The following is a 57,671-nucleotide window of genomic DNA, read 5'->3' as shown; positions in this document are numbered from 1 at the left end:
TATTTAGTCGTGGATCAAGTATGCTTATTGCCATGTTCTACTTGGATGAGACAAATGCGAGCATAAATTCGAGCGCAGATGTTTTATCGCTATAGCCCAATCATAGTCACTTTATGTGACATAAATTTTCAGCCCCAAGACTCCTCAAAAAAATGATTATTTACCCTCACTGTTTACCTGCTTTTTTTGATTTAACGTAAAGTGCCGAGAATAGAAAATAAATATAATTTTCCCAAATAATCATGTAGGAGATGCGGATGAAAAAAATAAAAATAGGGATGAATGTTTTTGATGCTGCACTGATGCGAATAGATTGGGTTTTCGATTCATTCAATCAAGTCTGTCTATCTTTTTCTGGTGGCAAAGACTCTACAGTGTTACTTCATTTGGCAGCGGCTGTTGCACGAAAGAAACGACAAAATTTCTCTGTGCTCTTTATTGACTGGGAGGCTCAATATTCGCTCACCATTAGTCATATTCAAGCCCTAAAAACAATGTATAGCGATGTTATTAGTCAGTTTTACTGGGTTGCTTTGCCATTAAAAACCGTCAACGCAGTCTCTCAATATCAGCCTGAATGGATAGCTTGGGAGCCGGGGCAGCATTGGGTTCGCCAGCCCCCCGCAGAGGCGATTACTGAGCAGAATTATTTCCCTTTTTATCGTTATCCAATGACATTCGAGGAGTTTGTTCCTGCATTTTCCAACTGGCTGGCTGGCGGAAAGAGTTTGGCATCACTTATCGGTATCAGGACCAGTGAATCACTCAACCGCTATCTGGCCTTAACCTCTCAGAAGAAAATTAGGTTTGCTGAAGATAAACCCTGGACTACTGCATCTACCGAAGGGTTTAGCTACACATGTTATCCATTATACGATTGGCAAACACAGGATATCTGGGCCTTCAATGCTCGCTCAAAACTACCTTATAACGCCCTATATGACCTAATGTATCGTGCTGGCGTTCCCCCTCGGAACATGCGTGTCTGTGAGCCGTTTGGCCCGGAACAGAGAATTGGTTTATGGCTATTCCATATTATTGAACCCGATACCTGGGAAAAAATGTGTCTGCGCGTTAATGGCGCTCACTGTGGCGCTATTTATGCCAACCAAAGTGGTGACTATTATGCGTTGAGAAAACAAGTCCGTAAGCCTGAACATTATACTTGGCGAAGTTACGCCCTCTTTCTTCTCGATAATATGCCTCAGAAAACAGCCGACCATTACCGCAATAAGATCTTCGTTTACCTCCGCTGGTTTAAGACCAGAGGTTATCCAGATGATATACCAGATGCACAAGATAACGATCTGGGTTATCGGGATATACCTTCCTGGCGCAGGATCTGTAAGACAATTATAAAAAATGATTTTTGGTGCAAAGCACTCTCATTCAGCCCTACAAAATCAGCCCATTATGAGCGTTACTGTAAAAACATAGAGAAAAAAAGAGCGGAATGGAGAATATTGTAATGTCATCAAAAATAACCAAAATTCTAATTGAATATCTTGAGTCTATTGACGACCTTCATCAGAAAATAAAGGCTATTAATGAACTAAGACACCTAATTCACGAACATAGCCCGTTTTATGATGAGCCTGTTGATTGTGTTGTCTGGGTTAAAGCCAGTTCAATTGAAGCCAATGACTATAATCCTAATGTGATGGCTACAGTAGAAAAAAAACTGTTAACCCGCTCTATAGAGCTTGATGGCTTCACTCAGCCAATTGTCGTGTCATCGGAAGAGGCTAAACATATTGTTGTTGATGGGTTTCATCGCCATCAGGTCGCTAACTCACACCCATCACTCAATAAACGTTTGAAAGGCTATTTACCTGTCACGCGAATAAATAGAGAACGACAAGGAGAAAGAGAACGTATTAGCGCAACTATTAGGCATAACAGAGCCAGAGGTAAACATCAGATTACAGCCATGTCGGATATTGTGCGTGACCTTTGTCGTTTGGGCTGGAAGGATGACCAAATAAGTAAAGAGCTGGGAATGAGCCTTGACGAAATCCTTAGACTGAAACAGATCACCGGCCTTGCTGAGCTTTTTGCAGATACCGAATTTAGTGAAGCTTGGACAGTAGAGTAATTATTTACTTTCCCTTAATCAATTATCCCCCGTTTTCGCCGAGGTGCGACTAATGCGCCTCGGAGGCCGGAGAGTGCTGACGGGTATTCTGTTTATAATCGATTAAACTGATTTAGCCATAAAATTTGCAAAGAGAGAAGGTGCGAGTTAGCCAACATGATATGGGCTGGCGCAATCTATATAAATTATCTTATTTGTTTCCACCTCGAGCCAGCCTGCTAATATCCGTTTTTTCCAAAATGGGCTTTTTATAGCCATAACGCACTGCATTCAGCATAGCCCTCCCCATATCTTCAGTTGTCAGAATAGCATCCGGGAACATCCGCTTCAAAAGAGGAAGTACAGGTGCCATCAACTGATATAAAATTCGATAACTTGCTGTTTTAGAACGGGCACCATTCAGCGGTTGTATCACTGCCGGGCGAAACATCCATGCTGAAGCAAAGCCCAGTTTCAGGATCGCATTCTCTGTTTTTCCTTTAACACGCGCCCACATGCTTTTACCCTGTTCAGAGCTATCTGTACCCGCGCCTGACACATAGATAAACGCCATATCAGGGTTTAATTTCACCAAACGGGACGCTATTTTGAGCGTTAAATCATACGTGAAATGGCTGTATTTCTCTTCAGACATACCGGAGGAGCTAATACCCAAGCAGTAGAAACACGCATCATAGTGGCTATTAGCATCACCTGATTCTGGAATCTCAGTCAGATCGGGCGTCACGAATTGTACCAGTTTAGGGTGGGTAACTGGCAGAGATGAGCGTACAACCGCCGTCACATGATGCACATCTTCCGCCAGAAGACATTCACGCAAAACACCTTGCCCCACCATGCCAGACGCACCATAAATCAAAATATTCATATACACACTCCCAGTATTTTAAAATCTGGGGGATTTCCCCCCAGATTCTGTCTATACAAATGTCTCAGATATAAAACTTATCGGATTTTATCCATCCAGAATATATTCACCGGCAATAAAGCTTAGGCGATCGTTTTATACTCAAGGTAAGACTTAATGCCATATGTGCCATTCTCTCTGCCAATACCTGACTGTTTGACACCGCCGAATGGCGCAAATGGCGTGTGACTGAAAGCATTAATGGAAACTCCTCCGGTATCCATTTGCTCTGCGACTTTTCGCGCGCGATCGACATCTTCGCTACTAACATAGCCGGCAAGCCCATACGGTGAATCATTAGCTATTTCAATCGCTTCCTGTTCAGTTTTATAGGACATTACACAGAGTACCGGCCCGAAAATTTCTTCCCTTGCGATTGACATATCATTAGTGACATTCACAAATACCGTCGGTTTTACAAAATTGCCGCTTTCCAGACCTTCAGGATGACCTAGCCCGCCGGTGAGTATTTCAGCCCCCTCTTCAATACCTTTCTGAATATAGTCTTGAACCCGCTGATACTGTTTTTGCGATACCATTGGCCCGATAGCTGTATCCGATTCTTCTGGTAGCCCAACTTTAATCTGTTCGACAGCCTGTTTCAGCGCCAATGTGATTTCATCGCGACGGCTTTCTGGCACCAGAATTCGCGTGCCAGCGACGCAGGCTTGTCCACTGTTCATGAAGCCAGCGGAAAGAATAAATGGCATCGCTTTATGTAAATCGGCATCATCGAGAACAATGTGCGCTGACTTACCACCGAGCTCAAGCGTCACCCTTTTCAGGGTAGCAGCCCCGGCACTCGCGATATGTTTCCCAATCGCCGTTGATCCAGTAAATGAAATTTTGGCGACGCCAGGATTCCGGGTTAATTCCTCACCAACGACATCGCCCCGCCCATTAACAATATTGATAAGCCCAGCAGGTAATTTGGCAGCATCAACGCACTCCATGATCAGCTGGGTCTGAAGAGCGCTCATTTCACTCGGCTTAGTCACAACCGTACACCCAGCGGCAAGAGCCGCCGCTGTTTTATTACAGAAATATAAAATATTGGCATTCCAGGGGGTGATATGCCCTGCCACGCCCACCGGATGCAGAGAAACTTCAGTCTGCCCCACCATTTCCTTAAACGGGATATGTGGCAAGCTTGCTTTGGCACTTAGAATGGCGTCCGCAGAGGCTTTTACCAAGAACTGCGCCATTTGTACTGGCCCACCGTACTCTTCCACTAAGGCTCGTACATGGTCATCCCCCCGAGCCACTATGGCATCATGGAGCCGGTGAAGATATTCAGCCCGTTCTTCAATCGTGGTGCGGGAATATGCTTTGAATGCGGCTTTCGCTGCAGCAATTGCCCGTCGCGCATCCTCTTCATTGCCCAGTTGAACGGTACCTATGACTTGGTTAGTCGACGGATTTACGAGTTCAAACTTCTCCTGTCCAATCGAATTTACAAACTGCCCATTAATGTAATGTTGCGTAATGTGTTTCATCATATTCTCCCGACTGGAGTGATTGGTTGTGTAGCCAGAGCATCGAATAATAGATGCAATCTTTTCTATAAAACTGATTAGTCAGTCATTTATTGAGTAAAAAAATATAGCCTACATTCCCAGTGTCCGCCAAAATGCCCGGAAGCCATTCAGAGTATATTCCTCTGCTTTTTCCGGTTCCTTAACCGCAAAATCGACCGTTGTTTCTGCCAGTGACGCCATAATGGCAGTGATAAACCCGACGTTCTGACAGAGATCGGATTTACCGAGTTCAGACAGTACTTGGTTAACTGCGTCAAACATAGACATCGACTGCTGGCGAGTATCCTCAGTGATAATTCGAGAAGCCGACAACTGCTGCAGTGCAGCCCGACGCTCAGGTTGATTACAGGCCCATACAGTATAGGACTGCCAAACATGGAAGGCCTTTTCTTTTATATCTGCCTGCAAAGGAAAAGCCTGTAACAGTGCGTCCGCGACGTCTGTTTTAATATGCAGATAGAGCTGATTGAAAAGTGTCACCTTATCCGGAAAATACGTGAATAAAGAGCCGGTTGAGATGCCTGCTTCTTTGGCGATTAAAGCCGTGGTTGCACCAAGCCCCTGGCTGGCAATGATACGGACAGCAGAATCCAAAATAGCTCTGCGCTTATCCTCGTTTAGTGGCCTTGCCATAACATTCGCCTTCCATAATATTCGCCTTAAATGAGTGATTAGTCAATCATACATGTGTCAGATAAAAAATCAACTCAATGTTGCCGGTATTGGAGCAATCTCTGGAGTAATGATGGCCAACAAGTAGGTAATAAGGGCTACCGGGCTACTGGTACTTAGCGTCACAATTTTGTCGCTATAACACAGTTATTAGTGTTAGAACATACGACTATCGAACTATAAAGCCTATAAAATCAGGTAAAACACTTAGTGCTAATACCCTTAAAATTACTTATAACTTATTACGTTCAATTTCAGGAGGTAGCGTTTATGAGTTTTACTGTTGGAAATTCTTTTTTTACTGCAAATATTAGCGACAATAAAATAAATGAATTATTTACTAAAGACTCTATGCCGCATATGACACTATGGGAGAAAATAGTGAATTACTTTTTCCCTACGGGGCAAGGTGAGGCATTACTATGCTTACATAAATTATGCAACCCCACAATTGATCTCACAAATAAAGATATAGAAGAAATATTTTTTAGGTTAAAAGAGCTAGCCTCACCTGGATACAAAGACAGATTCTGTAATGACCATATTGACAGTTCAACTACTGGGAAGTTACACATAAAAGGTGATGGCGGTGATGACTTATTGTATATCGAACAAAATGGTGAATTATGTAATTACACTATTTTAGATCAAACATTTATTTTTGATACTCCGCTAATCAAAACAGCCTCTCAAGAGACTCACTTCGACAATGAGGTATTATCCGTAACCTTCAACCACTGGCCACAGCCCTCTCCAAACCCTAATGTAAAATTTATGATAAACGAAAAAGCATGTATTTCATATCAGGGAAGGGATATCACGCTAAATTATACAGATATTTATGACAAACTAATTAGAGATGTCAAGAATATTAACCAAGGTGATAAATTTGACATGTGGAAAAAGGAAGAGAGGACCACCTATCTGTCAGCAGCCATTAATAAACAAATAGATAATGCTTGTATTAAATCAGGTGTTAAAATGTCTATTGAAGATAAGACAGCTATCTTTAGTTCTGCCCATGGATATCTTTTTGATGAAAAGTTAAAACTCGATATTTCATGTGCACAGTCCTCAATAAAACATTGTGTATTAACATATATTAATGGAGAAAGTAAAATAAATGAACTATTTGAAAAAGATCTGCAAGAAAAAAACAGAGTTGTATCAGAGATAGTTAATAGAGTCAGTGACCGTATTTATGAAGATATATTTAATGCGAAAAATGGTTTAATTGAAGAATTAACATCTCATGTGCGTACTTCTTGTGTGCATTATGCCAGCTCAACAAATTCTGAATCTCACTAAATGCTGTTTTATTGCAGCATAAAAAAACCGGGCTTAATTGCCCGGTCGGTTTATCTATACTCTTCAGCCACCCAATCCTGACCATTAACCGTATTATTGGACCAGGTGCCGTACACACCGGTGCTATAGCCGTCTACCGAGGCCCGAGCGCTGTAGCCTGACAGCCGTGATTCTGTTCTGCTTTTGCTGTTACTCTGAGTGCGCAGTTGATCTTGGGAATCGCGTGAGCGGTTATGGCCGCCTTCATTATGTAGCCACTGGCTTCCGGGCGCTCGATCATCAGCTCCCGCGACAATACGCCCCTGCTGAATAAACTCACCATCAGACAGGCCACTAAAGGTGCCTATCCCCCCATAAGTAAGAGTACCGCCGGTGCAACGGGAAGAGGGGTAAGAGAATCAGCCCTGACATGGCGGAAGGTATGACGACCTGAAAGGTTGCTGATTTATTTAATCTATTCATAATTTAAATGTATTTACCCATAGCTATACCTGCCGAAGAGTTGTGTTCCTCGGAATTTTATTAAATCAATCCAAGCCATATTAGTTATGGTTATTGATGTATTTGATAAAACACCAGCAGGTTTAAGTGTGATTTCCAATAAATGCATTAACGCACCATAAATCAGAGACTTTATGGTTGATATAAGAGGTATCCGTTTGTTTGTGGGAAATATCCTAAGACAGAAATGTTTTATTTTTAATTCGTTACCAATCATTGAATTATAATAAGAGCGGAAAGGTAATATAGCATTTAACTTCCCTATTGAATGGCTATAAGTCACACCCGCCCGTCAGCGCCGATAGGAGTACAGGAAAAATACCCGATTAAATAATTAGATTAATACATTCTTCTTATACTGTTGTCGAAATCGACTATGATTAAATTTAGAGCCGTTAACCCAAGACTCAAATGTTAAGTTTTAAAAAATTTCTTTCGTCTAAATAGTATATGGAGCATACATGGACATTGACCCCAAATCTCCTCGAACTATAAAAGCCCCCAGTTATCTGGATGCTCTTATTCCCATCGTCTCATTGATTGTGCTGGTTGGGGCTTCTGTTGCCTTGTTCGGCCTTAATGCTGTAAATGGCCCACTGCAAGTGGCCATTATTATCAGCACAATGATAACTTCAATCATCATATTAAAAAATGGTCATAGCTGGGATGCTATTTCTGAATCAGGGCGTAAAGGTATTGCAACTGTCTCCGGCGCAATATTTATTCTTTTCTCCGTCGGCGCGTTGATCGGTACTTGGAATATGTCCGGTACCATTCCTACGATGGTGTATTACGGTATTGTGATGATCACGCCTAATTGGTTTTACCCTATTGCCTTTCTCGTCTGTATCGGGGTATCACTGAGCATTGGCAGTTCCTGGACTACTGCCGGTACTCTGGGCGTTGGGCTCGTCGGTCTGGCTAATATGCTGGGTTTATCGCCAGAAATAACAGCTGGCGCAGTAATTTCCGGGGCTTACGTAGGTGACAAAGTTTCACCGCTATCAGAAAGTACTGTACTTGCCGCACAATTAAATGGGGTAGAACTGTATAAACATATTCGAACACAACTCTGGACCACTGTCCCGGCAGCGTTAATTGCTCTGATTGCATTTATTGTGTTGGGCATGAATCAACACAGTGCTTTTGATGTGACGGTCACCAATAATGAAATGACCCGCTTCAATGAGTTATTCCATATTACGCCATGGAACTTGCTGCCTCTGTTCTTTTTGCTGACATTATCGATATTGAAGGTGCCCGCTTCTCTGGCCATCATGAGTTCGGCCTTACTCGCGGGCATCATGACTTCTTTTATGCAACCACAGGTTATTCTGCGTTTTATTGCTGAACCGGATATTGCCACACCACTACTTGCCATTAAAGCTATTTGGCTTGCTATGGCCACCGGCTTTCAAGAGAACTCTGGCATTGAACAGATCGACGCCCTACTTTCGCGCGGTGGTATGGACAGTATGTTACTCACCATCTGGTTAATTATTGGTGCCGTCACTTTCGGGATCATGGTTGATGACTTTGGCCTGCTGAATAAACTGGTGACACCGCTACTGTTGCGGGCCAGAACCGTCGGGCGCTTAATTGCATCCGTGGTTGCCACCGCTATTGGGCTGAATATTGCCGCTGGCGATCAATATATTGCTCTGCTGTTACCCACTCGTCTGTATCGAGCTGAATTTGCCAAGCGTGGGTTAGCACCGGAAAACCTGTCACGAGCAGTCTCTGACGCAGGTATTGTTACCTCACCCTTGGTCCCGTGGAACTCTTGTGGCGCTTATATGGCAGCCGTTTTAGGCGTATCAACGATGGCCTATATGCCGTTTGCTGTGTTTAATATTGCCGCACCATTGATCACTCTGGTGCTAGGTATAACCGGTTTTAATATCCGTCACATCCCCATTGCGGCACCAGAATTAAAAGAAAGTGAGCACAACAGTAAACCAATACAATAACCATAAATATTCCCACCCAGTGTGGTCCATCGATATTAATCCATAAAAAGCCCCAAGTATGAGGCTTTTTATGGACTAATTTTTCACGATACAGAAAGTGAGTCTGTTGTTGTTAATGCTTTATTTACAGCGGATAACGTAATATTGCATTCAGATCAGCGCCATGGGGTAGATCTGCAGTTCGCACCGCCAACACTCGACCTCCGGTTGCCAAAGTGCGTTTCGCAATCTCATCAACGATGCCGTAACTCACCTCATCACCATCGAATGAAATTATCCCCTCGTCATCTATAACACCACTCACGTTGCTATCAATATTAATCAATAGTAAATCAATAGCACCAAAGGTGGCTGCACGCGCGGCATCGGATAAATCCTGCGTAACTCGCCGCTCGCGTTCGCGTGCTTCAAAACGTACTTTCAGCGCACTCAACTGTGCTTGATAATAACGTTCTAATAATGGACGAACCTGAGTAACTAATTCAGATACACCCAGATGTTCTGCATTACTGGAAAACGTTTCATCAGTAAGATTAGATAACGAGTTAGTTGAGCGATAGATAGAAGCCAAAGGTTCGGTGCTAACGAGAATAAGCGGGTAATCATGGTTAGCAAATATAGGTCTCAATGCTTGATCTATTTTGCGCGTATACTGTGCCAGTCGAACCTTATGATGAACCGCACCATGGTGGTGATCATTTAATGATGCATCCCCCATAGCATCACGTTTATGAGATGGCATGTTAGGGACCGCAACCTCTACCGCCGGCACATCAGCAAAAAACTCAATAAGGCGGGCCTGATTTTCAGACAAAGCTAATATATAAGCTGAATGAGGGAATGTGAGTGCTCGTAGTAAAGGTTTAAGATAGAAACGATCGCTAATCTCAAGCCGATTAGGTAACTCATTGGCTAAACGATAAGTTAAAATATTGTCTGGCGTGGCCAGAATTGCCAAGCTACGTGCATGCAAATCCCAAAACTCAGGATCTTCCAACACTGAATAAAGTTCTTCCTCCAACAGTGCAAGACGACGTTTGTCCAAACCTTTATCAGCAACCTGCAACAATGCCGCCTTGATAAAGTTACTTAACTGAATTTTACTGCTTTCCAGTTTTTGGCGTTGCGGAGAGGTTTCAAGGTAAATAGAGATACAAGCATCTGAACGAACGTCAGATAGGCGGGAAAACTCTTCACGGCCTGGAATATCAACGTGTAGCATAAACTACCTCGCAAAATTACAGTGAATTGTGCAATGTGATTTTAATCAGTTCACATCACTGGAACAGCTATCTTTATTGTCGGTAAGGCTATTCACAGAGTCAGTGTGAGTTTTTAGTATAGTTATTTTTTTACTCACCGCGTAATAAGTTCTACACTTCATTTTTAATCAGATAATTAAAGAATAACTCGCGATATAACAAGCCAATTGCAGCTCACTAAAAGAGATGAAATACCAATTTTAGTTGTTTGGTAACTAAAAAACCTGTCGGTTATTCTGATTCTACTTAATGCTTAAATATTAATGGCCGCATAAGTATTATTCGTTACTCTATCAGCTATCGTTTCGCTTATTTTTGACAGATAAATTTCTCTTATTCACTTCTAACAATAAAGAATTGTGGTATCAGTGGGTACTTCTCGCAATCCATAAATGAGCCTTGCGATAATGATATTTACTTTTGATGAGTTAATTGTCCGGTCTTTGACAAATAACCTAGGCAGCAATAGTGCAAAAAAACCGGGCTTAATTGCCCGGTCGGTTTATCTATAATTTCTTAGCCAATATTAGAAGTTATATTTAACCCCTAACATCACCGCCGTATCGCTGTAGCCTTTATTGCCCACTTGTTGGCCGACATTGCCCCAGACATTCACCTTTTTGCTTAACTGGCCTTCTACACCCAGTTTCAACTCAGCAATATTGGCCGCACCATCCTGCTTCACGGTGATGCCATCCATGGTGGTGCCAAAGTCTTTGGTGTTGTGGATCCAGTTAGCTTCCACAAAGGGCTGGAATTCCCGGTCCTTGCCTTTATCCTGATCGGCATAACTGTTCATAAAGGCTTTTACCCCTAAACGGGTTTGAATATTGCCATTACCTTCGCCAGAAACATTTGTTCCATTGGCTTCTTTATGGTCATCGGCTTTAACCCCCATCCAGGTGACCTGTGCTTTCGGCTGGATAAAGTAGCTGGCGCTTTTCGCTGCATTTTCACCCACTTTAAAGGTATAGCCGCTTTCCACCGAGGCGGTGACCCCTTTGGATTTATACTTTTCAACCGCTAAGTCCTGACCATTAACCGTGTTATTGAACCAGCTGTATTGCGCCCAGCTGTCCACATACAAGCCGGTTTTATCCGCACTGTTGGCATACCAGGTGCCATATACGCCGGTGCTATAGCCATCCACCGAAGCACGGGCACTGTAGCCAGACAACCGCGACTCAGTGGTGCTTTTACTGTTGCCGTAACCGGCCATCAACCCCAGATGGAAACGATCTGCACCATTGTGGCTCCACTGGGCAATATCGCCACCCAGTTGCATCACATAACGGTTACTTTGGGTGCGCAGTTGGTCTTGGGAATCGCGCGAGCGATTATGCCCACCTTCGTTACGTAACCACAAGCTGGTAACTTTCTGCTCACCGGTCAGCGCATCAATATAGTGGGTTTCCCCCAAACGGTCATGCAGGCGGGTAACAAACATATTATTGGCCGCGGCAAGGTTAGCACTGTAGCCACTGGCTTCCGGGCGCTCGATCATAGGTTGCGGTGTTCCCAAAGAGTCTACTGGTGGTAGTGATATTTCTGGCAGCTCGACTATTGGGGATTCGGGTATTTCTGGCAGCTCGGCTATTGGGGACTCGGGTATTTCTGGCCGCTCAACTATTGGGGGCTCGGGTGCTTGAGGAGCACCGGGGCCTGGCATACTTGTGCGGATAGCATTACTCAGATACCAGTTAGCCTCATTACTGCCGATACCACGCTCTAAATAATAGTCATAAGCTCCGGCGACAATACGCCCACGTTGAGTAAATTCGCCATCAGAATTACCGGCAACAGTAATCAGCTCAATACCATTAAGTGTCGGTGCGCCGCTGCCACCCAGATTGTTTACCTGCACATAGGTATTGCCGGAGGTATTGCCGCCGATAATCAATTTATCGGTGACAGAATCGTCATCTTCCAAAACTGAATTCATATTCAGCAGGCCATTATTGCCAATATAATCGCCGGTGATAGTTAAGGTGTTACCACCAATACCGCCAAAACTTACGGCCCCGCCATTATTGAGGGATTGAAGCGTTTGGTTGTAGCCATCCAAATCCAAAGTGCCATCCGAAGATGTGGTGTAATCCGACGTGGTACTGAAGACATTGTTCGCACCGGCTTTAAGGGCGCCGTAATTGATGTGAGTGGCACCGGTGTAACTGCTGGCCGCTGATAATGTCAAGACATGCGGGCCATTCTGTATCAGGCTACCCGTACCGGCGAGATTGAAATTCAGCGAGAAATCGGCGCTGCGCTGGAAAATTAACTCGCCTTCGTTTTGTAAGTTTTGAGTAGGCGATACAACGGTTGCCAGATCGTTAACGACTGTCTGACCTGCCAGTGTTCCACCTGAGCCAATTAAGCGGCTACCGTCATTAAAGGTGGTATTGTTGGTTATGCCACCTCCGTACAGAGTCTGTTCCCCACTGTTATTAAAAATGGTGTTGTTGGCCGTGCCAGTGACATGCTGGCTTCCATTGTTAACAAGGGTATCGTTAGCGACTCCCACACCGTGGATAATTTGACTTCCGCCGTAAAGGGTTGTGCTGTTGGCTGTACCTCTAATCTCCTGTCTACCACCGCTAATGGTGGTGATGTTGGCTATCCCGCCACCATAGATGGTTTGATACCCACCGGTTATCGTGGTGATATTAGCGATGCCTCCGTCATAGACACTCTGATACCCACCCGTAATAGTGGTGTCATGGGTGGTACCTAAAACATATTGATATCCACCGTTAACGGTAGAACCGTAGGTTGTTCCCTCTGGATTGACATGCTGATACCCACGATTAACCGTAGTGTTGTAGGCGATTGCGCCTCCATCGACAATCTGAGACCCACCGTTAGTGGTGGCATCTATCGCTATACCGCCTTTGTAGAGATACTGACGCCCACCGTTAATGATGGCATCTCTATCTATCCCCCCCTCCCTGACAGTCTGCTCCCCACCGTTAATGGTAACACCGTTAGCTAAGCCACCCCCTTGGACAGTCTGATATCCATCGTTAAGGGTACCGCCGTTAGCTATGCCACCATCCTTGATATACTGATACCCTTTGTTAATAGTGGTGCCATTGGCGACGCCACCATTATTGACGTTTTGGGTTCCATTACTGAGGATAGTATCGTTGGTTGTACCACCTTCGTTAACATTCTGAACTCCCTGAATATTAGCGGTAGTGCCGTTGGCAATACCGTTCATCCCAATATTTTGAATCTCTCTTTCATAAAGAGATTCACCAGAGACTTCTTGTTCGATAACATTTGGGGTAAATGCCATTAACGAGGGCGAGTTTAATACACCACAAATAAGAATGGCTAAAATGGTTACCTTTACTCGGAGATGTTGATGCCTTGAATCATCCCTGCAAACAACAGTTGCAGAGCGATTAATGTTTTTTTTATTCATATATGAAAAGCCTATAATTGAATTTTTTTGAATAAAATTCAGCTGGTGAAATAAAATGAAATAAGGTGAATTGTTTTTAATTCGTTAATGCATTGTGCTTAAATTAATTTATATGAGGTGCATAAACTATTATTTTGATAAAAATAAACTTGAAATTAACATGCACCATTTTTATGATCTAAATATAGTTATGCATTTGTTATTGTATAAACAGGGCTGGATGTATTTTTGATAATTGAATTTAATCTAATTCTTCTTGGCTTTATATGAGATATGGCCTTTAATTTGTAGGAAATGTCCTAACCAAATCATAGTTCCTCACAAATTATTATTCATCATTGGGTTATGAGGTGAGTTGGAGCAGAAACCAGCATTTTCTATTTCCATTAGGTGGTCAATAAATTGCATCTACCAGTCAGGCCTGTAGTCCCACACAGATGAATCATGAGCATCAATAAACTTTCATTCAGCAGCCAAAAATTCGAGTTAATCCGTTCACGTGTTTATCTGTGTGAAACGACCACATGCAGTGTTTGACCCATAGTGATATGGGATAAGTATCACGACTTAACATCATAGCCCTTCCTGCCAATGACCAAACTATTGACGTTAGAAGAGTGGGTGAAAGAAATAGTAAAAACAATAATGAGTTTTTTTTGTTAAAACAGAAAAAGTATTACTCTTTAACAAATAACGAGGGCAGCAATAGTGTAAAAAACAAAACCGGGCTTAATTGCCCGGTCGGTTTATCTATAATTTCTTAGCCAATATTAGAAGTTATATTTAACCCCTAACATCACCGCAGTATCGCTGTAGCCCTTATTGCCCACTTGCTGGCCAACATTGCCCCAGACATTCACCTTTTTGCTTAACTGGCCTTCTACACCCAGTTTCAACTCAGCAATATTGGCCGCACCATCCTGCTTCACGGTGATGCCATCCATGGTGGTGCCAAAGTCTTTGGTGTTGTGGATCCAGTTAGCTTCCACAAAGGGCTGGAATTCCCGGTCCTTGCCTTTATCCTGATCGGCATAACTGTTCATAAAGGCTTTTACCCCTAAACGGGTTTGGATATTGCCGTCACCCTCACCAGAAATATTTGTTCCATTGGCTTCTTTATGGTCATCGGCTTTAACCCCCATCCAAGTTACTTGCGCCTTTGGCTGGATAAAATAGCTGGCGTTTTTCGCTGCATTTTCACCCACTTTAAAGGTATAGCCGCTTTCCACCGAGGCAGTGACCCCTTTGGATTTATACTTTTCAACCGCTAAGTCCTGACCATTAACCGTGTTATTGAACCAGCTGTATTGCGCCCAGCTGTCCACATACAGGCCGGTTTTATCCGCACTGTTGGCATACCAGGTGCCATATACGCCGGTGCTATAGCCATCCACCGAAGCACGGGCGCTGTAACCAGACAACCGCGACTCAGTGGTGCTTTTACTGTTGCCGTAACCAGCCATCAGCCCCAGATGGAAACGATCTGCGCCATTGTGACTCCACTGAGCAATATCGCCGCCCAGTTGCATCACATAACGGTTACTTTGGGTGCGCAGTTGGTCCTGACTATCGCGCGAGCGATTATGCCCACCTTCATTACGCAGCCACAGGCTGGTAACTTTCTGCTCACCGGTCAGCGCATCAATATAGTGGGTTTCCCCCAGACGGTCATGCAGGCGAGTGACAAACATATTATTGGCCGCGGCAAGGTTAGCACTGTAACCGCTGGCTTCCGGGCGCTCGACCATAGGTGGCGAAGGTTCGCCAGGAACATAGGGCCCTGGCACAATCGTCGGAATAGAGCTACTCAAATACCAGTTAGCCTCATTGCTGCCGATACCACGCTCTAAATAGTAGTCATAAGCTCCGGCGACAATACGCCCACTTTGAGTAAACTCGCCATCAGAATTACCGGCAACAGTAATCAGTTCTATGCCGTCCAGGGTTTGTGCGCCACTGCCACCCAAATTGTTAATTTGTACATAAGTGTTGCCGAAGGTATTGCCGCCGATAATCAATTTATCGGTGACGGAATCGTCATCTTCCAGTACCGAATTCATATTGAGCAAGCCATTGTTGCCAATATAATCGCCGGTGATAGTTAAGGTGTTACCACCAATACCACCAAAACTCACGGCTCCGCCATTATTGAGGGATTGGAGCGTCTGGTTGTAGCCATCTAAATCCAGTGTGCCGCCAGTATGGGTGGTGTAATCCGAAAGGGTACTGAAGACATTATCAGCACCAGCTTTAATGCTGCCGCCATTAATAGTGGTTGCTCCGCTGTAGGAACTGGCAGTGGAAAGAGTCAGAGAATGCGGGCCATTTTGTGTCAGACTACCGGTGCCGGCGAGATTGAAATCCAGCGAATAATCTTCACTGCGCTGGAAAATTAACTCGCCCTCATTTTGTACAGTACCATCAGGACCTTCAAAGGTTCCCTGGTCGTTGATGACTGTTTGACCTATAAGCTTGCCTCCGGTAGTGACTGTTAACATACCGGTATTATTTATTGTTGAACCGTTGGCGATACCATCGCTTTGGATAGATTGATGGCTATTATCATTAATCGTGGTGTTGTTTGAGAAACCACCATAAATGACTTCTTGAAAGCTATTGCCATTCATTATGGTGCCGTTGACAACCCCCCCGACATGGATATATAGCTCCGCATCGTCATTCATGATGGTGCCGTAGGCAGTACCATATTCGGTGACAACTTGAGCTCCTTGAATATTCAATGTGGTGTTGTAGGCAATGCCACTCTCGTAGACATATTGTTGCCCACGACCATTAATAGTAGTGCCGTTTGCGATACCATTACCCCAGACCGTTTGCTGCCCAAGACCATAAATCGTGGTATTGTTGGCAATGCCGCCTGCTCGTATTTCTTGTCTGTCCCTGTCATTCAGAATTTCCCCGGTCACTTCCTGCCCGATAACCTCGGGAGTAAATGCCATGAGCGAGGGGCTACCTAATACACTGCAAATGAGAATGGCTAATGCTGATATCTTTGTACGCGGGTACTGATATATCAATTTTCCCCTGCAAATAGCAGTTACAGGGCATTTAATTTAATTGTTTTTTTTGCTCATATCTAAGAAGACCTTTAATAATAATTTCACTGGTGAAATAGAATGAGCAAAATATAACTTCATGATACTCATCGATAAATTAATTTTATTGAATTTTTGGCTGATATTTTTAAAGAAAATAAACCTGGAATTAACATATTTTCAATCAATTCAACCAAAATATCTTATATGTTTTTTATAATTATCTACATATATATAATGTACTATTTCCACATATTGAATTAACAATTTCAGAGCGGATATGAGATGCAGCCATTTATTTGTAGGAAATATCCCAAACTAAAAAGGGTTTTTCATTAATACATTATTCATCATCGTGTTATGAAGTGTATTAACATGGAAACTAACATTTGCTATTCCCATTGTGTGGCTAATAAGTTGTATCTACCAGTCGGGCCTGTAGTCCTACATTAATAAATAGTAAGCGTCAACAAACTCTCATTCAGTAGCCAAAAACTCGAGGTAATCCACTCGTGTTTTTATCTGTGTGAAACGAGCAAAACTAAGGGCGTGGCATTGCTCAAGCCATCGAAGCTAATAATTACATTAATCAGAAATTTGGCAAAATGCAGATTGAAGCTATTACCACAAAACATATTGCCGATTTTATTAATACCTATGCCGCAGTGGGTAAGAGTTTAATGGTGGTTAATTCACGGTCTGTTTTATCCGATGTTTCGCATTTATATTATGATCTAATGGCGCTAATTTCCCTTCTATTGAAATCGTAGCAATGAATATTTCGCTCCCCTAAATGGGTATAAATACTGAAGCATCACGTAAAAATGAGCGGCGAGATCGAACACTTTGGCGGCCAGTGTTCATCTAATAGCGTGGTTATCGATATACATGGCCACGGCCAAGTGCAGTGCAGTGCAGTGCAGTGCAGTGCAGTGCAGTGCAGTGCAGTGCAGTCATGATAGGACATTAGGGATAAAATAAGCTTCTACTAATTAGACAGTTATATATTTCTTTAGCCGGGTATCTTCGGGAGTATCCTTAAGTAGTGACCTTCTTTACCTTGCTAATTTGGCTATGCATTGACCATCCACCGTGCTAAATTATACCCAAATGGGTATAATTTGACGCATGGATTAGCGGATGAAACCACTTTATTGGGTTGGTAGTAGTAAGAAGGACCTTCAATCTTTACCTGAAGACGTACAGGATATTTTCGGCTACGGCCTTCATTTGTCGCAAATGGGGGGTAAACATTCGCAGGCTAAGCCATTAAAAGGCTTTGGTGGTGCTGGCGTATTGGAAGTTGTTGAAGATTACATCGGTGAGACTTATCGGGCGGTTTACACCGTCAAATTCGGGCATGCAGTGTATGTACTACATGCTTTCCAAAAAAAGTCCTCGTCAGGGATCACCACACCCAAACCCGATATGGATAAGATCCGCGAGCGGCTAAAAATCGCAGAGAGCCACGCTAAAGGAGCATAATATGAGCCATGATATTGAAGCCAGCAGCGGCAATATTTATGCCGATCTTGGTAAAGAGAATGCTGAAGAAATGCAGGTTAAGGCACAACTTGCCACTACGATCGGCAACATTATTAAGGGCCGTCGCCTGACGCAAGAACAGGCAGCCAAACTACTCGGAATGACCCAGCCTAAGCTGTCTAATATGTTGCGCGGGCAATTCAGAGGTATCAGTGAAGCTAAAATGCTGGAATGCCTGACTCGTTTAGGGCGAGATGTGCAAATTGTGGTAGGGAAACCACGCCGCACGCCGGGTAGCCTGAAAGTGGTATTTGCCTGATAATCTTGACAGCCCGATGACTTGGGCTGTTTTCACTTTCTCTATTGTCCCCCCCCTACATATCCCTTCTGACATGCCATCCGCGCTCATTAGCGGCAAACTGCCCCGAACACGATGGTGCGCATCAACACCGACACGGCCCCCCATATTGACTGGCCGAAACCGCCACAATAGCGCGTGTTTTGTCGAAAGAATGCGGGTTTTAACGTGGCGTTGAATGGTGGTTCGTCAGGCTGCCCGTTTCTCTCGCAAAAGCGGTATAAACACCCGCAATTGAAACCCGTAACTCATTATTTTAACAGAAAATAATGTTTGTCCTAAAGTGATGTTGGCTCATTGCTCAGGAGGATCTCATCGGGTTATAGTCGCTCCGCAGCTATAAAATCCTTTACCGGACTTTCTGGTCCGGTCTATAGCAAGGCGCATGACGTAGATACAGCAACACCGACAATAAGTAGCAAGGGTGCACTGGGCGGGGGTATCGGATTCTCTGTTGCCCCTGCTCAGTTCATCCCCTTAGCATCAGAAAACCGCGCCGCGATGTCCCAAACAGCATCCACGGAGAAATAACCCAACCCAATAACTCGATGGCTGGTGCGGCCCCGTCTTAGTACAAGGAAGCACGTATGACGATTGCAGAGAAACTGAAGTTAGAAGGCTTCAAAGAGGGTTTTATGGAAGGATTTATTGAGAGCTACCAGAAAAGTCATCGGGAAACACTCTTGCAGATTGCCCGCGCATTATTGGCCGAAGGTGTTGATCGCACTCTGGTCAAGGAAGTCACGGGTCTACGCGATGAAGATCTGACGCAGTAAGGTAATACTTTCACTAAAAGTTTTCCGACCCACGAGGAGCAACTTATGACCATTGCACAGAAGTTGGAAAAAAAGGGCGAAATCAGAGGTGAGATCAAAGGTGAAATCAGAGGCGAGAAGAATGCCACCCTGAAAATTGCCCGCTCTTTACTGGCCAAAGGCATTGACCGCATTATAGTCATGGAAACGACCGGTCTGAGCGATAAAGAGCTGGCACAACTTAGCCACTAAGTTGCCACTAACTCACCGACTAAAATCGTAAATCTAATGGGCGATGTTATCCTCAACCTTGCCTAGCTTTTGTTATTTGTCATCCTCACCAGTCTGAATTATTCTTTACCGCTTCCTATTAATATCCGCTATAACTCCCTATTTTAACTGAAAAAAATGTTTGTCCTAAAATGCTCCCAGCTCATTGCACGGCGAAACGCCACTGGGCTATAGTCACGCCGCAGCGGCAAAATCTGCTGCCGGGTTTGGAACTCCGGAAATTACCAAAGCGCACGACCGTAGACACGGCTATTATGTGCGGGCACAGTGACACCTGTAATATGCAAGAAACGGTGAACTGGGTGGGGGCATCGCAAGATGCGCCGGGTTCTTTGGTAACCGGTAGTTCCAACCTCGCTCAGTTCACCACCCATAAAGAGATTGGAACCTCAAGGTGGTGATTAGTCCCCCTACCAAAGAGGTAGTCATCATGGATCTGACGACTAAACACCTGTCATTATTGACCTGCACTATCGTTGCTATTCCCATACCTGTTGCTTCATCTACCCCTCTGCTGCCGGAGGTGCCCCATGTACGATGACACCCCCCGCGAAGCCGAAGAACTTATCGACCACTGTCGCGCGCTGATTTATGCCATGGTGACACTGGACAGAGCCGATGTTAAAGAGGTGCTTTCATTGCTTTTGTGGCAACAAATCGATGCTTTGCACGGCACTTATGCGCGGGATATCAATGTGCCATTGGATAGTACCAAACCACCTAGAAATTAATGCTGCACGACTATTCACATAAGCATTACTAGATTAAAAGGTGTACATAGTACATAAAATGCAATTGCTATGTGTACTCTGTACACGTATTATAAGGATGACAGATGACACGGATGACGGATAACAAGTCAGGAAAGGTAATGTTTACGTTCATTGAACTATCTAACTTCAGTAGACGACGGCCAACACTACTTACTGATGATGAGTTTAGGGAGTTTCAAGAAACCCTCATTAACAATCCTGAAATGGGAGATACTATTTCTGGTTCAGGAGGTTTTAGGAAAGTGCGCTGGAGCCGTCAAGGAACGGGAAAACGTGGCGGTATCAGAATGATATATTTTAATGTCACTCGCAAAGGGCGTATCTATCTGGCATTAATTTATCCTAAAAATGAGCTGGACAATTTAACGGAAGAGCAGAAAAAAACACTGAAGCAATTGTCAGACAAGCTAAGTTAGTTACACAATATATTATTTTGTAGTTAATGATTTTTACTGGGAATCATTCCCGCGCCAAAGGGCGGAGAAGAATTATGAAAGATGAATTGTTTGCCGAGCTGCTGGCCAGTGCAGAGGAAATGGTAAAAATTGAAAACGGTGAACTGACACCTAAGCCAGAGCATATTCACACTTTTACCGATATTGATGTAAAAGCTATACGCGAGACGACTGGGTTAAAACAACAGGATTTCGCATTGGCAATTGGTGTCAGCTATGACTTGGTGAAAAGCTGGGAGAGTAGGAGACGACAACCAGTAGGTGCAGCTCGTAAGCTACTTATTTTATTGAAAACAAATCCATTTATAATCAACCACATTAAGTCTGCATAATACAAGCCGTGCCTCATTATATTCAATGAGGCACGCAGTTATTCACTTACAATAATAAAAGCAGTCATCATATTCTGGGATAAGAGCAACTGAATTATGTAATCGGAGTTATGGTTATCTGCTGAATATTGTGTAGAAAAATATATGCAATGAAAGCCAGTTAAAGAACAAGCGGCCTTCATGAGATTTTAATTAATGACTTACCGTTTTACTTCCAAATCGATCACGTCAATACATGTTTGAGCAATAGAATGGTTTGAGGCCGTATGCCACTCACCGTCACGAACGGCAACATCTTTCAATTTGGCAATTTCAATGCATCTCCAGTTATCTGTAGAGTCATGAGTTACCGGTCCTTTACTACCTGTACCTGCGAATTGAAAGCACATCGCCTGTTCTTTACCATTTTTCGTTCCGATTGCATGTGGGCATAATTCACGATAATGCCCATTATACATAGCTGTTATTTGCTGTTTCTTTTCTATTGCATTTCTGATCAGTTGGTATGTAGTCATTTAATCATCCTAATGATTATATTAAATATGGTAAATGCCACTTGCTACAATAACTGTTAATTGCAAATCCCTTTAGTCTGGCATCACACTTTCGAATTATATATAAAAATATTTAATATGAGTTGTGCCAAAACACGCATAACTCTCCCCCACAGCTTAATCAGCTGATCCCTGCCATCCTACTCTCCCCCACCCACGGAGAGTTGCCACATGGCGGATTATCATCATGGTGTACGAGTGCTCGAAATCAACGATCGCACCCGCACTATTTCTACTGTCTCCACCGCCGTTGTCGGTATGGTGTGTACTGGTGATGATGCCGATAGCGCCACATTCCCACTGAATACGCCGGTATTGATCACCAATCTACTGGCTGTTGCCGGTAAGGCGGGAAAAAGAGGCACATTGGCGGCATCGTTTCTCGCCATTGTGGATTAAACCCGCCCCATCATGGCTGTCGTGCGTGTTGCTACCGGCAAAAACGAATTTGCCACTACCAATATTATTGGCGGCACGGATAAAAATGGCCGCTATACGGGAATGAAAGCGCTGTTAGATAAACAGTCTATAACTGGCGTGCGTCCACGCATTCTCGGGGTGCCAGGGCTGGACTGCCTACCGGTGTCGACAGCACTGGCCGGTATTGGAGGATGGCGACAAAGTGGCGGTGAAGGATGAAATAACAGGTAATGGTGAGTAACAGGGAGCGAGGTAATTAAATGATATTTAAATATATTGTTGATTTTCAAAGATACATAAAAAAAGACCGAATACGATTCCTCTTTTAGATTTAAAAGAATTTTTCTTTTTAAAATCAAACAATTAAATCAATTTCATCTCAAAAAACACCTTCCATTACCTTACTTCCCTAGTCTTTAAATTCATATAGTTAACAGCTAATTCGTAACCATTCGTAAAAATTTCGATACATTTAATGCTTTCGTGTTGTGTTCTGTAGCAAGATACGATTAAGCCTGACTGTCAGCTATGAGCTATGAGTTCAACCGATAGATACATTAGGACACCATGTTAATGTGTTATGGCTGCCACGCATTTCTATTCCCACCCTAATTCTTTATAGGTCTTCCTATCCTGCTCAGGGAAAACAGTTTGATATTCCCCCCAATTACGAAACTCATAATATCTTGTCATTGCTTCAAAGTGAGAATCTGAATCACACGTCCACACTAACCTGTAGCCTGGCTCCAGTAATTTACGAACAGAATCGCCCCGCTGGCCTGCAAGGCAAAACAAATCCAAATCTTCTTCATTTGTCCAAAGCTCGTGTATCATAATTTAGCTCTCAAACAAGCCTGTGTGACCGGCCCTCATCATCATCAACTAACAATCGTGATTTAGTAACAATACATTTTAACATCAGCCACTACACGAAGATTTTTGGCAGCTTTGAGCGAATTGCGAAAGCTTTTTTCCAAAATAATGAGCTACAACTACCCCCCTCATATCTCTTGAAAAACAACACATATTGATTTGATATTGTCCAATTTTACTATTCATAATAGGATGAATACATATACTATCAATAACAATACGTGCTAACATTTGAATAAATTTATTTTATAAAGTATATGTTTTAGCCAAATTTTACACTATTTTCTTAACTATCTTATTTCGTTTAATGTCAGTAATCATGAGTGCATAAGTATGAATGGGTATAATAGCGTAGAAAATTGTACTTCAGTTGATAGCTTTTTGGAGTTAGCGAGATCCTTAGGGGAGATAATATGCCATCCAAACGGTGAGTTATATGACATAGTAATTGCAAATGATGGAACTAACGCCAGAACAGGTTCTTTCAGTAAAAATTTTAGCTTTAAGGATTTTCCATTACACACAGATACTGCTTTTTGGGCTATTCCCGCAAGATTATTAGTTATGTGGTCACCTAAAGCAAGCTCAGCCTCAACAACAATTGTGTCATGGAATGATTTATTGAAATTGTTTTCTGAAAGCGAAAAAAATATTTTATATGATGCTATATTCACAGTGCATACATACGAACACATAAAATACTCTGGTGTTAAATTTGTTACTTCCGGAAAGAAAGGGTTCAGATATGATCCTAATATAATGCATCCCGCAAATAAACAAGGTGAAGAGTTTGTGATGGTTTATAAAAAAGCCATCCAAGAGGTCAAGTTGGTTGATTTTAATTGGTCAGGGTCAAATGCTTTGGTTCTGGATAATTGGAATATGCTTCATGGTAGAAAACATGTTGAAAATATACATGAAAACAGGCGAGTTTTTAGGGCTTACGTGAGGTAGAAAATGAGTTGGGATAATGATTCTTTATGGTTTAAAAGTAAAGTTTATTTTCAGAGAGCTTTTAATGAGGAAAGAACATCAGAGGTTTTTGGGTTATGGTGTGCAATGGGACTTGAATTACTATCACGATCAACTGTCTCACATTTTAGCCCATGCCTTCTTGCCGAGCCAGACAAGGAGCAAAAAAATCTTCTCACTGCCCTTGGTTTTAATACCAACGTGTCGCAGGCTAAATCTATATCAACGTCGCAAGTATTAAAACTTTGCAAAGATCTAATTACAGATTTCAATGAAGAAGAGATGAAATTATCTTTGGCTTTGGCCGGACGTAGAAATGAAGAGGTTCACTCTGGGAGCGCTGCCTTCATTGAGTATAAACCCCAGCAATGGATTGGACCGTTTTATAAATGTTGCAAAATTTTGTCGCAAGCACAAAATAGAAACTTAATAGATTTATTCGGAGAAGACGAAGCAACAGTAGCTCAAGAAATTATCTCTGAGCTTGATAAGCAAGTCATTCAGTATGTAAAAACTCAAATCAATGCTTATGAAAAAGTTTTTAATGATAAATTAGAGGAAGAGAAAGAAACATTGCGGATACTCGCCGAACAACAAGGTGAAACTCTTTCTCATAATAAACATCATAAGGTAAAATGCCCAGCATGTTCTTGTACCGCCACAGTTCAAGGAAGTGAGTATGGAAAAGAACAAATCGAAAATAAAGAAAATGAAATAATAACTAGGAGATCAGTAATTCCCACTTCGTTTTTATGTCCAGCTTGTGGCTTAAAGCTAAATGGTTATGCCCAATTAGCTGCTGCTGGCGTTGCAGATCACTATACGAACAGAACACATTATACTCCTCAAGAGTTTTACGAATTAATCGATCCCAACGATCATGACTCAATTGCGTCATATGCAGAGGATCATGGGTACTATCACTTCAGTAATGATTAGTTCGAAAATTCTTTGTAGCCATCCTGCCGTATTTTGGCAGGATATATTTTGAGATTGATTACCTACAATGTACTCAACTAGACATTCAATTTACATGAATGTTAGCAAATCAGTTAATTAAAAAAAGATAAATGTTTGTACTTTTCTTGAATTACTTTGATGTCCGCTTCAGGCTGTGAGTTCAACCGATGGATGCAATGAAAAGACCGAGCGATTAAACTCAGAGCTTCTTGATAGCGCTTCGCTGCTGCAAGCTAGATGACTAGCTTAACTCTTTTCTTCCTCCTCACCGAAAAATTACATAACCATGACAGTCTATTGATCAATCGACACAGCTGTTAGAATAGCGTCATTCAAACATGGATGTTTTTTGAAAAATTTAACAGCAGGCAGTCATCTTAATGTTAGCAACAACTCCAACGCAAAAAATAGCATCAAATAAATTTCGTAATGATATCAATGGACTTAGAGCATGGGCGGTCATTGCCGTTGTTCTGTACCATTTTGGTGTACCAGGGTTCTCGGGTGGGTTTGTCGGCGTTGATATCTTCTTTGTTATCTCCGGCTTTTTAATGACCCGGATCATCGTTTCTGGCATGGAGTCTGGCAATTTTTCATTCTTACAGTTTTATCTGGCCAGAGCGCGAAGAATTATTCCCATGCTTTTGGTGCTATGTTTTGCTCTATTAATTTTTGGTTGGTTCTGGCTGCCTGAACAGAATTATAAATTGCTAGCAACCCATGTGGTAAATACACTCTTTTTTATATCGAACATTAAATTTTGGCGTGAATCGGGTTATTTCGATGCGTCCTCACATGAAAAGTGGTTGTTACATACCTGGTCACTTTCTGTGGAGTGGCAGTTTTATATTATTCTGCCTATTATCATTTTTGTGCTGTGGAAGTTCATCAATTACAAGGCCGTTAAATTTGCCTTATTCGCACTAGGATTTCTATCACTGTGCCTTTCTATCTATGCTTCACAGCGCTGGCCGTCAGCGGCGTTTTACCTTCTGCCAACCAGAATGTGGGAAATGCTGGCTGGGGGGATGGCTTGGTGGGTAACACGTAGAAAGGCCATGCCGGATACTCTGGCGAGATATACAGAAGTTATCGGTATAGTATTTATCTCTGCGTCAATTGTGTTATTTAACTCATCAATTGTTTGGCCCGGTTCAAATGCGCTATTACCGGTAGCCGGTGCGGTGTTGGTACTGATTTCTGCGCGGCAAAAATCAATTTTCACCGCTAATATTATCGCTCAAAAGTTGGGGGCCAGTTCCTATTCTATCTATTTATGGCATTGGCCTATTGTCGTCGCATTAACCTATTTAAGTTTACTCAGTAACTATAAATGGGTGTTGCTGGCTTTAGTTGCTACCGTGATATTAGGTGAATTATCCCTTAAGTTGGTGGAAAATCCATCACGGAAAGTTTTCGCCAAATTATCCGCCACCTCTAACCTGGTCTATATATCACTGTGTACACTGGTCGTTGGTGTACTGGCGCTGACCGTCAGGCACAGTACGCTCGAACGCGACATTATGGCAGATAAAGAAACCGTTGAACTTTATGCAAAAATACAATCATTTCATGTAATGCCAAACCGAGATAATGGTTATTGTTTTTATAATGTTGACGGTGAGTCCAACCCCATCATCTCAATGGAAAAATCAGTGTGCAAACTGGGGGTTAAGTCATTGAAGCCAAAAGGCCTGCTTTTTGGTGACTCCTTTGCCGGGCATTATGAACCCTTCGTCGATGAAGTCGCGAAGAAACTCGGTATATCAGTAGATTCCGTCACCACTAACTGGTGTTTCCCGAGCTTAACGGATTCAACCAATGGCACTAAAACACGAGTAGCCTATAAACAGTGCCTGTTAAATAGAGAATATCTAAAAGATAATATTTCAAAATATGATTTCGTTATATTTTCTGGCATCTGGTTTGATTTATATCGCAAAGGTTATCAAAATGAAATTGTTGATGTGATTAAATATGCCAAATCTAAAGGGGTGAAAGTGTATGTCATGGCATCCCCAACACAATACGACATCAATGTTTTTGCTAATTTTATCGCTGCGGGAGTCAATGATTTACCGTTTAGATTAAAAGGTAATTCCAATAAAAAAGATGATGACACCCAAAAGATGGATATTATCTTCTCGCAATTAGAAAAAGATGGGTACATAAAATTCATCAAAAAAGATGACATATTTGATGAAAGTGACTCATACCACTACAACGGAATAGAGATCCCCTACTCTCTTGACGGTGCTCATATCTCAATCGACAGTTCATTGATGGCTGCCAAACGATTTATTGAAACTGGTATCTATAAAAAATACTTTTCAGATGTAAAGTAAATATACAATTAGCCGGGCGATAGCGCCCGGCATTGGTTACTCTGGTGCCACCGGCCAGATAATATCAGGCGATTTCGCTATATCAATTCTCATTAAGAGAACCCGATATTTCTTCCATGCGGTAATCAATTCCTTTTCGCTATCCGTTGCTATTGCCAGATCAACTGCGTCCTGAAGCGGTGCGATAGCCTCTGCGGCTAACGTTAATAAATTGGCTTTCTTGTGTTCATCTGCCTCTTGCTCTAGTTCTGCATGGGTTCTTGCCAGCACCCAGCCGGAACCATCCCATTCATAATAATTGCCGTCATCGGGACAGACTGATACAACACCATAATCCCCGGCTAAAGCTCGTTGGTAGATCTCAACACAATACGCCATAGAATCTACCGGCGCGGCACTGAAATTAAAGGTTCCACCGACGATATTGTCAGTGATCGTAACATCAATATAGCGCTCGATATTCCGTGAGCGGGGCGCGGTGACAGTAATTTTATCTATATCATTAATCATGAGATACGCATCCATAATGTGGTTCTGGTAAGGCCGTCATTAACCGCCGCAAAACCTTGGCAACGCCATGTCCCGGTTAATAATGTTTGTCCGTTATTATAATTCGCGGCATTATTCCACTTTAATTCACTACCCGCTTTCACATCCCCCGGATTAACTGCATATCCGACATTGGTAGAGTTGATGGCGAAAGCATAAGAGCCAATACCGTAAGTATCCGGCACTCTGGCTTGCGCTATTACATTGGCAATATAAGTGCTTAAATAGCCGCCCCATACCGTGCCATACACATTGCCGTCACCTGGCAACCATGCAGCACCGTTCCCAGCGGTCACATTGCCCATCGCGTTAACTGCTGCCCCCTTTAGCGCACCCGCCGTTGTCAGAGTGCCGGGTAAACTGATCGTAGTATTGGTTGACTGAAGCGCATTAACAATACGTGAGTCATTGCCCGCCGCCACGGTGTTAGCGATAGACCCCACATCCAGCACTGCCGCACCTTTAAGCCCTAAATTGGTTCGTGCGGCGGTTTTATCTGCTACATCGTTGAGGTTTTTGCTTTTCTGTAATGCATTCGCGGCAATGGCCGCAGTATCAGTTAAGCCAAGATTAGCAATGGCGGCAGCTACAGCTTCCGGCCCTGCCACCGCGATTTCAGCGAGGTTATTATCAGTCTGCAAATAGGAGCTGGCCCCCTCTTTACGCCACACTCCAATATCTAATACTCCCGTCGGTTCTACACCGGTGTTATCTGATAATGCGATATAGCTATTACCACCATGATTAACCCTCGCCCCTGCCTGATAAGGAGCATCAGTAAACCAGATCAGCTGACCGAGGTTTTGCAATTCCTGTAAGGCTAAATCCACCCGGTTATGCCACCAGTTTTCCCATTTAGCTTCTGGCGGATCTTCTGATGCTCCCCCTGCCCAACCTCGGGCAATCAGAGCATCGCCGGGACGTTCAAATTGTGCAGGCACACTGGCCCACGGCTGATTAAAACTGTCATTTCTTGCCATAGAGTGGCTCCAATTAGATATAAGCGCCCATACCATAAGGCTGTGCGTCGAATGTGCCTTTATAGGCAAAAGGATGGTGGTTAAAACGGATCAAGCTGGCTTTGACGCCTTGCGGTCGGGGAATTAAGTCGAATAACTGAATAAGCACTAAGATATTGGCCGGGATCGGTTTATCTACCCAGATAGTTTTCATCGTCATATCCTGCCCATCGATGATGGCGGAATTAACATCTAGAATGTAATCAACGGCAGTTTTAATTTCATCCAACGTCGCGTTAGTATTGTTCTTCTGAATTTTGGCTTTGATTAATACCCGATAGAGATAATCTGATACAGGGACTTTGCCGATTTGCTCATGTGGCGCTTTATACGGCGCGACATTGTAGGGTTGTGCACCACCAGTGCCTTTGTAGGCAAATATCGATAAGTAATCACTGCGGATTAATGGGCGCTCAATAAACCCGGCAATATGGCCACAAATATCCAGTTGATCACCCTCGGCATTATCAATATCCAGTAGGTTATTAATTTTGGCTATCTGCTCTTCAAGTAAGGATTGGCAAATATCCGGCAAGAGGCTTATCCATTCAACTAATTGGGGCGCATTTTTGTATTGCAGGTAAATCCGTGACAGGGCCTTTTGACGATGGTTATACATAGACCACCTCGATATTCTCAGCACTGAACACGCCTAACTGGTTAAAGGCAATGCTCACTGCACTCATATTGACCTGTTCCGCAGCCGCTCCTACGGTAATAGCATTCACAAAACCATTACCGGCCACCAGATAATTGACCGGGGTAAATAAGCGCCCCGCGCCGATGCTCTCTCCAATTTTGAAACCCAGCTTAGAAAAACCATTGGTTTGATCAAAACCAGTGACGCTGTAATCAACAATCGCCTGTTTTATCTCATCGTCAATAAACTCGCTATTACTAGCGATCTCTACCCGGACATAAACCGGTATCAGCTGGGGGCGAAAAAAGGTTACGGTGATCGGGTTACCTTTTGGTGTAATGGTATCCAACGAGATTTTATTGGGAAAAATGTTGTAGCGGTTTAACCCACAGCCGGGGCTTTTATTAGTGGCGATGCTGTTAATAACATCTTCGATGCTACCACCATCAACAAATATCGCCATTGAGTGACCAAGCACCCCATTTTCGTCTGCTTCATTCTCAAAATTTTCATAGATACGCGCCCGTTTAACATCCTCAATATTGACCAGTGCCGCATAAATATTATCAATCTGGTTCGAGCCAGGAAGTGCTACTGACTCATTGCGCCGGATGCGAAATGCGTTATTGGTTTCTTTATCCAATCCCATTGAAGCTGCAGTGTTATTTGTCACCGCTGTAATGCCGCCGATCGGTGTGGCAATAATGGTTAGATTATTACTATTGGCCCCCTGCGCGCCTGCCAGCGTACAAGTGACATTCACCGTCGCATTTCCTGCTATATCAGTAACAACATCACCATCAGTCGCCCATAAGGTATTGGTTACCCTATTTCTGATTAATGTTCCGGCATTGATTGGGGTAAAAGCGATACCATGAAAATTGACGGTCGCGGTGGAATAGGTCGCGCTTTTACGTTTGATCCCGGCAAATGCGGCAATACGGTCTAATTGTTGGTCAATAGCTGAATTGGGATCTGCGGCGTGGTAGGTATTAATCACGGCCTCGTCCAAATTGGCTAATGCTTCACACCAAATGGCAATTGCCAAACCATCAGGTGATTCTGGATTAATATTCCAGCCATCATCAATAGCGAGATATTGCTGGCGCATAGTATCCAGATATTCACTCAGCGTGGTGCCAGTGGCTCCGTCACGATTAATAGTTGCCATCAGACAAGGTCCTCAGTGAACAAAAAATCAAATGCATCGTTATTAATATCAATCACGGCGGCAAATATCGTAATTTTGCGATTCTTCATATCGAGATCCATTTCAAAGCGATTAATAGTCAGTACGCCTTTGGCCGCCAATAAGCGCTGTTTAATATTGGCTTCGGCAATATCACGCGAGGTTTTGCCCAATATGCTTTGAAACCACGGTGTTCCCTCAGTGGCATTGAGAAAATACTCACCAAGAAATAACCGTAGGCAGCAGATCATAGCTTGCCGGGTTTCTTCTTTGCCGCTGGCGAATTGGCTGCCGTGGGTAACAATGTCGCCATTTTGAAAATTGCGGATCACAGTGCCTCCAGAAATAAAAAGCCCCGGCATAAGCCAGGGCGATAATAGTTAGGATTAAGTCTGGGTAATGGTTTACTGCGGCCCATCCGTGCGATTATTGCCATGCTGCACACCACCGTGATCGTGGTCACCAACTTCCAATGCTTCAACTGCCAAACCGCCTTGGGTTACCTCAGTGCGACCATTCAGGGTAGTTTGCCCATTGTTGGTAAACTCAGGGCCGCTGTAGCTCATGCCGGATTCGGTAAGCGCCAATGTGGTACCTCCTGCCGTCAAAGTAATTCCAACATCAGTGAGATGAATGCGAACCCCGCCACTTTGGTTACTTAAACCAATCCCTTCCGTCGGCAAGCCCGCAATCGCGGTTTGCTGTGAGCGGTAACCCGGAGCAAAGAAAGCATCAGACGGATTAAACATCCGTGCATCCAGTGGTGCTACCGGCCCGCCCTGACTTAGCCAGTTATCAATAGAACGTTGGCTGAAATGGATATAGCCTTCGGTACCCGCAGGCAACTCATGAAAAACCGTCCATTCGGCGCTGCCCGAAAATTGCACTGGCACATGTTCGATAACGGGTAGTGTCTTAAATTGACCGTCACCGATATGACGTTGAATGCCGCACTCCACCACTGCGCGTTGCAGATCGGCGTTATAACTAATGACTTTGCCGGGCATTCCAATCATCAGGTCACGCACCATATCGCGTTTGAGCAGCATCATAGTGGTATACAGCGGATTGCTCTCAATCATCATTACCTCAGGGTATACGCCATTGACTGATCAGCGTGGTTTTCCAGATGTCACCCCACAGAGTGCCTTCATGGTAGGTACGCAACACATTAAATTGGCCGGTTTGCTGCTGAATATTCGCCAGATTATTGAGGTCGGTGTTATACATGCCGCTAAAATTAATCGTCCAAAAACTCGACGTAACATTAATCACATCGGCCGGCTGAATTTGATGATTCATTTTGACGTCAATTTCCATGGTACTGAGATACCAGCGCGGGACGCTTTCCATACCATTTTGAGCAGTTATATCGTGGGTTACCCCATTTCTTGCTGCACCTTCCCTACCCAATAAAACTCGCGTAGGTGTTAGCATCCAGTAATATTTCCAATCCTCCCGTAAAGCATTCAAAATATCACGACACAGTCGACCACCGGCATTATAGGAAAAGGCAAAACGGGGAAGATCTGAAAAATCACCAATCACTTCAACATCAAGACCAAATTCACCTGCGACATCTTTCAGCATTTTTATGGCGGGAGTATTGGCTCCCCATACTTTAAAACTGGCAGTATTCCATTCAAGCCCTATAGTGCGGCAATATAACCGTAGACAGGTATTTACCCCCTCTTTGACCACTTCGACATTGTGAATACGTCCGCTGAATATCGTGCCGATGTTTTCGCCATAACCGGCCTTTAATACCAGATTTCCATAACGTTTTTCCTTATCGTCATAGCGTTGAATTAAGGCTCGGGTGCGTGCTGAAACACCGTATAAAGTGATTCTGGCGGTGGCATCGACATTCTGCGGGGTATTATCGACAGCAAAGCGGATCTCTAATGGCGGCTGATAGGTAAGTTCATCGCCACTCACTGGGGTAATGGTCAGTAGGTAATTGCGGCCAAAATAGCTACTCATTATCGGGGTACCATGTCAGGCGATTATTAATGCCAAGATTGGCGATAGTCGGTGTATCCCCGGCTAATATCAGTGGACCAATATCGGTATTGAGTCCCGCCAATAAATTAACGCCAATATGCAAAGAACGCCCCAAAACTACCGGCTCGCCCTGTTCATAAATATCGACACAGAAATAATTAAAACGGGTAAGCCAGTGCAAACGAAATACCAGATAGTGATTATTTAATTGCACCCGGAAACGCTGCACCGCGTACCCATTGTTTAATGGGATAACTTTCATTACGTGGCCTCGACGAAAACTTCACCAAATGAATATTCACGTTGCCCCTGAGTGGCAGCACTATCGCCATAGGGCAAATTGTCATTAGTTTCAGTGACCGTGTCGTAAATAATATTGAGCTGCAACAGTTCAACCACAATCTCCAGCCCACCCTCATTCTCTTTTTTCAATTGGGTACGAGTGTTGGTGATCAGGCAATTTTTATAAGCGGCTCCCCGACTGGCCACTAATTCGAACGGTGTATGTGAGCGTTGTAATTCACGTAATTGCTCGAGTAAATTTTGTGAGCGGGTTGAGCGTGATTGTGAGCCTAATGTACCGGAATACAAACTGGTGCCGACCGAAGCTGCCACCCCGGCCAGCGCCGCCGCCCTACCAGAGAGCAAACTGGCCGCCATACCGGTGGTGATACTCGCACCGGCCCCCAACAGCCCGGCAATACTGCTGTCTTGTTGGGCCAGCAGTTCACGAAACCAGTTATCAGACACGCCGATGATCATGGTTAGGGCCAATGCGCGTGTCACCGCGTTATCATGGGCGGTATTCGCATCTTCCAACGGGAACTCACTGACATCAGTGCGTAACTCACTCGACTCTTCTAATAGCGCATCAAAATAGAGGTTGCCGATTTTAGGGCGGTTACGGGTAAATAATCCGGTAATAGCCATTAGTAGTGCTCCGTATGCATCATATCGCGCGCTTGCTGGGCTAATTGAGTTGTTGCCTGTAACACCCCGTTGCGAATTGATTCGCTATCACCGCCTACCGTCCCCACATGGATAATATTGTGTTGCTCCAATCTGACATCACCACGAGACATGGACGCCGTAACTGATTGTGTGGGGGTCATCTGGCGGTCACTGTAGCCCTGAATCTCTTCCCATGAGCGTTTCGGTTGCGCATAATTTGATGAGGGCAACGAAGCCCACACTCCGCCCAACCCACCAGTAGCATCAGCAAAATTACCACTCGCAACATTTTCTAACTGGCCGGCGCGTTGGATCAGAAACAGTGCGGCAAGATCCTGACTACGCGGGGAGAAGTCCGTCAGATTAAGCGCTTTAGCAGCATCGTCCCAAGAATCGCTGGTGAACTGATAACGTCCGGCAGCCGAAGTTTTATTTTTAGCGCCGTCGGTTTGCGTGAACTCTTTTAATTGCCGTGGGTGGTCACTGCTGTCATAGAACTGGTCGCCGCCAAACATTGTGTTATAGCCAGAATTGGCATAACCAGCAGTTCCCTCAGCTTTAGATAACACATCCAGATACTGGCGAACGTTCGGATCATCAACCAGATTATTAAGGTCACGGGTATCATTGGGGTAAGGCACTCCAGGGTTATTTTTAGCCCAGTTCTGGCGCCCTATCGCTTCAGGATTACTCATTGCTTTGGCATCTTCGGCACTAGTGAAAATGTTACCGGGCGTCAATGCAGCCGTCGCGCCAATAGTGACCGGATTAACCAGTAAGCGAGACAACCAACCACGTCCACCAGCTCCGACTGATGGTTTCCCGCCTCCGGGTAATATGCCACCGACAAATTTTAATGCACCAGCGGTACCGGCCAAACCTGCTGCAGTCAAAATAGCTTTTGAAACTTCGGGATTTTCTTTAATAAACTGATTAATGCTTTCTAGTAACGCATTGATGATTGGCAGTAAGTCGCCACCCATTGAACGGGCCAGATTGTCAAAGTTAGTCGCCAAATCCGCCATTTCTTTATTAAACTCGTTAGCTGAATCAATAAGTTTGGGATCGAGCGGTTTATATAACTCGTCAAAATTTTTCAGTGAGGCATTAAGCCCCTTGCTACCTCCCTCCAATAAACGGGTAAAGGGATCATTATCACCGCTGCCAATTCCACTGCGTAGATTTCGCCGCTGGTCATTATCCATTTTGCTGTAAGCATCAATAAGATACTTGAGTGAGTCCATGCCGGTTTTATTAGCAAATTCCGTCGGGTTAAATGCACCATTCCAATAGGCTTTATCGCCTAACTCCCCTTGTCTGGCACGCTGTTGCAGGTCAGGTATTTTCTGCACAATCTGATTAGCTGCATCCGGGCTAAGACCAAGACTACGCATCGCGTAGCGCAGACCATCGATCTGTTTAACGGTAAAATTGGTAATCTTACTCAGCCTGTCCATTTCTAATACTGAGGCAGATAAATCAGCAGTCAGGGCTTTTAAGCCAACACCAGTACCGGCTGCGGCGGCCAGTTGCAATATGCCGTCTTTAATCCCTTTAACGGCATCATTGGCGGTTTGAAAGCTCTTTGCATCTGTTTCCAGGCCAAGGGAAACCAATAGAGAATCAATTGTCTCTGACATGGAAACCTCATATTTTAGGTATAAAAAAACCCGCGCAGTGGCGGGTTTGGTATAGAAATAAATCAGATCTTTAAGTAATGGCAATAAAATCATTTAAAAATAATATATAGCACACCTAGAAAAAACATAAAAATACCGAGTGAATCTATATTATTAAGTCGCCTCTTGGCATTCTGTATTTTTATTTTTAACGATTCTAATGTCTTAGTAGCAGAATTTCTTACTTCTTTTCCTTCATCGAATTCATAGTATCTTGAAAATGACTCATCTAAATCAGAAACCAAATGATCATATGATTCTCGTAATACATCATTAGATGTTTTTGTTATGTAATATATCATCCATAATCCAATTAGCACCAACAAATACTCCCATTCATTCGTGACCTTAGCTAAAGCAGCTACCGCTATCAATGCACCAGGAATAGCAAATGCTTTACTTTGACTAGAAGAAATAAACTCATTTATTTTTGTTGTGTACTCGAGATTTTTCTTTTCAATTTCTGATAATATGGAATTTACAGAAAATCTTTTTGTGTAAAGATCCAATAAATCATTGTAACGATTATATACTCTTTCTCCGGCAGTAATAATATTGTCAATAGACTTATCATTCTTAACAAAATCACTGATAGCTTTTTTCAGTATAGATTTCCGCTCTCCCGACTGAGCATCATCTAAATTTAAAGTCATGATCAGTTTGCTTGCACTATCAAGAGATAATGAACTGAAATTAACTTTCTTGACGCGAGATAAATTATCATGCATCTCTACTACAATTTCTTTTCCTCCCTCATCATCAGGTAGGTACCAAATACTCTTAGTGTCAAAATGATGGTTTGATAGTCTTACAAGCACTGTTCTCCATTCAATAAACTGTTTTATGCTATTTATTTCAGACAAATCATCAAAAGAACTCCGTTGCTCACTTAGTAATAAAAACTTCTCAGGGACCATAGATAGGCTGCAACTTTTTCGCCACAACGACTCTAGAGATGAGAATATTATAGAGTCATCTCTAAAACTCCCACTACCAATGCTAAAAGCCAACGTGTTTTCATCGATAATAATCTCTGCTATTAGCCCATACGTTTTCAGTTGTTTCGAGAAGTCTTCAGCTTTAACTGACTGTTCATTTAAACATACAGATACAAATCCATCGCTAAAATCAATAGAGGACAAAGCAAAAGAGTTAACGAACTCTCTAAAATCATCATTAACTGTCATGCCTCCCCCTATAATTTATTTATTTTCACTAAAGATAACATCCATTTTTCCGATGTCTTTCTCAGATAGTTTTATAATTAATAGTCCACCATCTTTTTTATATATTGCCTTTGCTTCAGAATCATTATCTATTCCAATAGCACTAACTGATATACTGCATGAGTAATCTTTCTCTTCATCAGATAAGTCTATTTTCCCAAATTTCTTTCCTGAATTGATACTTGGCTCGAAATATTCATCTATTTTATAATTACCAAGCAATGTAAATTTAGCAAATTTACCCTTTGCATTAGAATCATCTGCAAGCACTTTATCTATACTGCTTTCTATATCTGAAATTGTAACTTTATTATTTGTCTTATTTTTCAGTTTTTCATGCATTAACTGTTTAACTGAATTCAATACCTTTATTTTTTCAATAGGAGTTAACTTCATATGAACAATGAAATCTTTTACAGCCTGCTCTGACTCCTCTACACTTCTATTATTATTAAGATCTTCTTGGCAACCAATGGCTTTTTTGAAAAAATTACTATTTGACTTGCCGGTAATAAATTGTAAATAAGGATCGCTTGCATCATCTGGGTATGAAGCATCAAACAATGTAAGATCAACAAAAACTGCTTGTCGCAAAGCATCCATATCTATAGATGGTAGTTTTTTAGGAACTAGGTTTTCATCAAAATTAAAAACACTGTTGTTATCGACCATTATAACAAATAATTTACCGACACTTTCCACTTCATTATCCGTATGATAATGGATAAAAACCACAGATCCTCCAGAAGGTTTTCTTCTATTGAGTGCTGCTTCTGTTTTTATATTATTCATGAAAGCAGTAACGAACGTTTTAAAATCAATACCTGACTTAATGTATTTTTTTAAAACCGAAGCTGTACTATTCGGGAGTTCATTTTTTGTAATAAAACCATGGCTTTTACGCTTTAATTTGAATTTTTTTTCTGCTTGCAATATAAATGATTGAACATCATCGACATCTAATCCCCAGATTTCGCCAGTGGTCGCCTTAAACTCTAGACCACCTATACCTGGTACTACATCCAACCTAGCAGTAATAGCATTGTGTGCTTTATATACGATATCCTCTTTCTCTAAGGACTCATCATATCCACAATCACAAGCCTTAGTTTGCGCCTCTAAGTCAATTTCACGTCCACACGATTTACACAGCTCCGCTGCATGCTCTACCATGATAAGTCCCTTGCAAGATTGGCTAAATATTAAAGTTTACTTAACAATCCCCTATAATAAGCATGTTTTTAAAAATCGTAATCATGTAGTTAAATACAGTACCAACTACTGTATTTAACTACAGTACATCTAAGGTAGCAAAAAAACAACAATAAATTATTAGTTACTCTGCTCCCAGAGATACTCCATCACTGCTCTTTCTTTCAAAAATAGCTGCCATACCTGATACTTTATTGCTGGATCCTACCCCTTTCCACCACCGCCGCAATCTCATCCAGCACATCATGCATCAGTTGCACATCATCAATGGTGTAAGTGCCATCCAGCATATCTGACCACCTTGCCAGCGGCGGGCAGTGTTGCCCGGCACCAGCGCAAGGTCGCCATAAGAACCAATCTATACGGGAACGTCCTGAGCTTTGCTTTTCTCGCTTTCCTCCCCGCTGCTGAGTTGCCAAAAAGGGCCGATATTTTCCCTCAGTACCAGTCCCAGCAGCACCAAATAATTATGTGCCTCATCCTGAAACAGGTTTTCGGCAACCGGTACATTATCCGACTGACGAATGATATTGCCGTTTTTCAAGCATAAATCCCGCAGACGATTAAGGCTCATGCTGTCCACCGATGCGAGACTCGCTGCCAGCCCCATAATACCCACATTGGGATTGATCGCCGGTAACAAACCAGACTTAGCGGCGATTTGCAGCATTTCCACCTGATCTCTGGCCGGCGATGTTGCCCCTCGGAAAAGGGTGTCACCGATCATAACTTCAATTTGACGCCCCATAATTAGGTTTCCTCAGAGTCTGCAAATTCAAAAATAAATTGTTCATCTGACACACCGCTTTTACCGGCACGCGTTGCCGAACCGCGGTTGGTCATGATGCCGTCGAAACCGGCAAAGCGTTCGTCGGTACCGGTCTGTGAAAAGGTAAAGGTGGCATCAATACCTGATTTTTCCACCGCCAATAACTGACGAGCCTGAATTGAGCCGGGTATCAAATTAATAGTTAATCGCTTGGCGCGAGTTTTATTATCCAGACGAACGGAAGTTGCCCCGATACCTCGCTTTAAAACGGCTCGCGGCTCTAAATCTTCAATGGTGATAGGTGGGTCCGTATCGCCAAAATCATCAATAGGAATACCAAAGACGGTTAAATTTGAGCCGTCAGCACCATATCTGTGCATGGTCATAAGGGATTACTCCACGGTGGCATTAATTTCAGCAATATGGCCAGCACGGCCTAAAATCACTAAAAGAGTAGTTAACGGGTAAACACGTTTTTTGCGTTGGTCTGAGGTCAAAGAAAGCACATCTTCTGGGCGGGAACGGATAACAAAGCCAAAATCAGCCACTTTTGTCACGCCATCATCGGGATCAACATAAGAGCCGGTACCGAGCACACCATTATTGAAAAAACGCTTACAAGTCGTAGCCACCGTCGATAGCAACCCGTCATAGTCCCGTGGTGTCAACGCACGCTTAGTGCCAACGTTAGCAATATAGTTGTAGCCATCTACCTGAATGTGGTTTTTCAGTACATCCAGATTAATCACATCATCAATAAATTCGCCGTAAGATGACATCGATTTGCTATTAATCACCCTGCTGTTATCAATCTGACCGGCCAATTCTATTTTGGTAAAAAACACGGCGTTCTTGGCTTTTAAGGCATTATAAGCACTGGTCGCCATATCATCGCCAATAACACCGGGTAATACCTGATACTCACCGGTAATAGCGGTATTTAAACCTGTTGGTCTGAATTTATGGAATGCTGCGGCTAACTGCACCATCGAATAGGCTTGTGTGGGGTCGGTAGTGACTGACTCGGTAGTTTTATATCCGGCAAACACATGACGGTTACCTTTGCTTTTCAGTACGGATATCACATCATCAGTTTTATTTTGATCGATAATTTCGCCATCACTGAATGTCCACCAAATCGGGTGGCTATTAGCATCTGACCAATCAGCTAACTGAATAATAATCTCATTGGAAATCATATCTTCAATTTTGAAAAAGTAGTGATAGCGCCAGATTCGATCAGTGGCGCTATTGACTATTTCCAGCAGTGAATGCTCATCGTTTTTCATCCAAACGGTCATTTGTGGCGGCTTGGGAATTTGTGAAAAATAGCGGGTGGCAATGTAATAAATTGGGCTGTCAGTTTTGAAATCGGCACCGAGTTCTGGCAATGATGCATAGTCACGGAATGAATCTGCATCAAACTCACTTCCCTCAACTAAATCAGACAGATCAGCAAAAACCAGTGCGCTGGAAAAATCACCGTACCCCAACCCTGCTGCCGTTAGAATAAGATTGACGGGGATAATGTTATCAACCGGATAAGCCATAAGAGCAGTCTCTTTCTCTAATTTGAATGTCAAACCCTGCCGCCCTTAACAGGGCGTAGGATACGGTTTTCTCAATGAATATATGGATGTCAGCCTGATAGCGTGGCTGCAGCCCAGCTTGCAATAAGCCAGTGAGATTTCGAAAGTTGCTGGAGAACCGCCAGGCGATTTTATGGCGGAACAGATAGTCACTGACTGGCGTCACGAAATTGGCGTTAGCTAAATGCATAGCGGCGGTTGCCGCGCCCGTATTGAGCAAATTCACCGACAGCAAAAACTCCATTGATGTACAGGCTGTTTCTTGCAAGTCTTGCCACTCCTCCCCTAGCGCCGGATCAGTTTCAGCAATCGCCGGGATAAATTCGCGCTTGCGCCGCGTTTGCCCATAGGCCCGAATCGGCACCGGGTTATAAGTGGCATATAAGCTATTACCGATTGGTGGGTTACGGCCTTGATCGGCTAATACAACACGTTCGAGGGGGACTGCAGCGGCGAGTGAAATGAGTTGCTGAAATACCGGATACATCTCTTCAATGGTTTCCATTAGCCTGCTCCTCGATAGCGTTCAACTACGGCGCGGCAAAAACTTCGCCAAGGCCGGTTATCACAGGAAGCCACCCGCCATTGTCGCATTGCTAATCCATCGCTGAATTCGAGTAAATCGCTAAATTTCCCTTCGTCATCGGGCCAGAGATAATGCACACCATCGTTGATGTGCACCACTCGCAGATCCTGCGGGTTAGCCGTGCCGCCCATGCCGATCAGCATTTGAATATCTTTCCATTTTGCCGACTGCACATTCACCTTCTGCAATTCGGTGACCTGCGGTTCCCCCTGCTGCCAAATACCACCGGGGCCGCTATAGTCACCGGCAGTCGGTCGAATCAACCGAATACCGCCCTCAATAGGCGAATTAAAGGTGGCATCAATATGCCCGTGCATATCCAGACCATTACCGAACATGATTAATCCTCCACGATATGAGTCATTGCGCCTTTTAAATCGCCATGCCTGATAAGCGGTGTTGACGAGCCTTTAGCTGCTACAGTGGAATCAGCATTTTTGGGCTGAATACCTGCTTCAATCGCTTCTTGGCAATAACCCACCGCACGCGCACCAATTTGATCCAGCATTTGGAAAGCAGTGATCTCACCACGCGTGACCTGAGCAGTAAGTGCACGGAAACCTTTTTTAATATTGTCCTGATTTTGGCGAAGCGGTACACGAAGGAATGAACGCTCGGGAATACGCCCGTCAGCGGAACCAAATTCCTGTACCGCTCCAATCACCACGATAGGCACACCATCTTCATAAATACCCGCACCTTCCGGCAGCCCCACCAGCACTCGACGTTTTGCCGTGACTCGGTCATGAATCTGACGCAATTTCTGCGCCAGTTTATTCCCACCCCGAACTTCAGCTCGCAATTTCATACCATCATGCCTCCGGTACCGGCCCGGCGACGCAATCGCAGAAACTCCACTCCGTAGGTGGTCAGTGGCAAGTCACCGTTGATATTGAGATCGTCTGCTGTCACTGCAGGAACGGCAAAAGAGGTCGACTCATCCCCCACTGATTTCGATGAGATAGCATAAGCTGCTCCGACATCACCACTGATGGCCCTTTTGCGCATCACCAGCCGATGAGCAGCAAAGGCAAACAAGCCGCGCTTTTTGATTGATGCCGGACGAGCATTATATTTCAGCCAACGTTTGCCCGTTTCCGAGTCGCCCTCCTCCAATGCCTGTATGACTGTTTGTTCGGCCCACAAAGTAATATCGCTGAATTCGGGGTAATACTCGCGAAAGTCAGCCACAATTTGCGCACTAATATCCACATCGCCCCCTAAAGCAAAAACCCGTCACGCGGACGGGTTATCAATGTTATCGGTATCATCCGCTGGGTTTGCCGGCTCGGTGGTATCGTTGTGCGCTAACTCGTTTTTTTTGCTATCAATCGCCTTTTGCAAGGTTATCGCTTTAGCCGCCGAGGGGGCTTTTTTACCGAATAAGTCTTCATATTCATCACGCACCGCAGTGATATCCAGCTCACTATCATCAGCATGCTCATTAAATGGCTCATCGAATCGCTCGGCACGCATCATGCCCGCCTGAGTAAATAAGTGACGGATAAAATCGCCATTCACCACCGCAGAATGGCCGACAGCAATCGTGATGCGTTGGTCGGTTTTATCATCAGTGACCGTCAACGGCGAAGTATGCAAGTTAGTTAATTCAAACATGATTAAACCCCATCCACATAGTGAGCTGCTTTAGGAATACGCCATTCCGTACCACCGGTACGCAAAATAGCTGGCACTTTGAAATTAACGTTGTCTGGTGTGGCTGGCGCCAGAAAACGCAACGGCATCACGTCATGGCCTTTCACTACCCGCATATCTTTTTTGTACACCATCAGGCGATCTTTCCCCGCGGCCCCGGCACTGGCCAGCAAGATATCATCGTCGAAGTCCATATCTTTGAAGTTGGTACGTAGGAATTCCAACAACGTGACGTTTGAAGCGTTATGGGTAGAGAGCAAGGTACGCATCAGTAACTGATGTTGTTCCGAGGGCAGAATAAAACCATTTGGCCGATGAACTGTGACGGTGTTTTTCAAGTACACCTGATTATAAGCAGCACCAAAGAAATCGATGATCGGCTGAGTACCCTTGGTAGGAATATCCGCGACCAACTCGACCAAGGTTGCCGGAGCCGCCTCAATGCCCACATTGGAGCTGGTATATAGCCCTTCACCAATGTCATTGTGGCCTAACAAGTAGATCTTATTCAGACCTTGTTCAACGACATCACGTACTGCCTGACCCCGTTCAGCATCCAGATTGACGTTATTGAGCATGGCAAAACCAATTTCCTCAATGGAGTAGGTGTAACCCAATGCTGCAGTTTTAATTTCATGGAAGCCCTGATTCATGGCGATATCCACGGTTGGTACATCAGTCGAGTTCGGACCAAATACTTGCAACTCACCACGAGCATCAATCGAGCGAAACGCCACCACTTTTACCCAGTCAGGTGCACTGTTATCCAGCGGTAATATTGTGCTGTATTTAAACTGCGGATACTCCAGACGGTAAATTTCTGATTCAATATGCGCGGCTTGTTGCACCAAAAAAGAGAGCGCCGATACCGGGCTGACGTCAAATACACTTTGTTTCATGAATATTTTCCTTTAAATTTTATTCGCCGCCAGCAGCCGGCGTTGACGCTAAAATGCCATCAACGCGAATTTCGCCCACTTCACCTGCGACAACATCATCAATCCAGCGGACAAAATCCAATTCAACTCCAGAACCACCGGTAGTTAATCGGCCCTGATTTGCCCCTAATGCCGTAATTACTGTGACTGAGTCACCTGCGTTGGCACCATCGACACACAAAGCGAACATCGGCCCACGCCGCAGTAACGACGCCACATGATCAACGTCATAGCCCACTTCATAATCTGGTGGATTGGTAGGTACACTGTTACTAAATACCGCCATTGAACGGACGCTGAATCCGATGATTTGTGCGGCGGTGGTATCTGGTGTTACTGGGGCACAAGAGCGCGCCCCAACACCACGGATAGCGGCTCGACCAAAAGGCAGTATTTTTGCTTCCACCCGGCGGGATACCACTTCACAAACATCAGTAGTTGAAATTTGCCCCTCGTAAGCCTTGCCGCGCCACTTAGTAAATTCACTCTGAGCAATAGCCATTATTTATTCTCCGGTTGTTTGCCATAGCGTTTGTCTAACCAGCTCTGACGAACGCTGTCACGGGTGTTTTGCGCATCCCCCGTTTTAACTTTCTTCATATCGCGGCCCAAATTGATGATGGAATCATTCACGTCATTTTTATCGTCAGGATCATCGTCATCCTCATTTTCCCGACGCTCTTCTTCCGCATCGAAATAAGCTGATACGTAAGTATCTGGCGCTTTATCCCATGAGGTATATTTGCGGCATTTGATACCAGCGCTATCCAGCGCGGCACGTTTGATTTTCAGGGGCACTACGGAGTCACAGGTAAAATATGCACCTGCAATTTTGATAGCGGAATCACGAGCCGCGACAACATCAGCCAATTGTTTAGCAATCGAATCCTCAGAAGATTTTTCTTTTAGCTGTTCAATTTCTTCATCTTTTGCATCGGTCTTTGCTTCTGCTTCTTGCAGCTTCTGTTCTGCTTCATCTTTGGCAGCTTCGGCTTTTTCCTGCCCTTGTTCCGCATCCGTGACACGCTTGTTTAACGCATCCATAGAAGATTGGATCAGCTGCTGGGTAGCCTCATCAGCCACCTCGATGCGCACGCCGGAATCCAGCACAACTTTATACATGGGGTTTACTCCCTTGGGTTTACGGTCAAATAACCGCGCCATGTGTCCGGCTCTGGCCTGATCACACAGTGCGATATGGTTGATGGTGATGGTGCATTGAATAAATTCGTAGGCAGTACCACAGGGGGCGATACCGGGTGCATAGCGATATTCGGAGGTGTAGCCGGCGGATAACTCCTCTTTATCTTGATTGATGGCATCAATGGCGTATTGATCTTTTATCAGAAGATCAACCACCACATAGTCAGGGTCATCGGTATCCTGGCGTCCCGGCGAAATCGCGTGCCCGGCGGTGACCTGTTTAAACGTTTGGGCATTCACCAAGTCATCAGGATGATCAATGGTGACGTCTTTATTGTCATAACTGGCAAGACTGTCCGGATCAAACACCTCCACAGGTGGTCGGTAAACATTGACGATTTGACCGGGTGGCCTGTCGGTTAATCCCAGTTCAGAGGCGAGATATTGCTGCACACCGACGCGCGCAACCCGCCCGGGGACTTTTAAATAGCCCTCAGGGGTGATTTCTCGTTGGGAGTTAATCGGAAAGGACACGCGGTCACGAACGGTGATCCGCATAATAAATCCTGTTAGTAATCAAGCCCCTTTATTTGGGGTATAGCATGACAGCGGCAACCGATATGAGCTCTGCCGGGGAGTAGTCCTGTTTCACCGTTATAAGCCGCCCCTCGTGACCAAAGATAAATGCCCGCTCCATAACCCACATTGACGCGAGAAATCTCAAAGCATTTGATTTTAGCCCGCGGATATTTACCTGCTGGGTTACCGGATACCCGAACATCTTGCGAGGTAGACCAGCGGAAACGGTCAATCCCCGCGCTCACCTGACGAGTGTGGGTGATATCACTACGAATTCTGGCTGTTTGGTCACGAGAAATAAGATGCGCCCGTTGATAAGTCGCCCCGGTTACTTGTTGGATATTTCTGACCATTGTCGTGAGCGAGTCACCACGCATAATGCTATCCATCACTTCCCGCTGAATATCATCGAAATAATCAGAGGACAGCGATTTAATCAGGGCAACATTGCTTTCGACCGAGGCATCGAAATAATCCACTAATGACTCATTAACCATAAGTGAGGTCATATCAATACCGATAGCGCGATTGATTTGCTCAACAAACGCCGCTGAACTTTCGGACTCCGCACGACTAACCACTCGCTGGGCTAATCGGTCGGCCTGACGGCCCATCACTGAGCTATTAAATTTGTCGGCAGCCTGTCTGATTGACTCTTTAATGATATCGACCAAATAACTATCAGCCGTGTAATTACGCCGCAGAACTGGTGTTAATACCTCATCGACGGACTGAGCCATCAATCGCACCATCTCGCGCAACTGAGCACGATAGTAGCGCTCGGTTTCATCCGTCTGTTTAACTGGCCTGAGTTGTGCCTTCCTGCGTGGTGGCTGGTTTTTTATCATCGCCTGGAGTGTCGCCAAGCCTGAATTGATAATCACCTTGCCGTTCGGCGGATTCGTCGTCTTCAAGTCGGGTGATGTCATCTTCTTGAATACCATAAACGCCTTGCTCCATCAGCTTACGGGCCACCTGTGATGGCAATACCACCTTTTGATTCAGGCGAATATCATCAGCCTGTGCATCAGCCAGTCGCTGGGCAGATATCTCGGTATCAGTCGGTTGCGACAGTGGCGCAAAGGTAAAGTCCAGACCATCGGGCATGGTGCCTAATGTTGAACGCACCAATACCTCATCCAATTTTTTCAGAAATGGACGGTATTTAGCTTCCTGATCCCCTTTGATGGTATTGAAATAATTGTTCTGGTCACCCTGTCCCGAATCCCCCATTCCTTTGGCTTGCACACCAAATATGCGTGTCATCGGAATACCAGATGCGCCAGCCGTCCACTCCATTAGCACCGCCAACACTTCGCCCAAACCGCCGAATGAGATTTGCTTGCGATCAAGGGTCTCTTTGGAATCCAGCAACGCCAGTCGAAATAGCGATTTCATCATGCCAAAAGTGTTATAGCGTTTGGCTATGGCTTCATCCATATCGCCAGAAGCTAAATCAGTGGCTAAATTTTCTTTGCTGATGGTGTCGATATTCGCTTCCAGGATCAGTGAGGAAATCCCCCCTTTGGCAGCGACCGCATCTTTCACATCTTCAAGGCAGCGCCTCAAGCGGCTATCATCCCAACCGCCGTTAATCATGCGTAAGCGCATGGGCAAAGCTGCGCCCGGTGCGCGCACAAAATGGCTGAAATGAATTTTTTGCTGACCACCATTAACTAAATAGTATTCCGGCTGCATAAAGTTCTCAGCCAACGGGTTAGAAACGTTGTATTCCTGCCCGTTGACCAACATGCGATCCAGAACCAATAAGCGTTTAAGTGAGTCTTTCTTGATATTCTTCAATTCCAACTCATGAGACAGATCCTGATCGGTCAGCATCAATACTCCCGCCCCACCATACAACCCAGCCCATTTAAAGGACTCTTGAGTTATCCCTTGAATATTAAAATGGTTCTCAGCATTGCGCAGAGCCGTGGCATCATCGGAAGGAAATGACCGCCATTCACGCGTTGCATCATCAACCGGAATATCAATAATTGACCGGGCAATCCAGTTTTCGGTATAAGCCGCCTCCAGCTCGGCAAAATCTTGCATCGCACCATACATAAAGCGGCTATACATACGCCTGTCGCGGTCTGTTCCCATCCCCGTCATGACATTCGATAAACCATCAGCAGTCAGGCGAATCCGGGGTTTACCGCCAAAATCCAGTTTTTCACTCATCGTTAAACCCACTTGTCATAACTGATGCTGCCACCAGCAATTAATTCGATCTCTATCGAATCCATGATTGTGTCGAGAATATCGTCGTTTTTATGGCTATCATCAGCCGAGAAGTCAGCGCATTCGGTCAGTGTAGGCACAACCCAATCAGTCGAGGCGGCAACCGCGCCATCCCAGTAATACACCTGCGGGATTTTTTGACCGTCGTCGGTCATCAGTGCCGGAATATAGACGCAGCCAGTTTTCATTTGCGGAATAGTATTCAGGCAGCGGATCAGCTTGTTTTGGCCTGAGCCGCGCGGGATGGTTAGGATGGGAATGCTTTTACGTTTTACCAGCGTGGTAATCAGACCTTGCCCAGCCTGCTTATCCTCGATGCCCATATGGCGTAATGGCGCAGGGCGTTTTGGATTATACGGCCGCCATTTCTCCCATAAGTCTTGGGCAGTGGTCAGTAAGTCTTCCGGGTCCCACCGCCCACGTACGCTATCGATAATGTAGAGATTGCCATCTACGCCAATCCCCACAAGGGTAAAAACGGTATAGTCGTTGTAATCTTCGATTTTGCCGGAGTTGGTATCAACATAAACGGCGCGGTGAGTCAGTGGGGGTAAATGGGTGTAACGTTTGAACCAATCGGTATCAATTAACCCGCCAGTCAATGCGCGTGGGCGCTGCATATATTGCGACATGAAAGTGTATTCGTCGCTTTCCCACAACCGTAGCAAATCACCAACATATTCGTTTACCGGCCAATAAGACCAATACCGCACCCCGCCGACCACCACACTTTCACTATTTTTAACCGAGAACCAGCACTGCGAGCGCCACGGCTCCGGCAATGCATCGATGTATTCTTCACTGACCAGCGCCGGAATGGTGATGTGGTGAAAATCCACCCCCATCTTACCGGACAGCATAAATCCGGTGGCGTCATCGGTATGTAACCGCTGCTGGATAGAAACAAAGGGTGTCGGGTGCTCTTTGCTCTTATCACCGCGTCGTGAGCGGATGGTGTTCACCAAAATACGGTTAGCACTGGCCCGTTTGGTGGCCGAAAACATATCTTCGGGTTTGTTGTAATCATCCAGCCCGACAAAGCCGGAAAAATCAGGGCCGGGGAAACCCGCACGACCGCCGGTTAATTGCCCACCGCTGGAGCGTGAAACCGTCTGCCCCACCATTCGGCCCCGACTATTAACGATTTCCCACTCTTCCGCCTGATTAATACCAAAGCGGCAAGGCCACAGTGATTGATACTCAGGGCTGGCGATAATATCGCGAGCGCGGCGGCTATTACGTTTTACCAGTGTGTCAGCAAACGATACATTGAGATTTCGAAAGCGCCGTAACTGGCCGGTCTGCACCAACATATTGATATAGGCTGGCAGATGAACCGAAATAAACTCAGTTTTAGTCCCGCCTGGCGGCACGTTCACAATCAGGTTACGCGGTTGCAGCCGGTTATTGACCAAATCATCCAGCTTTGAGGCCATCATTTTATGATGCCAGTTCACCAATAGCCGGTCACTCTGCAACAGCTCAAACCAAATGCGGGTAAAGTTAAGAAATGATTTTTCAGACCGGGATTTCAAGGCGACACGCGACGGGAAATCCAGATTTTCCCATTCGAGAATATCGCTCATGTGGTGATCCTGCGGGTTGGTTTTATTTCGCCAATTTGTGAACTGATTAACACAATGACTGAGTCTCAAGGAAAAGACGTCAGCTTAATGTAATAATCTCACTTTCTAGTCATGCTTAAATATCCTCTTTTCTGGACAAAGATGTGCCAGACCTTGGGTTCTTCTCTTTCTCTTGGTCATTCTATACTTGAGATTCGCCGACAATTCTACTGTATGCAAATTAACCTTCTGTTTGGACGCATTTCTATCTTAAGCAATATGTTAACTTTCATATAAATCATAATTTATTGTAATTAAAAGGAAAGTTTGATGGATGTTGAGATTAATTACTGTAATAACATTGATAAAGCAAAAATACTCATTTCAGAAGGTAAGTTAAATATTAAATTTGCGCCCAATGGCACAGGGAAAAGCACTATTGCTAGGGCAATACAGTATAGCCAAACTCAAAATCAACAATCCTTACAACTGTTACTACCCTTCAAATTTCGAACCAACAATCCTGATAATATACAACCTTTAGTGACCGGCACTGAAGCCCTGTCTCAGGTAATGTGCTTCAATGAAGAATACGTGAGCCAGTTTACATTTCAACCTGATGAACTAGTCAGCAATAGCTTTGATATCTTGATAAAAAATGATGCATACAGAGAGACAGAACGCGAAATAGAAGAAATAATTATCACTATCAGGCAAGTATTCACTGATAATCCTGACCTTGAAACCCTATTATCAAATCTTCAAGTGCTTGCTGACGCGTTCAAACTGACAAAAGCGGGACTTTCCAAATCTACAACTGGCATGAAAGGCCTATCATCCGGTAACAAAATAAAACATATACCTCTTGGATTGGAGTCTTACAAACCATTTATTCAAAGTGATAAAAGTGTTGACTGGATTTCGTGGCAGACAAAGGGACACGAAGATTTTAGCGCATTGTCCGACAATTGTTGTCCATTCTGCACTTCAGATGCTAGTGTGAAGAAAGAGCAAATTCAGAAAGTCAGTCAGGAATATGACAAAGCTGTCATTAAAAATCTGATTGGAATTATCAATGTTGTTAAAAGCCTAGGTGAGTATTTCTCTGAGGCTGCAAGAGAGAATCTTGCAACAATTACCAACCTTGAAAATGGACTAGAGAACCAGCATGAAACTTATATTATCACTATCAAGTCACAAACAGATGACCTTATCAAAAAGTTAAACACACTGAAAATGTTATCAGGTTTCCACTTTGAGGAAGGAGAAAACGTTGCAGAAAAATTGGCATCCTACATCCTAGACCTTAATTTTTTCACAGAGCTTCAGTCTACTAAAACCCAAGAAACCGTTGATAAAATTAATAGTTCTCTGAGTGGGCTTATAGTTCATGCTGGTAAACTTCAAGGGAAAATTAATCAACAAAGAAGTAAGATAAAAAAACTAATTGAGAAACATAAGAAAGATATTAACAACTTTCTATCTTATGCTGGATATCGATATAGAGTACAAATTATCGGTGACAGTATGCAGTCATGGCTAAAACTTCAGCATGTCGATCATGATGAATTCGTCAGTGGTGGAAGCCAACATTTGAGCTATGGTGAAAGAAACGCATTTGCAATCGTTTTATTTATGTATGAGTGTCTTGCAAAAAATCCTGGCCTTATAATATTGGATGACCCTATCTCCTCCTTTGATAAAAATAAAAAGTTCGCGATACTAGAAATGTTATTTCGCCGTGATTCGAAAGACTGTCTCAAAGGTAAAACTGTATTAATGCTAACCCATGACGTTGAACCAATTATTGACACATTAAAATCAGTCAAAAATCAGTTCAGCAATCAAGTATCAGCATCCTACCTACGACTCGATAATGATCAAATTTGTGAGCAGAGGATTAGTGAAAACGATATTAAGACTTTCGCCCAAATCTGCCAGTCGGTTACCGATTCAGAATATAATGATATTATTAAACTTATTTATCTAAGAAGACATTATGAAATTTTGGATGACAAAGGTGACGCCTATCAAGTTTTATCAAATATCCTCCATAAAAGAGAAAAACCTACCGATAGCCGGGAACCTCAGGATCAGAACCGCCAGCATCCAGAAATGGATAGTCTACGGGTAATTAAAGGCTGCGGCGAAATAAGCGAACGGATCAGCACATTTAATTATACTCGCATTCATGCCGAATTATCCGATGATGAAAATATTAGAGCCTTATACCGGAGTTGCCAAAGTGGATATGAAAAACTTCAGGTTTTCAGATTGTTCGATATGGATGTTAAAAATTCCGTTATCCAAAAGTTTATCAACGAAACCTACCACATTGAAAATGAATTTATCTGTCAATTAGACCCTACTCATTTTGACTTCATACCGGCATATGTGATCAAGGAATGTGATAAAATCGTTTTCTCAGAATCAACTGAGCCTGTCCTATAGAAGCAGTAATTTTACGGTTTTTTTATTCTTGTACTTTATATTTACAGTAACTCCCAGCCAGAAAAAATTGTGGGTGGGAGTTTATTAATCAGCCCCAAAAATCTGAGTTTCAATTTTTCTTACTCTTAGTGACTTCAATCCAATCCCGGCAATTTACCCTCTAACATCTGCTGAGCGTTCGCATAATCTTCTGGCGTGTAATTCACCTGGTTAATGGCACCGCCATCAGGGCCGCTGATTTCAGTTTTATTTTTCAGCATACCCAAATGCTGCCCGACCATTTTCAGTGCGTCGTCCTGATTACGGGTAATGACCTCTAAGCCAAACTTACCTTGCTTAACACCGGCATAAAGGCGGCGTGCCGAAACTGATAAATCCCGTGAATCATGAAAATGCGCCCTGCCTTGCCCCTCACCATTACAACGTGAGCAATCTGGACTGGGATCGAGCGTACTGTCAAAACCGTAACCGCCATCATCCAGTGGTGCAGGTTTACCGTTATTGGTTCTTTTCTCTGACTCTTCCTGATATTCCTGCTCGTTAATCCACTGGTATTTATTTTCAATCCCCCAACAGTGACGGCAACATAAACGGCGAAACTCTGAAATTTCGTTAGCGTTGGCTGTGGCAATATCCCACCACCAATTTAAAACAGCGTCCTGCGTGATGTGCGTCCGTTTCTCTCTGGCTTCCATTGAGTCACGTATGGCTTTGTTTACCGATACATGGCGATACAACCGACGGGCAGCGGCAGCACCGGTTAATCCCTCACATTTATATCCGGCCCGTTTATAAGCAGCTGTCTTATCCAAATCAATTAAATACTCACTGACAAATTTTGCCTGCATATCGTTTAGCCCATATCTACTGGCGATAGAGCAGCTTTCTTCAATTTGATTTTCAATTGGTGAGTAATTTGGATCGATTTGATTTTCAATTGGAGAAATTGATTTTTTAGCTTTGGTTCGCAGGTTCGCGTTTTGGTTCGCACCAGAGTTATGCGAACTTGTAGTATGAACTTTTTCGGGTTTAACCCATTCTTCTGATTTAGCCCTTTTCCGTATTGCTGTATCACTTACACCGTGCTTTTCAGCTAACGACCGAATTGAAAGTTGTCCGGCACAGTACTCGCGCTTTATCGCCTCCCAATCCGGCTTCTTCATTTTTTACTCACACAATTGGTGTTGAACCATTCCCAGTATATTCTGTTGACTCTCACATCAAAGAACTGGGAGGTTCAACATGTCAGGTTATTCAAACTTATGGCACAGCATAAAAAATCATATCAACGAAGTTCGTGGTATCAAAAACGTTGGCTACGCAGATGCAAATGACAGCCTAAAAGTCGATAACAGAACAATGCAGATATTTATACTGGATGTTTTCTTACATGAGCACCGTAAAAAATACGGTTCGGGTGTATTCCCTTTGCAAGGTAAGAATGCCCTGCACCACAAAATTCTGATGAAATACAAATGGCCACTGTCTGTTATACGGGAAATGAGCCTAAATGATTCCCTTTTTGTTCTTCAGGACGAGCTGATTCTTGCGAACCTACCAGAAGATGCTCAGAAGTATTTGTCGCATCAGGAAGGGACAGTTCAGATTGCTTTTGATGACTTACAGGAACATGAGTGGAAGCCGACGATTGCCGAAATATTCCTGCAAGTGCAAGAACGCTAACCTCGGGATGCTTATCACTCAATTCGGCAAGCCTTTCGTTCAGAGATGCTTGCTGATTCTCATTTGAAATAAGGTACCCGAGTTCCAATAGTTTCTGAGCTAACCAATTGCTCAACTCTCGATTATTCAGACTTCCGGCATAAATATAGGGCTGATCGTTCATATCATTTTCCTTATAGATGAAATGACAGTAGGTAACTATTGTTGAGGTTTTAAATGCTCCAGCAAGAAAATCATGGCTCGCGTGTCGCCTTTCTTGGCTTTGATAAACAGAGAATTGGATATATCCGCTATCCCTTTAGCTTTTCCTCTGCGAACGGCCAGCCGGTAAAGTGAGATTGCTGATTTATCCTTCCTTAAAATATCAATGTCGATTTCCAATGTGTCGGCTATCTGCTGTTCCGTTAATCCACGCCCTGCCAATGCCTCCACCTTATCTAGCGTCGGCTTATCCATCGTCATGCCCTCTTGGGATAGGGTTTATGACGTGAAAGCAGGATTTTTTTCATTTGCTTGTCGAGAGGCATCAGATATTTATGCTTGCCTGATGTTTTGAACTCTTGAGCATTGGGGTCTAAATGCTGTCTGACAGATTCAAGGCTTTGCTTTACCCCTTTAGCAGCAACACTGCGCGGGTGGGTTTTCTTACCGTTGATAATGAAAGCACCTAAGGTGCCTACACCAAATAGTCCTTCATATATCCAGTTGGTAGCCTGATAAATTCCGCCATGATGATTTTGGTCTTTATCTGCATAGGAGACTATTAGCCGCAGCCCCGGACAAACATCAGCGAGAAACTTAATCGCTTTAGCCAATATCTGACTAACCGGCGATATGTGTTGCCGTAATGCTACGCGGGTCAGTTCACACACTTGATCCTGCTGCAAGCTGTAAGGCTGCCCGATATGGTTATTGGCACCGCGGCTAAAAATAACGACACCAATAAATTTCCCATCCTCCCATGCCCCCACTTTTACCAATTTTCCCACTGGTACCGCTTTAGCATAATGCCAGTTAAGGCATGCAAAGCTGGCTGCCTGATGAGTGGCCCAATCCACTGTGAGTGATGTCATAGAACACCCCCACAATGTGGGCAAAGCTTGGTATCCAGATGGTCGAGCTTTCCCTGATCATTTTCGTTACCAGGCAAAAAATCGGCATTCAACATTTGATCTATCTCTTCTGATGAAAATCCAGTGAGAGAAAGATCAAAATTGTCTGCCAATAAATCACCCAGCTCTAGTGTTAATAGTTCCTGATCCCATCCGGCATTAAGCGGCAATTTATTGTCAGCAAGACGATAGGCTTTTTTCTCTGTTTCAGTTAATCCAACCAAAGTGATAGTTGGTACTTCTTTCGCATTTAATTGTTCTGCAGCTAATAAACGTCCATGGCCAGCAATCACCTCTCCCTTTTCATCAATCAATACCGGATTAGTCCAACCGTATTGCTTAATACTCGCAACGATTGTATTCACCTGCTCTGCTGAATGTGTTCTGGCATTTTTCACGTAAACAATCAACGAATTGAGAGGTTTGTAGACTATCTCCAATCTTTTCTGATTTTTCTCTATGGTCATTTTGCAAGTTCCAACTATTATGACCCTGCTCTCGAGAGCAAGTGGGCCTTGGTTCGTACTCATGACCTCAACTGTGGGTATGAATGGCCGTTAGTAGCTCCAACTACTCGCGGTCGCCCACCTTCCTAAATAAAAAAACCACCAGCAACCATGCTCAGGGTGAGCGGAAGGTGTTACTGATGGCTTTGCTTGCGCATTATCGATAATGCTCAATGAGTACCATCTGTAATGCAATAAGTATCATTGCTCTGTTAGAGATAGGGAAATCACGTGAAAATAAAAGAAATAATCATCAAAAATATTAGATGCCTTAGCAAGTTAATAACCCTCGAAAACATCAGATCCTTTAGCAAGTTAACAACTCAATCATGCGCTAGCATCGCAAGTTATTTTGTAGTTATAACTATCATATTCTTGATGAATATTAGGCTGTCTTGTCTTTATCCTACATCCAGTAATTGGATTGAAAATATTGCGGTTTTCCTAGGTATTTCATTAATGTTCTGCTGTGCGCTTGATATAGCAGTACGGTTAAACGACACTTTAAAGCCTAAAAACCGAGCTGCCTTTATCATTTTTTGGCTATTGGTTGGTTTTGGAATATGGATGTCGCAATTCACTTTAATTACAGCATTGGATCAATTGGCTTCAGCTAATATGACATGTGAAAAATTGTCTATTAAATCGAAATAGCATCTTTTCATTAACTGGCATTATGTCGCCAGTTAATGACCTCATCTAGTCTGCTCTTACATATCCGCAACTCCCGTTTCAAAGCCAGTGCATACAGCCCGCTATCACCCCATGTAGTACCGACAAAGTCCGGTACCTCGCATTCAGTTAATGCTGACTCTGGGGGTAATAACACGGGGCAAGTAGCGAAGGGGCGTGGTGCCGACTTATTCGCGCAAGATGTTAATGCCAGCGTCAGGCATACGCTGAATAGCACACCCATCAACTGATGACACCGCCAAAAACCGCTTAAGCCGATCTTCACTTTCATTGCGGAGTTTCCTTTCGTTCTCAAGCTGACGGGTGGTGGCTGCTCGGTTGGCGGCTTCATTCATCTGGTATGCATCAATTATGTTGCCCAGGGCTGTATTTGTGGCTTGCTCGGCCACCAGCTCCGCTTCCGTTTTTTCGACCTTATTTGAGAGCCGATAACTGTTAAAGAACAGAGCCGACACAATAACCACCAGCACAGCAATAACTAATCCGATGGCCTTATTCATCCAGCCCCCAGCAGGTCAGTTCGCTTTCCTGTGCGCGGCGTTCTATCTGCCCGTAACAGTTATTTGCGCGAACATTGCAATCTTTACCGCCGTCATATACCCAGCGTTTGATTTCAGAGCACGCACCTTTACGGTCGCCAGCGTTGAGTTTTTTATAGAACGTGGAGGTGAAGCATTTACTAGGGCCGATGTTGTAGGGGCAAAACGAAGCAATACCGGCAATTTGTGGCTCAGTCAGCGGGACACGGACATTCTGCTTTACCCAACTAATGGCCTTGTCAGCCTCCAGCTTATTCACCGCAGCACATTTCTCCGCTGATAGCTTCATCCCTTTAACTACCGGCTTACCATCTACTTGAGTAGCACCACGGCAAACAGTCCAAATCCCCTTTCCATCTGGATAAGCTACCAGCCGGTTACCCTCTTTCTCATCCAATAGCTGATCAAGAATTATGGTGGCCGGTGCTGCAACCATAACCAGAGCCAGGACAGCCGCGCTTAATTTGCTTTTTGTCGAGGCCATCACTCACCATCCGGTTTATAGCCGTGGCGGCGATCCCAAATCTTGACGCCAGCATTAAGCATGAATGTCAGAGCCATAAAAAATAACGAACCAAGAACACCAATTACCGTCCACTCATCAGGGGTGAAGCCAGCAATTAGCTCTTTAACCCAAAAAATGAAACTACCACCCGACACGGTATAGGAGACCGCTGTTGTTATATTGCTCATTTTCATAGTCTCCCCCTCCCTGATGGGTTGGGTGTGAAGCGGAAAAAGAAGACCTTGTTATGTGAACAGGCCTCAAATTTTTGTCAAGTACTACACACTTTCAGCAACCTATTTTGGTTATACTGTTTCATTAGATATTTTAATAAACTCAATATCCAGATAATGCTTTATTGATTGTAACTTTCAGAGGGTAAAGGAATGCTACAAGCTCACATGAATGCTATGGAAAATGTGTTAGTTGCCAATTCTAAAGTAGCGGCTAACACTGGTCATTCATTACATAAGGGAAACCCTAGGGAATCATTTATAAGCAAATTTCTTAAAGATCATCTTCCGAGCAATATATCTATTGGAACTGGTGAGATTATTGATGGAAATTCAAAACCAAATGAAAATAGAAATCAATACGATATAGTTCTTTATCGTAATAGCTATCCTAAATTGGATTTGCCGTACTGTTACCGAACTGACGCACAACCACCGGCGCAGCGACAGCAAAACCATGGGTTCTGGTGATGGTCTGCAACGGATCACGCAATGACTGCCCACGGAAGCAATCATATTTGGTCTTGGTGCTGGTGTGGTTGCACTTCACCGCATATGGCTCCAGCAATAAATGCTCGGCCTTGCTGGTGATGGTGGTTAGCGGTTGGTCTAGCGGATACTGCAGGCGGTCACCACCAAAACCAGTTTGTCCCAGTCGCACAATAAACGGGTCAGGGTTATCAATAACAAAGCGTTGCAGCCCTTTGACGATGCGCCGCAAGGTATTATCAGCCAAATCTTTCTTGCGACCGAAAATAGAGCGAGTTGGCTGGCTCCAATCGATACACTCCGCTGCCGTTCGCCAAGGTTGCAGCATGCCAGAAAGCACATCAGAAGAGTTTGGTGCGCCGTGGCTTGGCTCTGGCCATACAACCGGTTCACCGTCACACCGCCCAACCACAAACAACCGCTTTCTAATAGTGGGTGTACCGTAATCACAAGCTTTCAGTTCCCTGTGGTCAACGTTATAACCCAACCCTGAAACCAACCTTGCCGCCTCTGGGCCATTGATATCTATCTTCAAAAACTCACACACTTCGGTCAGCGCGGGGTGATTCGCATCGATGCCAGCACCCAGCATGCCAATAAATGCCTTGAACGTTTC

Annotated in this window: 59 protein-coding genes and 4 pseudogenes (1 of these 63 cut by a window edge); 19 read left to right on the top strand and 44 right to left on the bottom strand. The window is 44.0% G+C overall.

Features of this window, described 5'->3' with window-relative positions:
* Positions 1–257 precede the first annotated feature (257 nt).
* The gene (locus N0H69_RS12795) at positions 258–1,469 is read left to right on the top strand and encodes a phosphoadenosine phosphosulfate reductase (protein ID WP_050151113.1); all 1,212 of its coding nucleotides are present in this window, start codon (positions 258–260) and stop codon (positions 1,467–1,469) included.
* The gene (locus tag N0H69_RS12790) at positions 1,469–2,095 is read left to right on the top strand and encodes an IbrB-like domain-containing protein (protein WP_050151112.1); all 627 of its coding nucleotides are present in this window, start codon (positions 1,469–1,471) and stop codon (positions 2,093–2,095) included. The genes N0H69_RS12795 and N0H69_RS12790 overlap by 1 nt, the downstream gene beginning before the upstream one ends.
* Positions 2,096–2,285: 190 nt before the next feature.
* Here the strand turns inward: N0H69_RS12790 and N0H69_RS12785 are convergent, their stop codons facing one another.
* The 3 genes from N0H69_RS12785 to N0H69_RS12775 form a co-directional block, all read right to left on the bottom strand.
* On the bottom strand, positions 2,286–2,963 hold the full coding sequence (locus N0H69_RS12785; protein ID WP_050109666.1) for an NAD-dependent epimerase/dehydratase family protein: 678 nt from the start codon (positions 2,961–2,963) through the stop codon (positions 2,286–2,288).
* A 122-nt stretch (positions 2,964–3,085) separates the two neighbouring features.
* Positions 3,086–4,501: an aldehyde dehydrogenase family protein gene (locus tag N0H69_RS12780; RefSeq protein ID WP_311196329.1), complete on the bottom strand. Its 1,416-nt coding sequence runs from the start codon at positions 4,499–4,501 to the stop codon at positions 3,086–3,088.
* Between the two features lie 108 nt (positions 4,502–4,609).
* Positions 4,610–5,173: a TetR/AcrR family transcriptional regulator gene (locus N0H69_RS12775; protein ID WP_050109668.1), complete on the bottom strand. Its 564-nt coding sequence runs from the start codon at positions 5,171–5,173 to the stop codon at positions 4,610–4,612.
* 309 nt (positions 5,174–5,482) lie between these two features.
* On the opposite strand from N0H69_RS12775, the gene N0H69_RS12770 reads away from it, so the two are divergent.
* Entirely contained in the window at positions 5,483–6,520 is a 1,038-nt protein-coding gene (locus tag N0H69_RS12770) for a type III secrection system effector, WxxxE family (RefSeq protein WP_050151110.1), read from the top strand.
* A 53-nt stretch (positions 6,521–6,573) separates the two neighbouring features.
* Here the strand turns inward: N0H69_RS12770 and N0H69_RS22260 are convergent.
* Positions 6,574–6,783 (bottom strand): annotated as a pseudogene (locus N0H69_RS22260) (hypothetical protein); the annotation flags it as partial.
* A gap of 699 nt (positions 6,784–7,482) precedes the next feature.
* On the opposite strand from N0H69_RS22260, the gene N0H69_RS12765 reads away from it, so the two are divergent.
* Positions 7,483–8,991 carry a Na+/H+ antiporter NhaC family protein gene (locus tag N0H69_RS12765; protein WP_050109672.1) on the top strand — a complete coding sequence of 503 codons (1,509 nt, stop codon included), beginning with the start codon at positions 7,483–7,485 and terminating at the stop codon, positions 8,989–8,991.
* A 124-nt stretch (positions 8,992–9,115) separates the two neighbouring features.
* Here N0H69_RS12765 and N0H69_RS12760 read toward each other — a convergent pair whose 3' ends face one another.
* The 3 genes from N0H69_RS12760 to N0H69_RS12750 form a co-directional block, all read right to left on the bottom strand.
* The gene (locus N0H69_RS12760; protein WP_050151108.1) at positions 9,116–10,213 is read right to left on the bottom strand and encodes a baeRF11 domain-containing protein; all 1,098 of its coding nucleotides are present in this window, start codon (positions 10,211–10,213) and stop codon (positions 9,116–9,118) included.
* A gap of 566 nt (positions 10,214–10,779) precedes the next feature.
* Entirely contained in the window at positions 10,780–13,548 is a 2,769-nt protein-coding gene (locus N0H69_RS12755; protein WP_259705555.1) for an autotransporter outer membrane beta-barrel domain-containing protein, read from the bottom strand.
* Between the two features lie 899 nt (positions 13,549–14,447).
* Entirely contained in the window at positions 14,448–16,637 is a 2,190-nt protein-coding gene (locus N0H69_RS12750; protein WP_050152170.1) for an autotransporter outer membrane beta-barrel domain-containing protein, read from the bottom strand.
* Between the two features lie 701 nt (positions 16,638–17,338).
* Between N0H69_RS12750 and N0H69_RS22255 the strand changes: the two genes are divergently transcribed.
* From N0H69_RS22255 to nadS, 8 genes and pseudogenes are all read left to right on the top strand, one after another.
* Positions 17,339–17,503 carry a hypothetical protein gene (locus tag N0H69_RS22255; RefSeq protein WP_080994260.1) on the top strand — a complete coding sequence of 55 codons (165 nt, stop codon included), beginning with the start codon at positions 17,339–17,341 and terminating at the stop codon, positions 17,501–17,503.
* 370 nt (positions 17,504–17,873) lie between these two features.
* Positions 17,874–18,218, top strand: coding sequence for a type II toxin-antitoxin system RelE/ParE family toxin (locus N0H69_RS12740; protein ID WP_050152171.1), 345 nt, complete (start codon positions 17,874–17,876; stop codon positions 18,216–18,218).
* A 1-nt stretch (position 18,219) separates the two neighbouring features.
* The gene (locus tag N0H69_RS12735) at positions 18,220–18,537 is read left to right on the top strand and encodes a helix-turn-helix domain-containing protein (protein WP_050135326.1); all 318 of its coding nucleotides are present in this window, start codon (positions 18,220–18,222) and stop codon (positions 18,535–18,537) included.
* A 626-nt stretch (positions 18,538–19,163) separates the two neighbouring features.
* Positions 19,164–19,352, top strand: a complete 189-nt coding sequence (locus N0H69_RS12730) for an Rpn/YhgA-type helix-turn-helix domain-containing protein (RefSeq protein ID WP_050135328.1) — start codon at positions 19,164–19,166, stop codon at positions 19,350–19,352.
* A gap of 15 nt (positions 19,353–19,367) precedes the next feature.
* A pseudogene (locus N0H69_RS12725) lies at positions 19,368–19,583 on the top strand (Rpn/YhgA-type helix-turn-helix domain-containing protein); the annotation flags it as partial.
* Positions 19,584–20,152: 569 nt separating this feature from the next.
* Entirely contained in the window at positions 20,153–20,353 is a 201-nt protein-coding gene (locus N0H69_RS12720; RefSeq protein WP_050152173.1) for a hypothetical protein, read from the top strand.
* A 140-nt stretch (positions 20,354–20,493) separates the two neighbouring features.
* A complete protein-coding gene (locus N0H69_RS12715) occupies positions 20,494–20,811 on the top strand; it encodes a type II toxin-antitoxin system RelE/ParE family toxin (protein ID WP_050121413.1) in 318 nt (105 codons plus the stop codon).
* A gap of 74 nt (positions 20,812–20,885) precedes the next feature.
* The gene (nadS, locus tag N0H69_RS12710; protein ID WP_050152174.1) at positions 20,886–21,182 is read left to right on the top strand and encodes a NadS family protein; all 297 of its coding nucleotides are present in this window, start codon (positions 20,886–20,888) and stop codon (positions 21,180–21,182) included.
* Between the two features lie 200 nt (positions 21,183–21,382).
* Here the strand turns inward: nadS and N0H69_RS12705 are convergent, their stop codons facing one another.
* Positions 21,383–21,697, bottom strand: coding sequence for a hypothetical protein (locus N0H69_RS12705; RefSeq protein ID WP_050152175.1), 315 nt, complete (start codon positions 21,695–21,697; stop codon positions 21,383–21,385).
* 210 nt (positions 21,698–21,907) lie between these two features.
* Between N0H69_RS12705 and N0H69_RS12700 the strand changes: the two are divergent.
* The 4 genes and pseudogenes from N0H69_RS12700 to N0H69_RS12685 all read left to right on the top strand — a co-directional run.
* Positions 21,908–22,342: pseudogene (locus tag N0H69_RS12700) on the top strand (phage tail sheath protein); the annotation flags it as partial.
* Between the two features lie 1,020 nt (positions 22,343–23,362).
* Positions 23,363–23,983, top strand: coding sequence for a TauD/TfdA family dioxygenase (locus N0H69_RS12695; protein WP_050152177.1), 621 nt, complete (start codon positions 23,363–23,365; stop codon positions 23,981–23,983).
* A gap of 3 nt (positions 23,984–23,986) precedes the next feature.
* Positions 23,987–24,940, top strand: coding sequence for a hypothetical protein (locus N0H69_RS12690; protein ID WP_050152178.1), 954 nt, complete (start codon positions 23,987–23,989; stop codon positions 24,938–24,940).
* 401 nt (positions 24,941–25,341) lie between these two features.
* On the top strand, positions 25,342–27,306 hold the full coding sequence (locus N0H69_RS12685; RefSeq protein ID WP_050152179.1) for an acyltransferase family protein: 1,965 nt from the start codon (positions 25,342–25,344) through the stop codon (positions 27,304–27,306).
* Positions 27,307–27,342: 36 nt separating this feature from the next.
* Here the strand turns inward: N0H69_RS12685 and N0H69_RS12680 are convergent, their stop codons facing one another.
* The 27 genes from N0H69_RS12680 to terL all read right to left on the bottom strand — a co-directional run bounded on the left by N0H69_RS12680 (position 27,343) and on the right by terL (position 48,865).
* A complete protein-coding gene (locus N0H69_RS12680) occupies positions 27,343–27,816 on the bottom strand; it encodes a tail fiber assembly protein (protein ID WP_050152180.1) in 474 nt (157 codons plus the stop codon).
* Positions 27,813–28,835: a hypothetical protein gene (locus N0H69_RS12675; protein ID WP_253272092.1), complete on the bottom strand. Its 1,023-nt coding sequence runs from the start codon at positions 28,833–28,835 to the stop codon at positions 27,813–27,815. Before N0H69_RS12675 ends, N0H69_RS12680 begins: the two co-directional genes overlap by 4 nt.
* Before the next feature lie 13 nt (positions 28,836–28,848).
* Positions 28,849–29,493 (bottom strand): baseplate wedge 1 family protein, encoded by a 645-nt coding sequence (locus N0H69_RS12670; protein ID WP_050152181.1) that lies wholly within the window; start codon positions 29,491–29,493, stop codon positions 28,849–28,851.
* Positions 29,486–30,685 (bottom strand): baseplate J/gp47 family protein, encoded by a 1,200-nt coding sequence (locus N0H69_RS12665; protein ID WP_050152182.1) that lies wholly within the window; start codon positions 30,683–30,685, stop codon positions 29,486–29,488. Before N0H69_RS12665 ends, N0H69_RS12670 begins: the two co-directional genes overlap by 8 nt.
* A complete protein-coding gene (locus N0H69_RS12660) occupies positions 30,685–31,035 on the bottom strand; it encodes a contractile injection system sheath initiator (RefSeq protein ID WP_032911979.1) in 351 nt (116 codons plus the stop codon). The genes N0H69_RS12665 and N0H69_RS12660 overlap by 1 nt, the downstream gene beginning before the upstream one ends.
* 72 nt (positions 31,036–31,107) lie before the next feature.
* On the bottom strand, positions 31,108–31,788 hold the full coding sequence (locus tag N0H69_RS12655; RefSeq protein ID WP_253272091.1) for a Gp138 family membrane-puncturing spike protein: 681 nt from the start codon (positions 31,786–31,788) through the stop codon (positions 31,108–31,110).
* A gap of 4 nt (positions 31,789–31,792) precedes the next feature.
* On the bottom strand, positions 31,793–32,686 hold the full coding sequence (locus N0H69_RS12650) for a hypothetical protein (protein ID WP_050152184.1): 894 nt from the start codon (positions 32,684–32,686) through the stop codon (positions 31,793–31,795).
* Positions 32,679–32,969 (bottom strand): phage baseplate plug family protein, encoded by a 291-nt coding sequence (locus N0H69_RS12645; protein WP_050152185.1) that lies wholly within the window; start codon positions 32,967–32,969, stop codon positions 32,679–32,681. Before N0H69_RS12645 ends, N0H69_RS12650 begins: the two co-directional genes overlap by 8 nt.
* Positions 32,969–33,637, bottom strand: a complete 669-nt coding sequence (locus tag N0H69_RS12640; RefSeq protein WP_050152186.1) for a phage baseplate protein — start codon at positions 33,635–33,637, stop codon at positions 32,969–32,971. Before N0H69_RS12640 ends, N0H69_RS12645 begins: the two co-directional genes overlap by 1 nt.
* The gene (locus N0H69_RS12635; RefSeq protein ID WP_050152247.1) at positions 33,637–35,298 is read right to left on the bottom strand and encodes a glycoside hydrolase family 24 protein; all 1,662 of its coding nucleotides are present in this window, start codon (positions 35,296–35,298) and stop codon (positions 33,637–33,639) included. The genes N0H69_RS12640 and N0H69_RS12635 overlap by 1 nt, the downstream gene beginning before the upstream one ends.
* A gap of 89 nt (positions 35,299–35,387) precedes the next feature.
* Positions 35,388–36,524, bottom strand: coding sequence for an anti-phage protein (locus N0H69_RS12630; protein ID WP_050152187.1), 1,137 nt, complete (start codon positions 36,522–36,524; stop codon positions 35,388–35,390).
* Between the two features lie 15 nt (positions 36,525–36,539).
* On the bottom strand, positions 36,540–37,736 hold the full coding sequence (locus N0H69_RS12625; protein ID WP_050152188.1) for a nucleoid-associated anti-phage protein: 1,197 nt from the start codon (positions 37,734–37,736) through the stop codon (positions 36,540–36,542).
* A gap of 230 nt (positions 37,737–37,966) precedes the next feature.
* Complete coding sequence (locus tag N0H69_RS22350) at positions 37,967–38,065, bottom strand: hypothetical protein (protein ID WP_511262230.1); 99 nt, start codon at positions 38,063–38,065, stop codon at positions 37,967–37,969.
* A 68-nt stretch (positions 38,066–38,133) separates the two neighbouring features.
* On the bottom strand, positions 38,134–38,523 hold the full coding sequence (locus tag N0H69_RS12620; protein ID WP_050152189.1) for a hypothetical protein: 390 nt from the start codon (positions 38,521–38,523) through the stop codon (positions 38,134–38,136).
* 2 nt (positions 38,524–38,525) lie between these two features.
* Entirely contained in the window at positions 38,526–38,930 is a 405-nt protein-coding gene (locus N0H69_RS12615; RefSeq protein WP_004712345.1) for a hypothetical protein, read from the bottom strand.
* A 6-nt stretch (positions 38,931–38,936) separates the two neighbouring features.
* Positions 38,937–40,094 (bottom strand): DUF3383 family protein, encoded by a 1,158-nt coding sequence (locus N0H69_RS12610; protein ID WP_050152190.1) that lies wholly within the window; start codon positions 40,092–40,094, stop codon positions 38,937–38,939.
* Positions 40,078–40,638 carry a phage neck terminator protein gene (locus tag N0H69_RS12605; protein WP_050152191.1) on the bottom strand — a complete coding sequence of 187 codons (561 nt, stop codon included), beginning with the start codon at positions 40,636–40,638 and terminating at the stop codon, positions 40,078–40,080. The genes N0H69_RS12610 and N0H69_RS12605 overlap by 17 nt, the downstream gene beginning before the upstream one ends.
* On the bottom strand, positions 40,638–41,057 hold the full coding sequence (locus tag N0H69_RS12600; RefSeq protein WP_050152192.1) for a hypothetical protein: 420 nt from the start codon (positions 41,055–41,057) through the stop codon (positions 40,638–40,640). Before N0H69_RS12600 ends, N0H69_RS12605 begins: the two co-directional genes overlap by 1 nt.
* Positions 41,058–41,059: 2 nt before the next feature.
* Entirely contained in the window at positions 41,060–41,527 is a 468-nt protein-coding gene (locus tag N0H69_RS12595) for a hypothetical protein (RefSeq protein ID WP_050152193.1), read from the bottom strand.
* The gene (locus N0H69_RS12590) at positions 41,524–41,931 is read right to left on the bottom strand and encodes a DUF4054 domain-containing protein (protein ID WP_050152194.1); all 408 of its coding nucleotides are present in this window, start codon (positions 41,929–41,931) and stop codon (positions 41,524–41,526) included. Before N0H69_RS12590 ends, N0H69_RS12595 begins: the two co-directional genes overlap by 4 nt.
* 24 nt (positions 41,932–41,955) lie before the next feature.
* Positions 41,956–42,336, bottom strand: a complete 381-nt coding sequence (locus tag N0H69_RS12585; protein WP_050152195.1) for a hypothetical protein — start codon at positions 42,334–42,336, stop codon at positions 41,956–41,958.
* Between the two features lie 2 nt (positions 42,337–42,338).
* Positions 42,339–43,274, bottom strand: a complete 936-nt coding sequence (locus N0H69_RS12580; protein WP_050152196.1) for a DUF2184 domain-containing protein — start codon at positions 43,272–43,274, stop codon at positions 42,339–42,341.
* 19 nt (positions 43,275–43,293) lie between these two features.
* The gene (locus N0H69_RS12575; protein ID WP_050152197.1) at positions 43,294–43,815 is read right to left on the bottom strand and encodes a structural cement protein Gp24; all 522 of its coding nucleotides are present in this window, start codon (positions 43,813–43,815) and stop codon (positions 43,294–43,296) included.
* Positions 43,815–45,014 (bottom strand): DUF2213 domain-containing protein, encoded by a 1,200-nt coding sequence (locus N0H69_RS12570; RefSeq protein WP_050152198.1) that lies wholly within the window; start codon positions 45,012–45,014, stop codon positions 43,815–43,817. The genes N0H69_RS12575 and N0H69_RS12570 overlap by 1 nt, the downstream gene beginning before the upstream one ends.
* An 11-nt stretch (positions 45,015–45,025) precedes the next feature.
* Positions 45,026–45,883 (bottom strand): phage minor head protein, encoded by an 858-nt coding sequence (locus N0H69_RS12565; RefSeq protein WP_253271956.1) that lies wholly within the window; start codon positions 45,881–45,883, stop codon positions 45,026–45,028.
* On the bottom strand, positions 45,834–47,219 hold the full coding sequence (locus tag N0H69_RS12560; RefSeq protein WP_004712354.1) for a DUF1073 domain-containing protein: 1,386 nt from the start codon (positions 47,217–47,219) through the stop codon (positions 45,834–45,836). The genes N0H69_RS12565 and N0H69_RS12560 overlap by 50 nt, the downstream gene beginning before the upstream one ends.
* Before the next feature lie 2 nt (positions 47,220–47,221).
* The gene (terL, locus tag N0H69_RS12555) at positions 47,222–48,865 is read right to left on the bottom strand and encodes a phage terminase large subunit (protein ID WP_050152199.1); all 1,644 of its coding nucleotides are present in this window, start codon (positions 48,863–48,865) and stop codon (positions 47,222–47,224) included.
* Positions 48,866–49,174: 309 nt separating this feature from the next.
* Here terL and N0H69_RS12550 point away from each other — a divergent pair, with 309 nt between their 5' ends.
* Positions 49,175–51,295, top strand: a complete 2,121-nt coding sequence (locus N0H69_RS12550; RefSeq protein WP_050152200.1) for an AAA family ATPase — start codon at positions 49,175–49,177, stop codon at positions 51,293–51,295.
* Positions 51,296–51,429: 134 nt separating this feature from the next.
* On the opposite strand, the gene N0H69_RS12545 is transcribed toward N0H69_RS12550, so the two are convergent.
* On the bottom strand, positions 51,430–52,143 hold the full coding sequence (locus tag N0H69_RS12545; protein WP_253272090.1) for a terminase small subunit: 714 nt from the start codon (positions 52,141–52,143) through the stop codon (positions 51,430–51,432).
* A gap of 394 nt (positions 52,144–52,537) precedes the next feature.
* On the opposite strand from N0H69_RS12545, the gene N0H69_RS12540 reads away from it, so the two are divergent.
* The gene (locus N0H69_RS12540) at positions 52,538–52,978 is read left to right on the top strand and encodes an ECs1072 family phage-associated protein (protein WP_050121154.1); all 441 of its coding nucleotides are present in this window, start codon (positions 52,538–52,540) and stop codon (positions 52,976–52,978) included.
* A gap of 198 nt (positions 52,979–53,176) precedes the next feature.
* Here N0H69_RS12540 and N0H69_RS12535 read toward each other — a convergent pair whose 3' ends face one another.
* The 7 genes from N0H69_RS12535 to N0H69_RS12510 form a co-directional block, all read right to left on the bottom strand.
* Entirely contained in the window at positions 53,177–53,434 is a 258-nt protein-coding gene (locus N0H69_RS12535) for a hypothetical protein (protein ID WP_050121153.1), read from the bottom strand.
* A 2-nt stretch (positions 53,435–53,436) separates the two neighbouring features.
* A complete protein-coding gene (locus N0H69_RS12530) occupies positions 53,437–54,051 on the bottom strand; it encodes a Mom family adenine methylcarbamoylation protein (protein ID WP_050152202.1) in 615 nt (204 codons plus the stop codon).
* Positions 54,048–54,557, bottom strand: a complete 510-nt coding sequence (locus N0H69_RS12525; protein WP_072077699.1) for a ParB/Srx family N-terminal domain-containing protein — start codon at positions 54,555–54,557, stop codon at positions 54,048–54,050. Before N0H69_RS12525 ends, N0H69_RS12530 begins: the two co-directional genes overlap by 4 nt.
* 703 nt (positions 54,558–55,260) lie before the next feature.
* Positions 55,261–55,512: an Rz1-like lysis system protein LysC gene (lysC, locus tag N0H69_RS22320; RefSeq protein ID WP_446053753.1), complete on the bottom strand. Its 252-nt coding sequence runs from the start codon at positions 55,510–55,512 to the stop codon at positions 55,261–55,263.
* A complete protein-coding gene (locus N0H69_RS12520; RefSeq protein ID WP_050152205.1) occupies positions 55,457–55,789 on the bottom strand; it encodes a DUF2570 family protein in 333 nt (110 codons plus the stop codon). The genes lysC and N0H69_RS12520 overlap by 56 nt, the downstream gene beginning before the upstream one ends.
* Positions 55,782–56,312: a lysozyme gene (locus N0H69_RS12515; RefSeq protein ID WP_050152206.1), complete on the bottom strand. Its 531-nt coding sequence runs from the start codon at positions 56,310–56,312 to the stop codon at positions 55,782–55,784. The genes N0H69_RS12520 and N0H69_RS12515 overlap by 8 nt, the downstream gene beginning before the upstream one ends.
* Positions 56,312–56,521 (bottom strand): phage holin, encoded by a 210-nt coding sequence (locus N0H69_RS12510; RefSeq protein WP_230676052.1) that lies wholly within the window; start codon positions 56,519–56,521, stop codon positions 56,312–56,314. The genes N0H69_RS12515 and N0H69_RS12510 overlap by 1 nt, the downstream gene beginning before the upstream one ends.
* 198 nt (positions 56,522–56,719) lie before the next feature.
* Here N0H69_RS12510 and N0H69_RS22180 point away from each other — a divergent pair, with 198 nt between their 5' ends.
* Positions 56,720–57,037 (top strand): DUF6602 domain-containing protein, encoded by a 318-nt coding sequence (locus N0H69_RS22180; protein ID WP_311196328.1) that lies wholly within the window; start codon positions 56,720–56,722, stop codon positions 57,035–57,037.
* Here N0H69_RS22180 and N0H69_RS12505 read toward each other — a convergent pair.
* Positions 56,967–57,671, bottom strand: a pseudogene (locus N0H69_RS12505) (DNA cytosine methyltransferase) (its annotated part continues 624 nt past the right edge of the window); the annotation flags it as partial. The gene N0H69_RS22180 and the pseudogene N0H69_RS12505 overlap by 71 nt on opposite strands.

This window comes from Yersinia alsatica (assembly GCF_025133195.1).
GTDB classification, from domain to species: Bacteria; Pseudomonadota; Gammaproteobacteria; order Enterobacterales; family Enterobacteriaceae; genus Yersinia; species Yersinia alsatica.
The sequence above is the reverse complement of the archived record's forward strand: the minus strand, read 5'-3'. Positions and strand labels throughout refer to the sequence as shown.

Bases quoted from the DNA above. Each gene is read 5' to 3' on its own strand.
- N0H69_RS12795 (WP_050151113.1), top strand. From the start codon at position 258: ATGAAAAAAATAAAAATAGGGATGAATGTTTTTGATGCTGCACTGATG.
- N0H69_RS12790 (WP_050151112.1), top strand. From the start codon at position 1,469: ATGTCATCAAAAATAACCAAAATTCTAATTGAATATCTTGAGTCTATT.
- N0H69_RS12785 (WP_050109666.1), bottom strand. From the start codon at position 2,963: ATGAATATTTTGATTTATGGTGCGTCTGGCATGGTGGGGCAAGGTGTT.
- N0H69_RS12780 (WP_311196329.1), bottom strand. From the start codon at position 4,501: ATGATGAAACACATTACGCAACATTACATTAATGGGCAGTTTGTAAAT.
- N0H69_RS12775 (WP_050109668.1), bottom strand. From the start codon at position 5,173: ATGGCAAGGCCACTAAACGAGGATAAGCGCAGAGCTATTTTGGATTCT.
- N0H69_RS12770 (WP_050151110.1), top strand. From the start codon at position 5,483: ATGAGTTTTACTGTTGGAAATTCTTTTTTTACTGCAAATATTAGCGAC.
- N0H69_RS12765 (WP_050109672.1), top strand. From the start codon at position 7,483: ATGGACATTGACCCCAAATCTCCTCGAACTATAAAAGCCCCCAGTTAT.
- N0H69_RS12760 (WP_050151108.1), bottom strand. From the start codon at position 10,213: ATGCTACACGTTGATATTCCAGGCCGTGAAGAGTTTTCCCGCCTATCT.
- N0H69_RS12755 (WP_259705555.1), bottom strand. From the start codon at position 13,548: ATGGCATTTACCCCAAATGTTATCGAACAAGAAGTCTCTGGTGAATCT.
- N0H69_RS12750 (WP_050152170.1), bottom strand. From the start codon at position 16,637: ATGGCATTTACTCCCGAGGTTATCGGGCAGGAAGTGACCGGGGAAATT.
- N0H69_RS22255 (WP_080994260.1), top strand. From the start codon at position 17,339: ATGCAGATTGAAGCTATTACCACAAAACATATTGCCGATTTTATTAAT.
- N0H69_RS12740 (WP_050152171.1), top strand. From the start codon at position 17,874: ATGAAACCACTTTATTGGGTTGGTAGTAGTAAGAAGGACCTTCAATCT.
- N0H69_RS12735 (WP_050135326.1), top strand. From the start codon at position 18,220: ATGAGCCATGATATTGAAGCCAGCAGCGGCAATATTTATGCCGATCTT.
- N0H69_RS12730 (WP_050135328.1), top strand. From the start codon at position 19,164: ATGACGATTGCAGAGAAACTGAAGTTAGAAGGCTTCAAAGAGGGTTTT.
- N0H69_RS12720 (WP_050152173.1), top strand. From the start codon at position 20,153: ATGTACGATGACACCCCCCGCGAAGCCGAAGAACTTATCGACCACTGT.
- N0H69_RS12715 (WP_050121413.1), top strand. From the start codon at position 20,494: ATGTTTACGTTCATTGAACTATCTAACTTCAGTAGACGACGGCCAACA.
- nadS (WP_050152174.1), top strand. From the start codon at position 20,886: ATGAAAGATGAATTGTTTGCCGAGCTGCTGGCCAGTGCAGAGGAAATG.
- N0H69_RS12705 (WP_050152175.1), bottom strand. From the start codon at position 21,697: ATGACTACATACCAACTGATCAGAAATGCAATAGAAAAGAAACAGCAA.
- N0H69_RS12695 (WP_050152177.1), top strand. From the start codon at position 23,363: ATGAATGGGTATAATAGCGTAGAAAATTGTACTTCAGTTGATAGCTTT.
- N0H69_RS12690 (WP_050152178.1), top strand. From the start codon at position 23,987: ATGAGTTGGGATAATGATTCTTTATGGTTTAAAAGTAAAGTTTATTTT.
- N0H69_RS12685 (WP_050152179.1), top strand. From the start codon at position 25,342: ATGTTAGCAACAACTCCAACGCAAAAAATAGCATCAAATAAATTTCGT.
- N0H69_RS12680 (WP_050152180.1), bottom strand. From the start codon at position 27,816: ATGATTAATGATATAGATAAAATTACTGTCACCGCGCCCCGCTCACGG.
- N0H69_RS12675 (WP_253272092.1), bottom strand. From the start codon at position 28,835: ATGGCAAGAAATGACAGTTTTAATCAGCCGTGGGCCAGTGTGCCTGCA.
- N0H69_RS12670 (WP_050152181.1), bottom strand. From the start codon at position 29,493: ATGTATAACCATCGTCAAAAGGCCCTGTCACGGATTTACCTGCAATAC.
- N0H69_RS12665 (WP_050152182.1), bottom strand. From the start codon at position 30,685: ATGGCAACTATTAATCGTGACGGAGCCACTGGCACCACGCTGAGTGAA.
- N0H69_RS12655 (WP_253272091.1), bottom strand. From the start codon at position 31,788: ATGATGATTGAGAGCAATCCGCTGTATACCACTATGATGCTGCTCAAA.
- N0H69_RS12650 (WP_050152184.1), bottom strand. From the start codon at position 32,686: ATGAGTAGCTATTTTGGCCGCAATTACCTACTGACCATTACCCCAGTG.
- N0H69_RS12645 (WP_050152185.1), bottom strand. From the start codon at position 32,969: ATGAAAGTTATCCCATTAAACAATGGGTACGCGGTGCAGCGTTTCCGG.
- N0H69_RS12640 (WP_050152186.1), bottom strand. From the start codon at position 33,637: ATGGCTATTACCGGATTATTTACCCGTAACCGCCCTAAAATCGGCAAC.
- N0H69_RS12635 (WP_050152247.1), bottom strand. From the start codon at position 35,298: ATGTCAGAGACAATTGATTCTCTATTGGTTTCCCTTGGCCTGGAAACA.
- N0H69_RS12630 (WP_050152187.1), bottom strand. From the start codon at position 36,524: ATGACAGTTAATGATGATTTTAGAGAGTTCGTTAACTCTTTTGCTTTG.
- N0H69_RS12625 (WP_050152188.1), bottom strand. From the start codon at position 37,736: ATGGTAGAGCATGCAGCGGAGCTGTGTAAATCGTGTGGACGTGAAATT.
- N0H69_RS22350 (WP_511262230.1), bottom strand. From the start codon at position 38,065: ATGCTGGATGGCACTTACACCATTGATGATGTGCAACTGATGCATGAT.
- N0H69_RS12620 (WP_050152189.1), bottom strand. From the start codon at position 38,523: ATGGGGCGTCAAATTGAAGTTATGATCGGTGACACCCTTTTCCGAGGG.
- N0H69_RS12615 (WP_004712345.1), bottom strand. From the start codon at position 38,930: ATGACCATGCACAGATATGGTGCTGACGGCTCAAATTTAACCGTCTTT.
- N0H69_RS12610 (WP_050152190.1), bottom strand. From the start codon at position 40,094: ATGGCTTATCCGGTTGATAACATTATCCCCGTCAATCTTATTCTAACG.
- N0H69_RS12605 (WP_050152191.1), bottom strand. From the start codon at position 40,638: ATGGAAACCATTGAAGAGATGTATCCGGTATTTCAGCAACTCATTTCA.
- N0H69_RS12600 (WP_050152192.1), bottom strand. From the start codon at position 41,057: ATGTTCGGTAATGGTCTGGATATGCACGGGCATATTGATGCCACCTTT.
- N0H69_RS12595 (WP_050152193.1), bottom strand. From the start codon at position 41,527: ATGAAATTGCGAGCTGAAGTTCGGGGTGGGAATAAACTGGCGCAGAAA.
- N0H69_RS12585 (WP_050152195.1), bottom strand. From the start codon at position 42,336: ATGTTTGAATTAACTAACTTGCATACTTCGCCGTTGACGGTCACTGAT.
- N0H69_RS12580 (WP_050152196.1), bottom strand. From the start codon at position 43,274: ATGAAACAAAGTGTATTTGACGTCAGCCCGGTATCGGCGCTCTCTTTT.
- N0H69_RS12575 (WP_050152197.1), bottom strand. From the start codon at position 43,815: ATGGCTATTGCTCAGAGTGAATTTACTAAGTGGCGCGGCAAGGCTTAC.
- N0H69_RS12570 (WP_050152198.1), bottom strand. From the start codon at position 45,014: ATGCGGATCACCGTTCGTGACCGCGTGTCCTTTCCGATTAACTCCCAA.
- N0H69_RS12565 (WP_253271956.1), bottom strand. From the start codon at position 45,883: ATGATAAAAAACCAGCCACCACGCAGGAAGGCACAACTCAGGCCAGTT.
- N0H69_RS12560 (WP_004712354.1), bottom strand. From the start codon at position 47,219: ATGAGTGAAAAACTGGATTTTGGCGGTAAACCCCGGATTCGCCTGACT.
- terL (WP_050152199.1), bottom strand. From the start codon at position 48,865: ATGAGCGATATTCTCGAATGGGAAAATCTGGATTTCCCGTCGCGTGTC.
- N0H69_RS12550 (WP_050152200.1), top strand. From the start codon at position 49,175: ATGGATGTTGAGATTAATTACTGTAATAACATTGATAAAGCAAAAATA.
- N0H69_RS12545 (WP_253272090.1), bottom strand. From the start codon at position 52,143: ATGCAGGCAAAATTTGTCAGTGAGTATTTAATTGATTTGGATAAGACA.
- N0H69_RS12540 (WP_050121154.1), top strand. From the start codon at position 52,538: ATGTCAGGTTATTCAAACTTATGGCACAGCATAAAAAATCATATCAAC.
- N0H69_RS12535 (WP_050121153.1), bottom strand. From the start codon at position 53,434: ATGGATAAGCCGACGCTAGATAAGGTGGAGGCATTGGCAGGGCGTGGA.
- N0H69_RS12530 (WP_050152202.1), bottom strand. From the start codon at position 54,051: ATGACATCACTCACAGTGGATTGGGCCACTCATCAGGCAGCCAGCTTT.
- N0H69_RS12525 (WP_072077699.1), bottom strand. From the start codon at position 54,557: ATGACCATAGAGAAAAATCAGAAAAGATTGGAGATAGTCTACAAACCT.
- lysC (WP_446053753.1), bottom strand. From the start codon at position 55,512: ATGGGTGTGCTATTCAGCGTATGCCTGACGCTGGCATTAACATCTTGC.
- N0H69_RS12520 (WP_050152205.1), bottom strand. From the start codon at position 55,789: ATGAATAAGGCCATCGGATTAGTTATTGCTGTGCTGGTGGTTATTGTG.
- N0H69_RS12515 (WP_050152206.1), bottom strand. From the start codon at position 56,312: ATGGCCTCGACAAAAAGCAAATTAAGCGCGGCTGTCCTGGCTCTGGTT.
- N0H69_RS12510 (WP_230676052.1), bottom strand. From the start codon at position 56,521: ATGAGCAATATAACAACAGCGGTCTCCTATACCGTGTCGGGTGGTAGT.
- N0H69_RS22180 (WP_311196328.1), top strand. From the start codon at position 56,720: ATGCTACAAGCTCACATGAATGCTATGGAAAATGTGTTAGTTGCCAAT.